General features: G+C 59.4%; 55 protein-coding genes (2 of these 55 cut by a window edge). 30 read left to right on the top strand and 25 right to left on the bottom strand.

Going from position 1 to position 56,328, the window contains the following annotated elements:
• The 10 genes from tssC to AC1RKH_RS01875 form a co-directional block, all read left to right on the top strand.
• Positions 1–1,331 carry the 3' portion of a type VI secretion system contractile sheath large subunit gene (tssC, locus tag AC1RKH_RS01920; protein ID WP_123425350.1) on the top strand. 157 nt of this gene lie to the left of the window's left edge, so the window shows 1,331 of its 1,488 coding nt (coding positions 158–1,488); its start codon lies off the left edge, out of view; the stop codon is at positions 1,329–1,331.
• A 74-nt stretch (positions 1,332–1,405) separates the two neighbouring features.
• Positions 1,406–1,906, top strand: coding sequence for an Hcp family type VI secretion system effector (locus AC1RKH_RS01915; RefSeq protein ID WP_123425351.1), 501 nt, complete (start codon positions 1,406–1,408; stop codon positions 1,904–1,906).
• 15 nt (positions 1,907–1,921) lie between these two features.
• The gene (tssE, locus tag AC1RKH_RS01910; RefSeq protein ID WP_123425352.1) at positions 1,922–2,365 is read left to right on the top strand and encodes a type VI secretion system baseplate subunit TssE; all 444 of its coding nucleotides are present in this window, start codon (positions 1,922–1,924) and stop codon (positions 2,363–2,365) included.
• Positions 2,349–4,139 carry a type VI secretion system baseplate subunit TssF gene (gene tssF / locus AC1RKH_RS01905; protein WP_493060873.1) on the top strand — a complete coding sequence of 597 codons (1,791 nt, stop codon included), beginning with the start codon at positions 2,349–2,351 and terminating at the stop codon, positions 4,137–4,139. Before tssE ends, tssF begins: the two co-directional genes overlap by 17 nt.
• On the top strand, positions 4,103–5,128 hold the full coding sequence (gene tssG, locus AC1RKH_RS01900; protein ID WP_493060872.1) for a type VI secretion system baseplate subunit TssG: 1,026 nt from the start codon (positions 4,103–4,105) through the stop codon (positions 5,126–5,128). The genes tssF and tssG overlap by 37 nt, the downstream gene beginning before the upstream one ends.
• 2 nt (positions 5,129–5,130) lie before the next feature.
• A complete protein-coding gene (tssH, locus tag AC1RKH_RS01895) occupies positions 5,131–7,680 on the top strand; it encodes a type VI secretion system ATPase TssH (RefSeq protein WP_493060871.1) in 2,550 nt (849 codons plus the stop codon).
• A gap of 67 nt (positions 7,681–7,747) precedes the next feature.
• Complete coding sequence (locus AC1RKH_RS01890) at positions 7,748–8,110, top strand: hypothetical protein (RefSeq protein ID WP_493060870.1); 363 nt, start codon at positions 7,748–7,750, stop codon at positions 8,108–8,110.
• Between the two features lie 109 nt (positions 8,111–8,219).
• Positions 8,220–9,197, top strand: a complete 978-nt coding sequence (locus AC1RKH_RS01885) for a hypothetical protein (RefSeq protein ID WP_493060869.1) — start codon at positions 8,220–8,222, stop codon at positions 9,195–9,197.
• 80 nt (positions 9,198–9,277) lie between these two features.
• Complete coding sequence (locus AC1RKH_RS01880) at positions 9,278–11,287, top strand: type VI secretion system Vgr family protein (RefSeq protein ID WP_493060868.1); 2,010 nt, start codon at positions 9,278–9,280, stop codon at positions 11,285–11,287.
• Between the two features lie 13 nt (positions 11,288–11,300).
• Positions 11,301–11,843 carry a toxin-antitoxin system YwqK family antitoxin gene (locus AC1RKH_RS01875; RefSeq protein WP_493060867.1) on the top strand — a complete coding sequence of 181 codons (543 nt, stop codon included), beginning with the start codon at positions 11,301–11,303 and terminating at the stop codon, positions 11,841–11,843.
• 542 nt (positions 11,844–12,385) lie between these two features.
• On the opposite strand, the gene AC1RKH_RS01870 is transcribed toward AC1RKH_RS01875, so the two are convergent.
• Positions 12,386–12,778 (bottom strand): DUF4280 domain-containing protein, encoded by a 393-nt coding sequence (locus tag AC1RKH_RS01870; RefSeq protein WP_054596762.1) that lies wholly within the window; start codon positions 12,776–12,778, stop codon positions 12,386–12,388.
• A 189-nt stretch (positions 12,779–12,967) separates the two neighbouring features.
• Here AC1RKH_RS01870 and AC1RKH_RS01865 point away from each other — a divergent pair, with 189 nt between their 5' ends.
• The 4 genes from AC1RKH_RS01865 to AC1RKH_RS01850 all read left to right on the top strand — a co-directional run bounded on the left by AC1RKH_RS01865 (position 12,968) and on the right by AC1RKH_RS01850 (position 17,431).
• On the top strand, positions 12,968–14,035 hold the full coding sequence (locus tag AC1RKH_RS01865; RefSeq protein WP_493060866.1) for a phosphotransferase family protein: 1,068 nt from the start codon (positions 12,968–12,970) through the stop codon (positions 14,033–14,035).
• 38 nt (positions 14,036–14,073) lie between these two features.
• Entirely contained in the window at positions 14,074–14,841 is a 768-nt protein-coding gene (locus tag AC1RKH_RS01860) for an SDR family oxidoreductase (protein ID WP_493060865.1), read from the top strand.
• A 368-nt stretch (positions 14,842–15,209) separates the two neighbouring features.
• Positions 15,210–16,127 carry a hypothetical protein gene (locus AC1RKH_RS01855; RefSeq protein ID WP_493060864.1) on the top strand — a complete coding sequence of 306 codons (918 nt, stop codon included), beginning with the start codon at positions 15,210–15,212 and terminating at the stop codon, positions 16,125–16,127.
• A 188-nt stretch (positions 16,128–16,315) separates the two neighbouring features.
• Positions 16,316–17,431 carry a Gfo/Idh/MocA family protein gene (locus AC1RKH_RS01850; RefSeq protein WP_493060863.1) on the top strand — a complete coding sequence of 372 codons (1,116 nt, stop codon included), beginning with the start codon at positions 16,316–16,318 and terminating at the stop codon, positions 17,429–17,431.
• A gap of 18 nt (positions 17,432–17,449) precedes the next feature.
• On the opposite strand, the gene AC1RKH_RS01845 is transcribed toward AC1RKH_RS01850, so the two are convergent.
• From AC1RKH_RS01845 to AC1RKH_RS01835, 3 genes are all read right to left on the bottom strand, one after another.
• Positions 17,450–18,877 (bottom strand): FAD/NAD(P)-binding protein, encoded by a 1,428-nt coding sequence (locus AC1RKH_RS01845; RefSeq protein ID WP_493060862.1) that lies wholly within the window; start codon positions 18,875–18,877, stop codon positions 17,450–17,452.
• A gap of 397 nt (positions 18,878–19,274) precedes the next feature.
• On the bottom strand, positions 19,275–19,607 hold the full coding sequence (locus AC1RKH_RS01840) for a hypothetical protein (RefSeq protein WP_493060861.1): 333 nt from the start codon (positions 19,605–19,607) through the stop codon (positions 19,275–19,277).
• 176 nt (positions 19,608–19,783) lie between these two features.
• Entirely contained in the window at positions 19,784–20,347 is a 564-nt protein-coding gene (locus tag AC1RKH_RS01835; RefSeq protein WP_493060860.1) for a helix-turn-helix domain-containing protein, read from the bottom strand.
• Here AC1RKH_RS01835 and AC1RKH_RS01830 point away from each other — a divergent pair.
• From AC1RKH_RS01830 to AC1RKH_RS01800, 7 genes are all read left to right on the top strand, one after another.
• Positions 20,342–21,367 (top strand): DMT family transporter, encoded by a 1,026-nt coding sequence (locus AC1RKH_RS01830; RefSeq protein WP_493060859.1) that lies wholly within the window; start codon positions 20,342–20,344, stop codon positions 21,365–21,367. The genes AC1RKH_RS01835 and AC1RKH_RS01830 overlap by 6 nt on opposite strands.
• A 271-nt stretch (positions 21,368–21,638) precedes the next feature.
• Positions 21,639–24,557 carry a monovalent cation/H+ antiporter subunit A gene (locus AC1RKH_RS01825; RefSeq protein ID WP_493060858.1) on the top strand — a complete coding sequence of 973 codons (2,919 nt, stop codon included), beginning with the start codon at positions 21,639–21,641 and terminating at the stop codon, positions 24,555–24,557.
• Positions 24,557–24,901: a Na+/H+ antiporter subunit C gene (locus AC1RKH_RS01820; protein ID WP_003202835.1), complete on the top strand. Its 345-nt coding sequence runs from the start codon at positions 24,557–24,559 to the stop codon at positions 24,899–24,901. The genes AC1RKH_RS01825 and AC1RKH_RS01820 overlap by 1 nt, the downstream gene beginning before the upstream one ends.
• Positions 24,898–26,583 carry a monovalent cation/H+ antiporter subunit D gene (locus tag AC1RKH_RS01815; RefSeq protein ID WP_493060857.1) on the top strand — a complete coding sequence of 562 codons (1,686 nt, stop codon included), beginning with the start codon at positions 24,898–24,900 and terminating at the stop codon, positions 26,581–26,583. The genes AC1RKH_RS01820 and AC1RKH_RS01815 overlap by 4 nt, the downstream gene beginning before the upstream one ends.
• Complete coding sequence (locus AC1RKH_RS01810) at positions 26,580–27,068, top strand: Na+/H+ antiporter subunit E (RefSeq protein ID WP_123425381.1); 489 nt, start codon at positions 26,580–26,582, stop codon at positions 27,066–27,068. Before AC1RKH_RS01815 ends, AC1RKH_RS01810 begins: the two co-directional genes overlap by 4 nt.
• Positions 27,065–27,343, top strand: a complete 279-nt coding sequence (locus AC1RKH_RS01805) for a K+/H+ antiporter subunit F (RefSeq protein ID WP_123425382.1) — start codon at positions 27,065–27,067, stop codon at positions 27,341–27,343. The genes AC1RKH_RS01810 and AC1RKH_RS01805 overlap by 4 nt, the downstream gene beginning before the upstream one ends.
• Positions 27,340–27,708 (top strand): Na+/H+ antiporter subunit G, encoded by a 369-nt coding sequence (locus tag AC1RKH_RS01800; protein ID WP_493060856.1) that lies wholly within the window; start codon positions 27,340–27,342, stop codon positions 27,706–27,708. The genes AC1RKH_RS01805 and AC1RKH_RS01800 overlap by 4 nt, the downstream gene beginning before the upstream one ends.
• Positions 27,709–27,755: 47 nt before the next feature.
• On the opposite strand, the gene AC1RKH_RS01795 is transcribed toward AC1RKH_RS01800, so the two are convergent.
• From AC1RKH_RS01795 to AC1RKH_RS01780, 4 genes are all read right to left on the bottom strand, one after another.
• Positions 27,756–28,193, bottom strand: a complete 438-nt coding sequence (locus AC1RKH_RS01795; RefSeq protein ID WP_493060855.1) for a DUF3995 domain-containing protein — start codon at positions 28,191–28,193, stop codon at positions 27,756–27,758.
• 136 nt (positions 28,194–28,329) lie between these two features.
• Positions 28,330–29,343: an ABC transporter substrate-binding protein gene (locus AC1RKH_RS01790; protein WP_493060854.1), complete on the bottom strand. Its 1,014-nt coding sequence runs from the start codon at positions 29,341–29,343 to the stop codon at positions 28,330–28,332.
• 119 nt (positions 29,344–29,462) lie between these two features.
• Entirely contained in the window at positions 29,463–29,666 is a 204-nt protein-coding gene (locus AC1RKH_RS01785; RefSeq protein WP_493060853.1) for a hypothetical protein, read from the bottom strand.
• Positions 29,667–30,137 (bottom strand): hypothetical protein, encoded by a 471-nt coding sequence (locus AC1RKH_RS01780; protein ID WP_404942531.1) that lies wholly within the window; start codon positions 30,135–30,137, stop codon positions 29,667–29,669. It lies immediately after the preceding gene.
• Here AC1RKH_RS01780 and AC1RKH_RS01775 point away from each other — a divergent pair.
• The 3 genes from AC1RKH_RS01775 (at position 30,111) to AC1RKH_RS01765 (ending at position 31,187) form a co-directional block, all read left to right on the top strand.
• On the top strand, positions 30,111–30,248 hold the full coding sequence (locus AC1RKH_RS01775; protein ID WP_185015352.1) for a hypothetical protein: 138 nt from the start codon (positions 30,111–30,113) through the stop codon (positions 30,246–30,248). The two genes, AC1RKH_RS01780 and AC1RKH_RS01775, sit on opposite strands and share 27 nt — an antisense overlap.
• 300 nt (positions 30,249–30,548) lie before the next feature.
• Entirely contained in the window at positions 30,549–30,797 is a 249-nt protein-coding gene (locus AC1RKH_RS01770) for a hypothetical protein (protein ID WP_493060852.1), read from the top strand.
• A gap of 159 nt (positions 30,798–30,956) precedes the next feature.
• Positions 30,957–31,187 carry a hypothetical protein gene (locus AC1RKH_RS01765; protein ID WP_493060851.1) on the top strand — a complete coding sequence of 77 codons (231 nt, stop codon included), beginning with the start codon at positions 30,957–30,959 and terminating at the stop codon, positions 31,185–31,187.
• A 42-nt stretch (positions 31,188–31,229) separates the two neighbouring features.
• Here the strand turns inward: AC1RKH_RS01765 and AC1RKH_RS01760 are convergent, their stop codons facing one another.
• From AC1RKH_RS01760 to AC1RKH_RS01690, 15 genes are all read right to left on the bottom strand, one after another.
• The gene (locus tag AC1RKH_RS01760; protein ID WP_493060850.1) at positions 31,230–31,433 is read right to left on the bottom strand and encodes a hypothetical protein; all 204 of its coding nucleotides are present in this window, start codon (positions 31,431–31,433) and stop codon (positions 31,230–31,232) included.
• A 135-nt stretch (positions 31,434–31,568) separates the two neighbouring features.
• Positions 31,569–32,792 (bottom strand): methyl-accepting chemotaxis protein, encoded by a 1,224-nt coding sequence (locus AC1RKH_RS01755; protein ID WP_493061366.1) that lies wholly within the window; start codon positions 32,790–32,792, stop codon positions 31,569–31,571.
• A 624-nt stretch (positions 32,793–33,416) separates the two neighbouring features.
• The gene (locus tag AC1RKH_RS01750; RefSeq protein WP_019691009.1) at positions 33,417–33,821 is read right to left on the bottom strand and encodes a TraR/DksA family transcriptional regulator; all 405 of its coding nucleotides are present in this window, start codon (positions 33,819–33,821) and stop codon (positions 33,417–33,419) included.
• Positions 33,822–34,147: 326 nt separating this feature from the next.
• On the bottom strand, positions 34,148–35,170 hold the full coding sequence (locus AC1RKH_RS01745) for an ABC transporter permease (protein WP_493060849.1): 1,023 nt from the start codon (positions 35,168–35,170) through the stop codon (positions 34,148–34,150).
• 69 nt (positions 35,171–35,239) lie between these two features.
• The gene (locus AC1RKH_RS01740; protein WP_493060848.1) at positions 35,240–36,805 is read right to left on the bottom strand and encodes a sugar ABC transporter ATP-binding protein; all 1,566 of its coding nucleotides are present in this window, start codon (positions 36,803–36,805) and stop codon (positions 35,240–35,242) included.
• A gap of 70 nt (positions 36,806–36,875) precedes the next feature.
• Entirely contained in the window at positions 36,876–37,802 is a 927-nt protein-coding gene (locus tag AC1RKH_RS01735; RefSeq protein WP_493060847.1) for a sugar ABC transporter substrate-binding protein, read from the bottom strand.
• 354 nt (positions 37,803–38,156) lie between these two features.
• Positions 38,157–39,209: a Gfo/Idh/MocA family protein gene (locus AC1RKH_RS01730; RefSeq protein ID WP_493060846.1), complete on the bottom strand. Its 1,053-nt coding sequence runs from the start codon at positions 39,207–39,209 to the stop codon at positions 38,157–38,159.
• 144 nt (positions 39,210–39,353) lie between these two features.
• Positions 39,354–40,214: a sugar phosphate isomerase/epimerase family protein gene (locus AC1RKH_RS01725; RefSeq protein WP_493060845.1), complete on the bottom strand. Its 861-nt coding sequence runs from the start codon at positions 40,212–40,214 to the stop codon at positions 39,354–39,356.
• A 124-nt stretch (positions 40,215–40,338) separates the two neighbouring features.
• Positions 40,339–41,349: a bifunctional inositol 2-dehydrogenase/D-chiro-inositol 1-dehydrogenase gene (gene iolG, locus AC1RKH_RS01720; protein ID WP_493060844.1), complete on the bottom strand. Its 1,011-nt coding sequence runs from the start codon at positions 41,347–41,349 to the stop codon at positions 40,339–40,341.
• Between the two features lie 34 nt (positions 41,350–41,383).
• On the bottom strand, positions 41,384–43,315 hold the full coding sequence (gene iolD, locus AC1RKH_RS01715; protein WP_493060843.1) for a 3D-(3,5/4)-trihydroxycyclohexane-1,2-dione acylhydrolase (decyclizing): 1,932 nt from the start codon (positions 43,313–43,315) through the stop codon (positions 41,384–41,386).
• 137 nt (positions 43,316–43,452) lie between these two features.
• A complete protein-coding gene (locus AC1RKH_RS01710; protein ID WP_493060842.1) occupies positions 43,453–44,274 on the bottom strand; it encodes a TIM barrel protein in 822 nt (273 codons plus the stop codon).
• Positions 44,275–44,301: 27 nt separating this feature from the next.
• Entirely contained in the window at positions 44,302–45,804 is a 1,503-nt protein-coding gene (locus AC1RKH_RS01705; protein WP_493060841.1) for a CoA-acylating methylmalonate-semialdehyde dehydrogenase, read from the bottom strand.
• 30 nt (positions 45,805–45,834) lie between these two features.
• Entirely contained in the window at positions 45,835–46,644 is an 810-nt protein-coding gene (gene iolB, locus AC1RKH_RS01700; protein ID WP_493060840.1) for a 5-deoxy-glucuronate isomerase, read from the bottom strand.
• A complete protein-coding gene (gene iolE / locus AC1RKH_RS01695) occupies positions 46,641–47,534 on the bottom strand; it encodes a myo-inosose-2 dehydratase (protein WP_493060839.1) in 894 nt (297 codons plus the stop codon). Before iolE ends, iolB begins: the two co-directional genes overlap by 4 nt.
• Positions 47,535–47,684: 150 nt before the next feature.
• Positions 47,685–49,622, bottom strand: a complete 1,938-nt coding sequence (locus AC1RKH_RS01690; RefSeq protein ID WP_493060838.1) for a bifunctional 5-dehydro-2-deoxygluconokinase/5-dehydro-2-deoxyphosphogluconate aldolase — start codon at positions 49,620–49,622, stop codon at positions 47,685–47,687.
• A gap of 312 nt (positions 49,623–49,934) precedes the next feature.
• Here AC1RKH_RS01690 and AC1RKH_RS01685 point away from each other — a divergent pair, with 312 nt between their 5' ends.
• Entirely contained in the window at positions 49,935–50,855 is a 921-nt protein-coding gene (locus AC1RKH_RS01685) for a MurR/RpiR family transcriptional regulator (RefSeq protein ID WP_493060837.1), read from the top strand.
• Here AC1RKH_RS01685 and AC1RKH_RS01680 read toward each other — a convergent pair.
• The gene (locus AC1RKH_RS01680) at positions 50,828–51,730 is read right to left on the bottom strand and encodes a patatin-like phospholipase family protein (RefSeq protein ID WP_493060836.1); all 903 of its coding nucleotides are present in this window, start codon (positions 51,728–51,730) and stop codon (positions 50,828–50,830) included. The genes AC1RKH_RS01685 and AC1RKH_RS01680 overlap by 28 nt on opposite strands.
• A 168-nt stretch (positions 51,731–51,898) precedes the next feature.
• Here AC1RKH_RS01680 and AC1RKH_RS01675 point away from each other — a divergent pair, with 168 nt between their 5' ends.
• The 4 genes from AC1RKH_RS01675 to AC1RKH_RS01660 all read left to right on the top strand — a co-directional run bounded on the left by AC1RKH_RS01675 (position 51,899) and on the right by AC1RKH_RS01660 (position 54,668).
• Positions 51,899–52,510, top strand: coding sequence for a glutathione S-transferase (locus AC1RKH_RS01675; protein ID WP_493060835.1), 612 nt, complete (start codon positions 51,899–51,901; stop codon positions 52,508–52,510).
• Positions 52,511–52,909: 399 nt separating this feature from the next.
• On the top strand, positions 52,910–53,689 hold the full coding sequence (locus tag AC1RKH_RS01670) for a hypothetical protein (protein WP_493060834.1): 780 nt from the start codon (positions 52,910–52,912) through the stop codon (positions 53,687–53,689).
• Positions 53,686–54,327, top strand: coding sequence for a transposase (locus tag AC1RKH_RS01665; RefSeq protein ID WP_493060833.1), 642 nt, complete (start codon positions 53,686–53,688; stop codon positions 54,325–54,327). Before AC1RKH_RS01670 ends, AC1RKH_RS01665 begins: the two co-directional genes overlap by 4 nt.
• A 128-nt stretch (positions 54,328–54,455) precedes the next feature.
• Entirely contained in the window at positions 54,456–54,668 is a 213-nt protein-coding gene (locus tag AC1RKH_RS01660; RefSeq protein WP_493060832.1) for a hypothetical protein, read from the top strand.
• Positions 54,669–54,712: 44 nt separating this feature from the next.
• Here AC1RKH_RS01660 and AC1RKH_RS01655 read toward each other — a convergent pair whose 3' ends face one another.
• Complete coding sequence (locus tag AC1RKH_RS01655; protein ID WP_493060831.1) at positions 54,713–55,786, bottom strand: diguanylate cyclase; 1,074 nt, start codon at positions 55,784–55,786, stop codon at positions 54,713–54,715.
• Between the two features lie 262 nt (positions 55,787–56,048).
• Here AC1RKH_RS01655 and glcD point away from each other — a divergent pair, with 262 nt between their 5' ends.
• Positions 56,049–56,328, top strand: partial view of a glycolate oxidase subunit GlcD gene (glcD, locus tag AC1RKH_RS01650; protein WP_493060830.1) — the 5' portion only. The gene runs 1,220 nt beyond the window's last position; only the first 280 of its 1,500 coding nucleotides appear in the window; its start codon is at positions 56,049–56,051; the stop codon falls past the right edge of the window.

Here is a 56,328-nt window from a genome sequence, read left to right as displayed (position 1 = left end):
TTGACAAAGGCATGGCCGTCGACAAGGACACCGTGGCGATGATCAATGACCGCATCAGCAAGATCGACGAGCTGATCAGCGCCCAGCTCAACGAAGTCCTGCACCATCCGGACCTGCAAAAACTCGAAGCCTCCTGGCGTGGCCTGCACCTGCTGGTGCAGAACACCGAAACCAGTTCCCGGCTGAAACTGCGCTTGCTCAATGTGACCCAGAAAGAACTGCAGAACGATCTGGAAAAAGCCGTCGAGTTCGACCAGAGCGCGCTGTTCAAAAAGATCTACGAAGAAGAATACGGGACCTTTGGCGGTCATCCGTTCAGCCTGCTGGTCGGTGACTACACCTTCGGCCGGCATCCGCAGGACATCGGCCTGCTGGAGAAACTCTCGAACGTCGCCGCCGCTGCCCATGCCCCGTTCATTGCCGCTGCCAGTCCGCGGCTGTTCGACATGCACAGTTTCACCGAGCTCGCGGTGCCGCGTGATCTGTCGAAAGTCTTCGAGAGCCAGGAGCTGATCAAGTGGCGCTCCTTCCGTGAAAGCGAGGACTCACGCTACGTGTCGCTGGTGCTGCCGCACTTCCTGCTGCGCCTGCCTTACGGCCCGGAAACCTTGCCGGTGGAAGGCATGACCTACATCGAAGACGTCAACGGCAGTGACCACAGCAAATACCTCTGGGGCAATGCGGCCTGGGCCTTGTCGCAACGTATCACCGAAGCCTTCGCCAAGTACGGTTGGTGCGCGGCGATTCGTGGTGCCGAAGGCGGTGGCGCAGTCGAAGGACTGCCGGCCCACACGTTCCGCACCACCTCCGGCGATCTGTCGCTCAAATGCCCGACCGAAGTGGCAATCACCGACCGTCGCGAGAAAGAGCTCAACGACCTCGGCTTCATCGCCTTGTGCCACAAGAAAAACAGCGACGTGGCGGTGTTCTTCGGTGGCCAGACCACCAACAAGTCCAAGGCCTACAACACCAACGAGGCGAACGCCAACGCGCGGATCTCGGCCATGCTGCCTTACGTGCTCGCGGCGTCCCGCTTCGCGCACTACCTGAAGGTCATCATGCGCGACAAGGTCGGCAGCTTCATGACCCGCGACAACGTGCAGACCTACCTCAACAACTGGATCGCCGACTACGTACTGATCAACGACAACGCCCCACAGGAAATCAAGGCGCAGTACCCGCTGCGTGAAGCCCGGGTGGATGTCTCGGAAGTCGCCGGCAAACCGGGCGTCTATCGAGCCACGGTGTTTCTGCGGCCGCACTTCCAGCTCGAAGAGCTGACGGCCTCGATCCGCCTGGTCGCCACCCTGCCGCCACCGGTAGCAGCCTGACCTGCCTCCCGCCGGCCTGGCCGGCGGGATTCCCTTTGTTTATCTAGCGCGTTTTTCTTCAGGAGTTTCATGCGATGGATGCAATTATTCTCGACCTCGGCGGCGACATCAAAGGCGACAGCCTGCTCGAAGGTTACAAGGACAAGATCGAAGTCATGTCCTACAGCCACAACGTGGCGATGCAGGTGACCAACGACGTCAGCAACTCGGAGCGCACCTCCGGCAAGCCGCACATCGGCGAGTTCACGCTGACCAAGTTCGTCGACAGCTCGACCCCGTCTCTCAACGAGTACTGCTGCGCCGGCAAACCGATCCCGGAAGCCAAGATCACCATCGGGCGCAACGCCGCCGAGGGCAGCGGCCAACTGATGCCTTTCATCATCTACACCCTGACCAACGTGGTGCTGTCCAACGTCAGCGTCAGCGGTGGTACGGGCGGTAAACCGGTGGAAACCCTCTCGCTGAACTTCACCAAGATCAAGTGGGAACTGACCGCCCAGAAAGACGATGGCACCAAGGAAGGCACGGCCGCTTCGACCTGGGACATGGCCGCGAACAAGCTGATCAAGGCCTGACGGAGTACCCCGAAAATGACCGGCACCGGCATTCTGCCGCCGCTGTTCGAACGCCTTGCCGCCAGCGAGGCGGATACCGTGCAGGCGTTCGATCGCCAGGCACTGTTGGAGTCGGTCCGTATCGAGTTGCTGCGTTTGTTCAACACCCGCCGTGGCCAGCGCCCGCTGACCACGCCACCCAGTGTGCTTGACTACGGCATCGCTGACTGGACTGCACTGCAGCAACAGCGCAGCGATGACCGCCGTCAACTGTCGCGGCAGATTCGCGAAGCCATCGACCACTTCGAACCGCGCCTGCAACTGGGCGAGGTCGACGTCACACCCGTGCCCGAACACCCGCAACAACTGAGCATCAGGTTGCAAGGAGAGCTACGCAGCGGCAGGCAGCATTGGCCTGTCGCATTCGTCATCGAGAAAGCCGGCGATGGCCTTGAGGTGCGCCATGAGCGACTCGATTGACACAGAACTGCTCGATTACTACCAACGGGAACTGACCTGGCTGCGGCATGCCGGGGGCATTTTCGCCGAACGCTATCCCAAGGTTGCCAGACGCCTGGAGCTGTCTCCCGGCGAATGTCCGGACCCGCATGTCGAACGCTTGCTGGAGGGTTTCGCCTTATTGGCTGCGCGCCTGCAACGGCGACTCGACGACGATTACGCCGAGTTCAGCGACGCGCTGCTGGAACAACTGTATCCGTTGACGATGCGGCCGCTGCCCTCCTGCGCCATCGTGCAATTCGAGCCGGATCCGAGCAAGGGCAACCTGGCCGGTGGTTATCCGTTGCCGCGCGACACGCCGTTGTTCGTCACCACCCGCCAGGGTGAAAGCATCCATTTTCGCACCAGTGCTGCCGTTCACCTCTGGCCGCTGGAAATCAACGAAGCATTGCTGCTGGGAAGCGACGAGGCCCAGGCCCTGACCGGCGTCGCCCAGGCGCGCTCGGCCCTGCGCTTGAGCCTGAGCTGCCTCGGTAAACACCAGTGGGCAGAGCTCGGCATCGAGCAGGTGCGCCTGCACCTGGCCGCGTCGCCGGTGATCAACGCCAACCTGTACGACTTGCTTGGCGCCCATGCGATTCAACTCCTCGCCGGACCACCAGGCAGTACGCCCAGGCGGTTGGCAGGGCTGCCGAAGATCGTCGGTTTCGGCAACGATGAAGTGCTGCTGCCCGATGAAGACGGCGTGCATCCGGGGATGCGTTTACTCGCCGAATACTTTGCCTTTCCGGACAAATTCAATTTTTTCGACGTGCCGCTGGCGGGTGTAGTCAGCGACAGCCAGACGCTGTATCTGTACATCGTTTTCGACCAGGCACCCGGCAGCCGCCTGCACTTGCAGGCCAGCGATATCGCACTGGGTTGCGCGCCGGTGATCAACCTGTTTCCACGGACCTCCGAACCGCTACGCCCGGACGGCACTCGCAGCGAATACCGCCTGGTTGCCGACAGCCATCGGGAAAACAGCGTCGAAATCCACAGCATTAGAGCCATGCGCGCCAGTACCTCTCAGGGTGTGCAGCGCGTGCCGGCGTATTACGGCAGCCAGCACGGTGGCAACCATCGCTGTTACTGGCACGCCCGGCGAATCAGCGGCATGACCCCGAACCGCTTGGGCACCGACCTGATGCTGAGTCTGGTGGACACCCAGCTTGATCCGTTTGCAGAGGTTGCCGGACTCAGCCTGACCGCCGAGTTGCTTTGCACCAATCGGCACCTGGCCCAGAGCCTGTCGGCCGGAACGCCGCTGGGCTTCGAGCGGCCGGGGCCGATCGCCGCGGCCCGTCTGCGCAACCCGCCGAGCCGGCAAAGCCTGCCGCGCCTGGACGGTGAGTCACGCTGGCGGCTGGTTTCGCAACTGACCCTCAATCATTTGTCGCTGGTCGAAGGTCCTCAGGCGCTGGACGCTCTCAAGGAAATCCTCGCGCTGCATAACCTGCGTGACGGGGCCAGCGCCCGGAGGCAAATCGAAGGCCTGCTGAGCCTGAGCTGCGAGCGCGTCATTGCGCATGTCGGTGAAGATGCCTGGCGCGGGTGGCGCAACGGTCTGGAAGTTCGCTTGCAGCTCGATCCTCAGCATTTTGTCGGCAATAGCGCGGTGCTGTTTTCAGCGGTGCTGGCGCAGTTTTTCTCACTCTATGCCACGGCCAATCGCTTCGTGCGCACAGTACTGGTTGAATCAGACAAGGAGATCAAGGCATGGCAACCCCAAGCCGGCATGCCGCTCTCCCTCTGAGCCTGAGCCAACGACTGCGCCACGATCCCCAGGCGTTCGAGTTGCTGCAGGCCTTGTTGCTGCTCGAGCGCGAGCATCCGCAAGCCGAATCGCTGGGCAGCGGCACTGCACCGCAGGCTGAAGCACTGCGCTTGCGCGGCCCGCTGACGCCGTTGTTCGCCGCCAGCCAGGTTGAAAGCCTGACCGACGAAACGGGTCACAAGCCGACTCTCACCACTCCGGTTTTCGGCCTCGGCGGCCCAGACGGACCACTGCCCTACGCCTATCAGGAATGGCTGCAACAACGGGCCCGCGCCAAGGATTATGCGCCGGCCGAGTTCCTCGACCTATTCCAGCACCGCCTGCTCAGCCTGCTCTACAAAGTGCTGCGCAAACACCGGATTGCCGTGGGCTTTTCAGTGCCGAGCGCGACACCAGTGCACGCTCAGTTACGTGCGTTGACCGGCCTGTTGCCCAAATCCCTGCACGAGCGTCAGGCGATTCCCGATGCCGCCGTGCTGGCGTGCAGCGCGCTGTTCGCCGACGGGCGCCGTTCGCTCGCAGGCTTTGCCGCGATCGTGCGCGAACAGTTCGAATTGCCGGTCGAGCTCAGCGCCTACGACGGTGCCTGGCGCGAGATTCCACCCGCCAGTCGCAGCCGCTTGCAGCCCGGCGGTCGCAACCTGCAACTGGGGCGTAGCGCCGTGGCCGGCACGCGGGTCTGGGACGAACATGCCGGAATCCGCATGACCCTTGGCCCGCTGACGCCTGCCCAAGCCGCCGCCTTCTTGCCGGACGGTGAAACGCACGCGGACTTGGCCAGCCTCAGCGCGCTGTATTTCGGTCCGGACCTGGATTGCACGCTGGTGCTGCTGGTCCGTGGCGCCAGCCCGATAAAACTCGGTCGCCAGACGCCACCGCTGTTGAGCTGGAACGGCGGCCTGCAACGCCAGTCCAGCCTCGCCCTGCAACGTATCGAGACTCGTCTTCGTCAGCTGGAGATCACCTGAACATGGAACTGGCCAGCCTGATCGGACGCCTCAACCCGGACAACCGCCGCGCTCTGGAACGGGCTGCCCAGCGTTGTCTGCAACGCGGTCATCATTACGTTGAAATCGAGCACCTGTTGCTCGAATTGCTGGAGATCGAAGGCGGTGACTTCGCTTACCTGCTGCCGCGCTTCGGCCTGGAACGTGATGCCCTGACGGCGGAAATCAACAAGGCCCTGGAGCTGTTCAAGACCGGCAGCACCCGCACCCCGGCACTCTCGGCGCAGACTATTGGCCTGCTGGAGGACGCCGTGGTGCAGGCCAGTGTGCTCGGCCTTGAGAGCATCCGGTCCGGCCTGCTGCTATTGGCGCTGCTCGACCGTGATGAACGTCGCAGTCTGTTGCTCAACAGCGCTTCGTCGCTGCTGCGCATTCCTCGGGACGCCCTGCGCAGCAACCTGCTGGAGTGGACCGAAAGCTCCCGCGAACACGTTGGCGGCGCCCGCCCGGTAACTGCAGCCGCAGGTAAACCTCAGCAAAAACAGGACTCGGTGCTCGACCAGTTCACCCAGGACCTGACCGCCGACGCACATGCCGGGCGCATCGACCCGATCGTCGGGCGTGACGGTGAAATTCGTCAGTGCATCGACATCCTGCTGCGCCGTCGCCAGAACAACCCGATTCTGGTCGGCGCGCCGGGCGTTGGCAAAACTGCGGTGGTCGAAGGCCTGGCCTTACGCATCGCCGCCGGGGACGTGCCACCGTCGCTGCAAGAAGTCAGCCTGCGGGTTCTCGACCTCGGTCTGTTGCAGGCCGGCGCCGGGGTCAAAGGTGAATTCGAGCAACGGCTCAAAGGGGTGATCGACGCCGTCCGCAGCGCTGAAAAACCGATCATTCTGTTCATCGACGAAGCCCATACCCTGATCGGCGCCGGGGGTGTCGAGGGCGGAAGCGACGCCGCCAACCTGCTCAAACCGGCACTGGCCCGTGGTGAACTGCGGACCTTGGCCGCGACCACCTGGCTTGAGTACAAAAAATACTTCGAGAAAGACCCGGCCCTCGCCCGACGCTTTCAACTGGTCCAGGTCGAAGAACCGGATGAAACCACTGCCGTGGAAATGCTTCGCGGGGTCGCCGCCAAACTCGAACAGCACCACGGCGTGCAGGTGCTGGATGCGGCGATTCATGAGGCGGTGAAACTGTCCCATCGCTACATCTCCGGCCGGCAACTGCCAGACAAAGCCATCAGCGTCCTCGACACCGCCTGTGCGCGGGTCGCCCTCGGGCAACACGACGTACCGCCGCCGCTGGAAAGCCTGCGTCATCGCCAGCAAAGCCTCAAGGATGAGATCGAACGCCTGCGTCGCGAACAAGCCACCGGCCTCGATCACCGTGAACGCATTACCGTGCTGGAGACCGAGTCCATCAGCAACGTGCAGGCCATTCGCGAACTGGAGATCCGCTGGAGCGAAGAACGCGTCGCCGTGCGCGAGCTGCTGGAAACCCGGCGCGAACTGTTGGCCTTGAGCGAACGCGCCGACAGCGACAAGCCGGACGACGTCACCGACGGACGCATCGACCATCTGGCCGCCGAACTGCTGCGCCTGGAAGCCGGTCTCGACGCCATTCGCCAGGACGACCCGCTGGTGCCGGAGCAGGTCGACGCGAAAACCGTCGCGGCGGTGATTGCCGGCTGGACCGGCATCCCGGTCGGCAAGATGCTCGCCGATGAAGCCCACGCCGTGCGCACCCTCGGTCAACGCATGAGCCAGCGGGTGATGGGCCAACGCACCGCGCTGAACACTATCGCCCAACGCTTGCAGGCGTATCGCGCCGGTCTCACCGACCCGCAAAAACCGGTCGGGGTATTCCTGCTGGTTGGCCCCACCGGCGTCGGCAAAACCGAAACCGCCTACGCCCTGGCCGATGCGCTGTATGGCGGCGAACGCAACCTGATCAGCATCAACCTCTCGGAATACCAGGAAGCCCACACCGTCAGCCAACTCAAAGGCGCCCCACCCGGCTATGTCGGCTACGGCAGCGGCGGCGTACTCACCGAAGCCGTGCGCCGCAAACCCTATTCCGTGGTGCTGCTGGACGAAATCGAAAAAGCCCACCCCGATGTATTGGAGGCTTTTTATAACGTCTTCGACAAAGGCCTGATGGAAGACGGCACGGGGCTAGTAGTGGATTTCAAAAATACCGTGATGCTCGCCACCAGCAACGTCGGTGCCGAGCTGCTGCTCGACACACCGACCGCGCACTTGGACAGCGATGCGTTCAACGAAGCCCTGCACAAAGTCCTGCTGAAAGCCTTCCGCCCGGCGTTTCTCGCGCGCATGACCGTGGTTGCGTACCGGCCGCTGGATGAGGTGACGCTGGAAGGGATTGTGCTGGCGAAACTGGAGAAATTGCGTGGGCGGTACAAGGCGGCGACCGGGAAGCAGTTTGAGTTCGATGCCGGGATTGTGCAGGCGGTGTTGGCCAAGTGCAGTGCGGCCGGTGCGAGGGATGTTGAAAATGTGTTGATGACCCAGGTGACAGGGAAACTGGCGGAGTGGGTGCTTGAGTAAGCAGAAAGCGCTGCCCGCCCCGTGCTTGGCGCAATGCAAACCACTGCAGTGAACAAGGAGCGTTTATATGGCATTTACAACCGTACAACTGGCCGCACAGATCAATAACAGCCGCGCTGACCTGCAGATATGGGCGAACTCGACCCTGCAAAACCAGGGCCCCATGGTGCCGGCCTTTACTGCCTACTTCAACAACCTCCAGACCTGGATCACCCAGAACGGTGGAGCAAACCCCTTTGGCTGGGACAACGTCACCGGTCTGACGTACCCCAATGGCATTCAGGTGGTGCTGCAGGGACCTGCACAGACGGCACCGTTCAATGATGCATTCAACGATGTAAGAGCACATTTGGGCACACCGGGCTTTCGGTTATTCCAGGCGGCTCAAGCGAGTCTGAATCTGATTGGTGTTCTGGGTCGTATGGGTTGATTCAAAGAGGAAGGTGGATGGATTTGTTTCCTGGAAGTCGACGGATGTTTGAGCGACGCTGAAAATAAATCCGTCCTCTTTTTACCCTCATCAGCTAACGGAGAACATCATGCCTGGGCAATGCGAGGAATGCGGCAGCGACAATGTTTATTGGAAAATTCTCGATGAGGGCGTTTCCGACGAACTTTATCGGTGCCCCGACTGCAACTTTACGCGAGACTTTCCAGTTACCGCCGACACCGCGACGATGCGTACGGCAAAAGCCATCAGCACGAGCAGCGGCGCCACGATGATCATGGCGATCGATCAATCTAATCACCCCGTCCTTGCCGAAGTCAGCACCGGCGTGCTTGCCCTTGCCAGTAGTGGCGTGTGCGCGATGATGACCGCGCATTGGATCGGTGCTCGTTTCAAGTATTCAAAGTCACAGGCGCACACCTACTTCCAGGAGCTGCTGCGGGACAAACTCCGACAGCTCGCGGCAGAGCAGACTGCATACATGAAAGAAATGCAAAGTCGGTCGAAGTTGTCGGAGAACTTTGACACGGCAAAAAAAGCTTATTTTGATTACACCGGCACTACGACTCACCCGGACAAGCTCCCCCCACCCATGGGCACGGGCGAAAAGGCGAGCTACATCGATCTGACCGTGCAGGAAAAGCGTCGTACGTTATGGGATAGCGCCATGCTCCATCAGACGGTGATGAAAGATGCCTACCAAATGGAAATCAACCGCATGTCGCTCAACTGCGCCATCGGCAAAGAGGTCTTCTCTAATGAGCCTCTCAACACCTTGACTGCCAAATTGAAAACGCAGGTACAAATTCCCTCGATGTATGCAATCAACCTTGCTCCCGTGTCTGGCGGGCTGATGCGACTGCTTCTGACAGGCAGCCTGTCGGAGACCGGACATGTTATCGGCGTGCAGATCGATCCCCCGCGCTATCGCCTCATGGACCCCAATACCGGGTTGTGGGTATGCGACTCCGCTGAAATTTTGATTGAACTGCTCCAAGCCCATCTGACCGACTTCTATGACGTGTTCGGCCTATTTAAATCAGGCCGTTTTACCGCATGGAGATTTTGATAACGAAAAAGACGACGCGATAAAACATAAATCAGTCTCCTTTCACGCACTTTCCCGTCATTACTGACTGAGACAGTTCAATGCCCCGCACCACCGACAGCAACACCACCCTGTCCCTAACCGCCACCTCGCTGTCGACGCTTTACCCTGAGTCGCTGTCCAACGAAGAAGCGCTCAACGCACTGGGTTCGCAAACCCTCAACGGCCTCAACGACGGCGCTTCCCTCCCCCTGACCAGCGCCGTCGCGACACACGTCACCACCACCCTGCACAACGATGCCATGGTTCGTCAATTCGACGCACTGATCGCCGAAATCCGCCAGCTCCCCGCGGACGCGACTGCCGAACGCTATCAACTCGTACTACGCCCCTGGCTATGGTGGCTGACCCTGGCCAGCAACAACCGCGTCTTCCAGAACCTCGCCACCTCGGACATCGTCACCACCATTTTCAAGGCCCACGGTTTCACCGATTACCAGCTAAAACTTACCGGCAGTTACACCCCGCGCGAGTACTGCGTGCAGTACGGCGAAACCGATTTTGCCTTCGTTTCGCGGTTACTGGAGGACGAAGGGATTTTCTGGTTCTTCACCCACGAGGATGGCAAGCACACGCTGGTGCTCGGGGACAGCAACGATGCTTTTGTGCCCATCCCCAACGGCCCGAAGGTGACGTATCTCGGGCAAAAAATCGGCGAGCGCGAGTTGCATGGCATTCGCGCAGGCCAAGTCTGCGTGCAGGCGGTAGCCGGGGTGTATCGGGCGACGGATTATGAGTTCACTACACCCACCGCATCCCTCTACGACCAGGCCGAAGCCGTGGCCGGGCCGCGTTCCATCTATGAGCATCCGGGCGGTTACAACGCCAAGGCCCGGGGCGATGCGCTATCCAAGCAGCGGGTGGACGGCTTGCGCAGTCAGGAAAAGCGCTTTGTCGGCGAGAGCGATTGCCGTTGGTTGGTGCCGGGGCACTGGTTCACGCTGGCCGGCCACGATGACGCGTCACTGAATATCGATTGGGTGGTGACGGCGGTGACTCATGAGGCCAGTCACGACAGTTACCGCAACCGCTTCGAAGCCATCCCCAAAGCCATACCTTATCGCCCGGCGCGGATCACGCCCAAGCCACGGATGCACACGCAAACGGCGCTGGTGGTCGGCAAATCCGGCGAGGAGATCTGGACCGACCAATATGGCCGGATCAAGTTGCAATTCCCCTGGGATCGCGACGGCAAGAATGACGAAACCAGCTCCTGCTGGGTGCGCGTGGTGCTGCCCTGGAGCGGCAAAGGTTTCGGCATGCAGTTCGTGCCGCGCATCGGTCAGGAGGTGATCGTGACCTTTATAGACGGAGACCCGGATCGGCCACTGGTGACCGGTTGCGTCTATAACGGCGACAACGCCCTGCCCTATGCGCTGCCGGCAAACCAGACACAGTCCGGGATCAAGACCAACTCGTCCAAGGGCGGCGGCGGTTTCAACGAGTTGCGCTTCGAGGACAAGAAGGACGCCGAGGAGGTTTTTCTGCAGGCGCAGAAGGACTTCAAGATCAACGTGCTCAACGACACCACCGCCACCGTCGGCCACGACGAAACCCTGACGGTGAAAAATGCCCGCACCCGTACGGTGAAGGAAGGCGATGAGACCGTGACCCTGGAAAAAGGCAAACGCAGCGTGATGATCCAGACCGGCAGCGACAGCCTGGATGTAAAGGACAGCCGCACGGTCAAGGTCGGTGCCGATCAGAAGCACAGCACTGGCGGCAACTATGAACACAAGGTCACCGGCGATTACAGCCTGACGGTGGACGGCAACCTGACCATTAAGGTAACCGGCACCCTCACGCTGCAAAGCGGCGGCAGTTTCACGATCAAGAGCGGCGCCGATCTGGCGGCCCAGGCCAGCACCTCGATCAGTCAGAAGGCTGGCACTTCCCTGAGCAATCAGGCCGGTACGGAACTGACCAACAAGGCCGGCACTACCCTGACCAACGACGCCGGGGTCAGCCTGATGAACAAGGGCGGTGCCGAGCAGACCGTGGACGGCGGCGGCATGCTGACCATCAAGGGCGGACTGGTGAAGGTCAATTGAGGAGTGACTGAGGATGTCATCGGACAAACTGGAACTGGAACGCGGTGACAGCCGGCTCGACGGACGAATGCTCGACGGCCAACTGGAAGGTCCGCTGCACATCAAGGAAGCCGGTAAGCCCCAGGCAGCCTTGAATTACAGCCAGGGCGAACTGCAAGGGATGAGCCTTCTGTATCACCCCAACGGCAAGCTGTCGGCACAGATGCCTTTTGTGCACGACAAGTTACAGGGCGTCGCGACGTTTTATGCGCCGCAAGGCTGGCTGCAACGCAAGGCCACATATCGCCGGGGTCTGCTGCATGGTGAAGCCAGCAACTATTTTCCCGATGGAAAAGTCGCTGAAGTGGAGTTTTACCGCGACGGTGTGCGTGAAGGGGTTTACCAGCGTTTTCATCCCAACGGCAAGCCAGCCGTAAACGCCCGTTATCTCAATGGTCAGTTGCTTGAGCCAGAGCAAGCCTTTGCCAGCGATGGACGACCACTGGACACCGAGGGCAAACCAATTTCGCGGATGCGCTGGTGGTATCGGCGCTGGGCCGATCCGACACAAGCCTGAAGCCTTGTATTGAATCTGATGGCCGCATCGCGAGCAGGCTCGCTCCCACAGGGGATCTTCATTGAACACAGTAATTGCGTACAACAGCGATCAAAATGTGGGAGCGAGCCTGCTCGCGATGCGGCCGGCACATCCAGTATCAATGGTGACTGAAACACCGCCTTCGCGAGCAAGCCCGCTCCCACAGGGGATTTTCATTGAACACAGCAATTGCGTACAACGGCGATCCAGTGTGGGAGCGAGCCTGCTCGCGATGAGGCCGGCACATCCAGCATCAATGGTGACTGAAACACCGCCTTCGCGAGCAAGCTCGCTCCCACAGGGGATCTTCATTGAACACAGCAATTGCGTACAACAGCGATCAAAATGTGGGAGCGAGCCCGCTCCCACAAGGGATTTTCATTGAACACAGTAATTGCGTACGCCGGCGATCCAGTGTGGGAGCGAGCTTGCTCGCGATGAGGCCGGCACATCCAGCATCAATGGTGACTGAAACACCGCCTTCGCGAGCAAGCCCGCTCCCACATTCAATCGTGTGTGTATCAGGGAATAAGCATCTGCATCTGCCCCGGCATCGCGATCTTGATCACCCCGCCCCAGTTGCACATCAAGCTGCAGTTGGCATCGAGGGCAGGCATTCCCCCCAGCAACAGGGTCGGCGCTCCGGGCATCCACGGGGCGGCGGTAGCCGGAATGCACGGCATTGGTGTCAGCACTCCGAGAGCAGCGGCGGTGGCGGCCGCGACCATCGGGTTGGCCGGGCTCATGCACATGCCGAACGGCATGATGTTCAGCAGCGGAATGTGATCCATGATGTTCGCCGCCGGCATGCCCCCGGTCAGCGTGCGGTTCACCGGCAGCACGTTGAGCACCCCCGGTGCTGCACCGAAACTGCATTGCAGGGTCGCGGTGGCGCAAACTTGCGGACAGCCCATTTCGAATCTCCTTCCTGGAAGCGATGCTCCTCTGAACCATAGTCCGCCGAGCCTGTTCTCGCACATCAGGAACGCTGATTATCCAGCAACACGCTAACCTATAAGACCTTGCCGCGCTTGTGGCGCCCCCGGTGCGCCATTAGATTAGCCAATGATGTCTGGCCTCCAAAATAAGCAGAAGGGATAAGCATGGCGCTTACTGACCAGTCCACCCGTATCCGCTCTGGCGAAGAACTCGATGCCAGCCTGATCGATCCGTACCTCAAGGCGCACATTCCGGGCCTGAGCGGGTTGCCACAGATCAGCCAGTTCCCCGGTGGCGCTTCAAACCTGACGTACCTGCTGGAATACCCCGAGCAGGAGTTCGTGCTACGTCGGCCGCCGTTTGGCCACAAGGCCAAGTCCGCCCACGACATGGGCCGTGAGTTTCGCATTCTCAATCAGCTCAAGGACGGTTTTCCGTACTGCCCGAAAGCCTACGTGCACTGCACCGACGAATCGGTGATCGGTGCCGAGTTCTATGTGATGGAGCGGGTCAAGGGAATCATCCTGCGCTCTGATCTGCCGCCGGAACTGGGCCTCGATGCGGCTAAAACCGAAGCCCTGTGCAAGAGCTTCATCGACAAACTCGTCGAACTGCACCGCGTCGATTACCAGGCCTGTGGCCTGGCCGACCTGGGTAAGCCGGAGGGTTATGTCGTGCGGCAGATACGTGGCTGGAGCGACCGCTACGAAAAAGCCCTGACCCCCGATGCGCCGAGCTGGCAAGCGGTCAAAGACTGGCTCAACGACAAGATGCCGGCCGACCACCCGACGTCGAGCATCGTTCACAACGACTATCGCTTCGACAACGTGATCCTCGACCCGAACAACCCGATGCAGATCATCGGTGTACTGGATTGGGAACTGACCACCCTCGGCGATCCGCTGATGGACCTGGGAAACACCCTCGCCTACTGGATCGAAGCCGACGACCCGGCACCGGTGCAACTGATGCGCCGCCAACCGAGCCACGCCCCTGGCATGCTGACCCGGCGCGAGTTCGTCGACTACTACGCCGAACGCTCGGGGATCAAGATCGACAACTTCGATTTCTACTACACCTACGGGCTGTTCCGCCTGGCCGGTATCGTGCAGCAGATCTACTACCGTTTCTTCCATGGCCAGACCCAGGACAAACGCTTCGCGCAGTTCATTCACATGAACAAGCTGCTGGAGCAGATGAGCCTGCAAGTCATCCAGAAATCCAGCCTCTGATCGCGCACCTGGCGCCACGCCCATCACAAGGAAAAACCATGTCCAAGACTCAGTTGTTCGACCTCGACGGTAAAATCGCTTTCGTCTCCGGCGCCAGCCGTGGCATCGGTGAAGCCATCGCCAAGTTGCTGGCCCAACAAGGTGCCCACGTGATCGTTTCGAGCCGCAAACTCGACGGCTGCCAGCACGTTGCCGACGCGATCATCGCTGACGGCGGCAAAGCCACCGCCGTCGCCTGCCACATCGGCGAGATGGAACAGATTACTCAGGTGTTCGCCGGCATCCGCGAACAGTTCGGACGCCTGGACATCCTGGTCAACAACGCCGCGACCAACCCGCAGTTCTGCAACGTGCTGGACACCGACCTCAGCGCCTTCCAGAAAACCGTCGACGTGAACATTCGCGGCTACTTCTTCATGTCGGTGGAAGCCGGCAAGCTGATGCGCGAGAACGGTGGCGGCAGCATCATCAACGTCGCGTCGATCAACGGCATTTCGCCAGGCATCTTCCAGGGCATCTACTCGGTGACCAAGGCGGCGGTGATCAACATGACCAAGGTCTTCGCCAAGGAGTGCGCACAGTTCGGCATCCGCTGCAACGCTCTGCTGCCGGGCCTGACCGACACCAAGTTTGCCTCGGCGCTGGTGAAAAACGACGCGATTCTGAAGACTGCGTTGCAGCAGATTCCACTCAAGCGTGTGGCTGACCCGAGTGAAATGGCCGGTGCGGTGCTGTATTTGGCGAGTGATGCGTCGAGTTATACGACCGGGATTTCGTTGAATGTGGACGGTGGGTTCTTGTCCTGATTCAGCGGACATGCGCTACGACAGGCAGCCTTCGGGCTGCCTTTTTTATGGACACAACCCTCCCCCTTGTAGGAGCGAAAATGAATTCCACACCTCGCGACAATCGAATATATATACATAAATAGACATCCTGAAAACAATAAAACACACGACTGTTACCCAAAGCGATCCGCAGCCCAACTTAAACATTTAGAAGTGCATTTTTCACAACCCGCACATTCAAACACGTTAGCCTCCAGTCCGCAGCCAAACACACCAAAACTCTTAACTTTGAACAAGTTCGCTGCACTACGCTCACGCGCCAACAACCCCTATCACGATCAACAAGTGCAAAAACGCGCCTGCACTTTATATAGTGGAACCTATTCATGAAATCACGGATGAAACTTTCTTTAACCATGGCTTGCCTGATAACGGCCGGCTTTACCACTCATCTTTACGCCGACAACGACAAATTCGGCACCCAGATCAGCGCACAGGTCACCGCGAACTATGCGGATACCCGTGACTCCTGCGGTAGCTACGCACAACCGGCTTTCGCCTGTTCAGGCGTCATCATCAGGTCCACGCGTTATTCGGATGCCTATCGTTCGTGGGAGCCCAGCCCAAAATCCAAAGCGTCCGGAGGGGTATCGTTTTCTTACCTCAGGGCCGACTCGAAGTTCAACGAAATGGCGGGGGTAGGTCGGAACGGCTTCATCCGCTACCCGGATCATCAAATACCTGCCGGAATGAATGGCACACAAGTTATTTGTGCCTTCCCAATTGATGGCGGCAGTGATGAACGGCAAGTATTAGGGTGCGACGACTCCAACTTGACCCCTGAGTTTGAAAGCAGTTGCCAACAGCAAGGAATCAACACCGCCGAACAGTGGTATGCATTTTATATCAAAAACGACAAGTCACATCATCGCCAGTGTTCTTTCGATCTACTCACCGGCCCAACCGGCCCTGCGGCAAAAGAGTTCATTGAAACACTGCGAGCGATGCAATACATACAAGATGAAAGTTTTGGCTCCCTGGGAAAGAGCAATAACGAGTTACGCATTGCCACATGGGCAGATGGCCTTGGAAAAGCTTTTCCGGTCATGTCGTTCTTTTACATTGAAGGTGGCCTTGAGGCCGCACAAAAAGATCAAAAAGCATTCCATGCAGAAACAGGAAGATTCGTTCCAATCCTGAACGTCACGTTGCCTCGGTCCCCCTCGGAGGACGCGACATTTACCTACCTTCCTTCTGACCAGCTCGCGCTGAACGATAGGTCAGGTCAGTCAAGTCACCGCTAAAGCGATACGGTTCGTATGATCGTTACCACGCAGAGCGTGGGAACGATCAACATAAATCGCTGGTAGATCAACAGATCGCAGCCTTCGACAGCTCCTACGCCAACGAAAATTAATTCCACTCCTTGCAATGATCGAATTTATATTCCATAACTAGGCATCCTGAAAACAATAATCCAAAGGACCCTGTTATGCGCGAACTCGGAATCGGACTCATCGGCACAGGCTTCATGGGGCGCGCCCATGCCTTGGCCTTTCGTAACGTCAGTGCGGCATTTGAACTGCCCTTCACGCTTCGCCTCGCCGCCCTTGCCGACGCCGATCCTGTTCGCGCACAAGCGTGTGCCACTGCCTGGGGTTTCGAGCAGGTCCACAGTGACTGGCAGCAGTTGATCGACAATCCCAAGGTCAACCTGATCGCCATCACCACCCCCAATCATCTTCACTACCCCATGGCCATGGCAGCTCTGGCGGCAGGCAAACCGGTGTACTGCGAAAAACCGCTGGCGGTCAGTCTTGAACAGGCCCACGCCATGCACCTGGCGGCCAAAGCGGCCGGTGTGGTCACCCGTGTGGGCTACAACTACCAGCACAACCCGATCATTGGATTGGCCCGCGACCTGATTCGAAACGGCGAGCTTGGCGAGATCATCAGTTTTCAGGGCGAGTTCAGTGAAGACTTCATGGCCGACCCGGCGTCCCCCTGGTCATGGCGTTGTGAAGCCGGGCATGCCGGCGGCGCGTTGGCGGATCTGGGCAGTCATTTGCTGGCCATGGCGCGCTATCTACTGGGCGATGTCGAGGCCGTATGCGCCGATACCCAGACAGTGCATCGCCAGCGCCCAGCCACGGCAGGCAGCCCGGAACAACGCAGCATTGCCGTCGACGATCAGGCCCACGCCTTGCTGCGTTTCACCAGCGGCGCTCGCGGGACCTTCAGCAGCAGCTGGCTCAAGCACGGCTACAAGAATCATCTGAGCTTCGAGATCAGTGGTACCCAAGGCACCCTGGCGTTCGATCAGGAACGCTTGAATGAGTTACGCCTGTACCGCGTCGGCCAGGACGGTTTCCAGCGTTTGCTGGCCGGGCCGAACCTGCCTGGCTACGCGGCGTTCAGTCCTGCACCAGGGCATCAATTGGGCTACAACGAGTTGAAGACGCTGGAGGTGCATGAGCTGATCATGGCCTTGGCCGGGCAAGGCCAGAACGGCACTGACTTCGAGCAAGCCTTTGAAGTGGAACGCTTGGCAGCGGCGATTCGATTGGCGGCGCGGGAACAGCGCTGGGTCAATATCAGGGAAGTCTGATCGCTGCACCGCGCCTGCTCAGCGCACCAATCGCTGCGCCAACGCCTTGGCCTGACTCGCCACGTCAGTCACCGCCGTGCTCTCCCACCACATCCCGCGCAGTGGTGGGCCCATGGCGAACAAGCGGGTCGATACCTGCCCCTCGGCATCCAGCACTGCGCCATCCACATCCGCCGCGATCCCCAACGCCAATGGCCCCGGACGAATCAATCCGCGGGCCAACAGCTGCTGCGGTAACGCTCGGTCGACCCGGCGCCAGTCGTATTCGATGCCACTGGAGTTGATCAGCGCGTCGCCACTGACCACCGTCACTTCAGACTCCCCGCGACGACGAATGCGAATACTCACCCGACCCTCCGTCGCGGGTGCCAACCCCTTGAACGAAGCAGCCTGAATCCGCAACCGCCCTTCCTGGTGCAAACGCGCCACCAATTCGGCACTCAAGGGTGGCGAACGGTGATGGTGGCTTTCCCACCATGGCCGCACATGCCGCACGAACTGCCGGCGCTGCACGTCCGTTGCCTGGCTCCACAGTCGCCCGATATGGGCGCGCACGGTATCCAGTGGCGCCTGCCAGTCGATACCGTCCGCCATCGCGGCACGGCAATGACGTCGCAGTTCGTGCATCAACTGACGAGGGCTGCGTATGTCAGGATCTTCTGCGAGAAAATCCACCCACGCCGGTGGCTGACGCCGCACATGGGGCAACAAGCCGTGACGGGAAAACACTTCGATTGGCCCACGATGCCCGGCCTGCTCCAGCGACACTACGGCATCGACCATGGTCAGGCCCGAACCGATGATCAACACCGTCGATTGCGGATCGAGCTGTGTCATCGCTGCCACATCCCAAGGGTCCACGGCGGCGGCGTTCAAACCACTGGATTCGGTTTGTGGGGTTCGCGCCGCCGGGAACAAACCGGTGGCCAGTACCGCAAACCCGCCGCGCAACCGTGTGCCATCGCTCAACGTCAACAACGTGGCATGTTCTTCGGTTTGCAGATCGACCACCTCCCCGCGCACATGCTCGACACTTGAGCCATGCAGTGCGCCGACTGCCTTGGCTTCAGCCAAACGTTGCTGCACATACAGGCCGAAAATGCCCCGAGGCGGGAACAATTCGGCGACCGGCACTGACTGCTGGTCCGACTCGGGCCAACCGCCGCTCGCGATAAACGCAGTCAGCCATTGGGTCAGGTCATCGGCGTTGTCCGGATCGACACTCATCCGTGCGGCATTGCCGTTCAGCGTATGGCCCAGCTCAACCGCGCTGTAGGCTTCGCCCCGGCCCAACTCGGCGCGGGGCTCGATCACCAGCACCTGACGCTTGCCAGGCAAGCGCAGCAACTGCGCGGCCAGCAACGCGCCGCTCAGACCGCCTCCAATGATCAGGATGTCGGCGTTGCGGAGGGTGTTTGTTGCCTGTTCGCCTGGAGTTTCACTCATGCAGTTCTCACCGGTCCGTGTTTGTCTGAAATGTATCAGTGACTGCCAGCGATGGCACTTATGCAGACGCTACTTTCCTCTGCTGTTGCCGCAACGCCGCAGATCCCGATAGCCGCTGCCCGGATGAACCTCGGGCAATCGTGCAGATTACAGAGACGATAAAACCGGGTATGGCAGAAATGATCATGGCGACTTTTAGGCTCCGGATGGAGCCCGAAACTCTAGCGCATAAGCCATGCCAAAACACTTAACCGCTTATTTTCAACAAATCATAAACAACACTGGGTCGCCGATGAGTTAAATGTAAAAGCTCTCGATCACTTCTTGCGGAGCAAGCCTGAGGGCTAAAAGTGCTCATTCCCCGAAGGGGGATAAACACTTACTTTTAAAAGCCACTTTATGCGAGGGAGATCAGAAATGGCGTTGATTCAGAGGCGCCAATGTTTCCATTTTGAGCAGACTCGACTTCGTAGCGAATTTCGACTTTTTTACCTGCATGTTTTAACAACTCAGACTTATTCAACAGGATGAAGACGTCTCGATTCACGTTGTCTACGACAGTACGGCCAATACTCTCATGACTCCCTTCAACGTAAGCGTCAATTACATCCCCTGCATGAATACCGTTGTACTTGATTACTACTACTGAAAAACCCTCACTGGGAACATTCTTGAGTTTGATCTCAGTCACAAGCGGTTCCAGCAAAGCAATTGCGTTGTTCGTTGACATTTCTAGATCCTCTTAGTCAGTTACGGATAACTTGTCCGCAGCACAAGGTTGTCGGCGGCTATCCATTTCTCAGCACACTCATTGCGCCGATAGACTATTCAAGACCGCTTTAAGGAGGTCGTCTACTGTCAGAAATAACAGGTACGCAGAATTACCAGACGAACGGTAAGCCCGTTTCAGAGCACCACATTGCGCACGAACCTGGTCGCCACGACGCCATCATTGCGATACGCGTGGGTCCGGTTACTGGCGAAGCTGATGAACTCACCTGTCGCGAGGCTGCGCTCCTCATCCCCCAGCACCAGCGTCAGGCTGCCTTCGAACACATACAGCTGTTCACTCCAGCCATCGGCATCCGGCTCCGAAAGGTATTGCTCGCCCGGCTCCAGCCGCCACTCCCAGAGTTCGACTTCACGGCTGGCATTAGCCTTGGCCAACAGCACGGCTTTGCTGCCGGGAATCAAACCGGCCCACGCCAGTTCGTTGATACGGCTTGGGTCGCGCACCTCGGGAGCCTGGATCAGATCGCTGAACGCCACGTCCAACGCTTCGGCCACCCGGTCGAGGGTGGTCAGGCTGACGTTTTTCTCGCCGGCTTCGATGGCCACGAGCATTCGCCGGCTGACCCCGGATTTTTCCGCCAGTGCGGTCTGGCTCAGCTCTGCGGCATGCCGCAGGCGCCGGACGTTCTGGCTGACGTGTTGCAGGACGGAGGCCCGTTGGCCGGAATCTTTGTGCACTATATTGCTCACTTAGTAGGTTTGCGCAGTATACTGCCCAACTTCGGGCGCATTGTGCGTCCCCCTCAGGTAGCGCGCAAGGCCATGACGTCGGTGAATACTTCCAAACCCTCTGCCCTTTTCTCACGGTTCAGCAAGGCTGAATGCGTGCTGGTGCTGATCACCATGGTCTGGGGCGGGACGTTCCTGCTGGTGCAGCATGCGATGACGGTCAGCGGGCCGATGTTTTTCGTCGGCCTGCGCTTTGCCGCAGCCGCGAGCATTGTCGCGCTGTTCTCCTGGCGCAGCCTGCGTGAGTTGACCCTGTTTGAACTCAAGGCCGGCGCGTTCATTGGCGTGGCGATCATGCTCGGTTACGGCCTGCAAACCGTTGGCTTGCAGACCATCCTCAGCAGCCAGTCGGCATTCATCACCGCACTTTACGTGCCGTTCGTGCCTTTGCTGCAATGGTTGGTACTGGGACGTCGGCCGGGGTTGATGCCGAGCATTGGGATCATGCTGGCGTTCACCGGGTTGATGCTGCTCTCCGGCCCCGCCGGGGCGTCGTTGAATTTCAGCTCGGGGGAAATCGCCACACTGATCAGCGCCGTCGCCATCGCCGCCGAAATCATCCTGATCAGCACCTATGCTGGCCGAGTCGACGTGCGTCGGGTCACCGTGGTGCAACTGGCGACCACCTCGGTGCTGGCATTTTTGATGATTGTGCCGACTCAGGAAGCGCTTCCCGGTTTCTCCTGGTTGCTGCTGGCCAGCGCCGTGGGCCTGGGCGCCGCCAGCGCGGCGATTCAGGTAGCAATGAACTGGGCGCAGAAAAGCGTTTCACCGACCCGCGCGACGCTGATCTACGCCGGCGAACCGGTCTGGGCTGGTATCGCCGGGCGTCTGGCAGGTGAACGGCTGCCGGGGCTGGCGTTATTCGGCGCGGGGTTGATTGTCGCGGCGGTGATCGTCAGTGAGCTCAAGACCAAGGGTAAGGCTGCTGCGACTGAAGAAGAGTTGGAACAGGAAATTCAAGGTTAAGGCGTGAAATCTGCGGTGCTTGAAAAATAGCTATCGCGAGCAAGCTCGCTCCCACATTGGACATGCGTTGTGTCGCGATTGTGTGTACACATCCGGACCCTGTGGGAGCGAGCTTGCTCGCGATGGCGTCCGACCGGTCGATCAAGCACTTCGAAACAATGTGAATCAGGCTTTTTCAGCCTACCTTGTAGGATCCTGCCACAGCTTGGCAGTTGGTGATCCGGGGCTCGGCACGTATGATCCTTCACAAACTTCCGCAGATTAGAAGCCTATGTCCCTGATAGTTCTACTGCTTCTGCCTTTTATTGGCAGCTGTCTGGCAGCCTTGCTGCCGCACAACGCGCGTAACGCCGAATCAATACTCGCAGGCCTGGTCGCCCTCATCGGCACCGTCCAGGTAGCGTTGCTGTACCCGCAGATCGCCCAGGGTGGAGTGATTCGCGAAGAATTCTTCTGGCTACCGAGCCTGGGCTTGAATTTCGTCCTGCGCATGGACGGTTTCGCCTGGCTGTTCTCGATGCTGGTGCTGGGCATCGGCACGCTGGTGTCGCTGTACGCGCGGTATTACATGTCGCCGGACGACCCGGTGCCGCGCTTCTTTGCGTTTTTCCTGGCATTCATGGGCGCCATGCTCGGGCTGGTGATCTCCGGCAACCTGATTCAGATGGTGTTTTTCTGGGAACTGACCAGCCTCTTCTCGTTCCTGTTGATCGGCTATTGGCACCACCGCGCCGATGCTCGCCGTGGCGCCTACATGGCGCTGATGGTGACCGGCGCCGGAGGTTTATGCCTGCTGGCGGGGGTGATGCTGCTCGGCCATGTCGTGGGCAGCTATGACCTGGACAAGGTCCTGGCCGCTGGCGATCTGATTCGCGCCCATGCGCTGTACCCTATTCTCCTGCCGCTGATCCTGATCGGCGCCTTGAGTAAAAGCGCCCAATTCCCCTTCCACTTCTGGCTTCCCCACGCCATGGCTGCCCCGACACCGGTCTCGGCGTACCTGCACTCGGCGACCATGGTCAAGGCCGGGGTTTTCCTTTTGGCACGGCTGTGGCCGTCGCTGTCCGGCAGCGAAGAATGGTTCTACATCGTCAGCGGGGCCGGCGCCTGTACGTTGTTGCTCGGCGCTTATTGCGCGATGTTCCAGAACGACCTCAAGGGCCTGCTGGCCTACTCGACTATCAGCCACCTGGGCCTGATCACCCTGCTGTTGGGCCTGAACAGCCCGCTGGCCGCAGTCGCGGCGGTGTTCCATATTCTCAACCACGCCACTTTCAAAGCCTCGCTGTTCATGGCCGCCGGGATCATCGACCACGAAAGCGGCACCCGTGACATTCGCAAGCTCAGCGGTCTGATCAAGCTGATTCCGTTCACCGCAACGCTGGCGATGGTCGCCAGCGCCTCGATGGCCGGAGTGCCGCTACTCAACGGCTTCCTCTCGAAAGAGATGTTCTTCGCCGAAACCGTATTCATTAATGCCACAGCCTGGGTCGAGATGACCCTGCCAATCGTCGCGACGATCGCCGGTACGTTCAGCGTCGCCTATTCGCTGCGCTTTACCGTTGATGTGTTCTTCGGCCCAACCGCCACCGACCTGCCGCACACCCCGCATGAACCGCCACGCTGGATGCGTGCGCCGGTGGAGTTGCTGGTGTTCACCTGCCTGCTGGTGGGGATGTTTCCGGCTCAGGTGGTCGGCCCATTGCTCGCTGCGGCTGCCCTGCCAGTGGTTGGCGGAACCTTGCCCGAATACAGCCTGGCGATCTGGCACGGCTGGAACGCGCCGATGATCATGAGCCTGATCGCCATGTCCGCCGGTATTGTTGTGTACCTGCTGCTGCGCAACCAGCTCAAACGCGGGCGCTTCAAATACCCGCCGATCATCGGCCGCCTCAACGGCAAGCGCCTGTTCGAACGCAGCCTGGTGGTGATGATGCGCCTGGCCCGACGCCTTCAGCGGCGGATCAGCACCCAGCGTCTGCAAACCCAGCTGTTCCTGCTGGTGCTGGTCGCGGTGTTGGCCGGTTTGATTCCGATGCTCCACAGCGGCCTGAGCTGGGGCGACCGGCCGAAGATCTCGGGCTCGATCGTCTTTGTCATTCTCTGGCTACTGGCGATTGCCTGTGCGCTGGGCGCCGCCTGGCAAGCCAAGTATCACCGACTCGCGGCCCTGACCATGGTCAGTGTCTGCGGAATGATGACCTGCATCACCTTTGTCTGGTTCTCGGCACCGGACCTGGCCTTGACCCAGTTGGTAGTCGAAGTGGTGACCACCGTGCTGATTCTGCTGGGTCTGCGCTGGCTGCCACGGCGGATCGAAGACGTCTCGCCACTGCCCGGCAGCGTGCCGAAAGCACGGGTTCGCCGTCTGCGCGACTTGCTGCTGTCGAGCGCGGTCGGCATCGGTATGGCGCTGCTCGCCTACGCCATGCTGACCCGCCAGACGCCGAACGACATCTCTTCGTTCTACCTCAGTCGTGCGCTGCCCGAAGGTGGCGGCAGCAACGTGGTGAACGTGATGCTGGTGGACTTCCGAAATTTCGACACCCTCGGTGAAATCACCGTGCTGGTGGCCGTGGCGCTGGCCGTGTTCGCTCTGCTGCGACGCTTCCGTCCACCGAAGGAAAGCATGCAACTGCCAGCGCAACAGCGCCTGTTGGCACCGGACGTGGTCACCGATCTGGTCAACCCGCGTCACGCCAGCGATACCGCGCTGGGCTTCATGATGGTGCCGGCGGTGCTGGTGCGGCTGTTGCTGCCGATTGCAGTGGTGGTGTCGTTCTACCTGTTCATGCGTGGCCACAATCAACCGGGCGGTGGCTTTGTCGCAGGGCTGGTGATGTCGGTGGCGTTCATCCTGCAATACATGGTCGCAGGCACTCAGTGGGTCGAGGCGCAGATGAGTCTGCGGCCAGTGCGCTGGATGGGCACCGGGCTGCTGTTCGCCACGCTCACCGGCCTCGGTGCGATGGTCGCCGGTTATCCGTTCCTCACCACCCACACCTGGCACGTCGAGCTGCCGCTGCTGGGCGACATTCATATCGCCAGTGCGCTGTTCTTCGACATTGGCGTGTACGCCGTGGTGGTGGGCTCGACGCTGCTGATCCTGACGGCCCTGGCGCACCAATCGGTGCGTGGCCACAAGCCGAGCAGCCAGCCTAAACCCATTGCCAAGCCAGGAGCCGCCTGATGGAAGAAGTCATCGCAATCGCCATTGGTGTACTGGCGGCCTCCGGGGTCTGGCTGGTGTTGCGCCCACGGACCTTTCAGGTAGTGATGGGCCTGTGCCTGCTGTCTTACGGGGTCAACCTGTTCATCTTCAGCATGGGCAGCCTGTTCATCGGCAAGGAGCCGATCATCAAGGACGGCGTGCCGCAAGACCTGCTGCATTACACCGACCCGCTGCCCCAGGCGCTGGTACTCACCGCCATCGTCATCAGCTTCGCCATGACCGCATTGTTCCTGGTGGTGCTGCTGGCGTCCCGGGGCCTGACCGGCACCGACCATGTCGATGGCCGGGAGCCTAAAGAATGAGCTGGATGCCCCATCTGATCGCTGCACCGATTCTGCTGCCGTTACTGACGGCGGCGCTGATGTTGATGCTCGGCGAAAAACACCGTCCGCTCAAAGCCCGGATCAACCTGTTCTCGAGCCTGCTGGGACTGGGGATTTCCGTGCTGTTGCTGCAGTGGACCCAGGCGCAAGGCGTGCCCGGCTCGATCGGCGTGTACCTGCCAGGTAACTGGCAAGCACCGTTCGGCATCGTGCTGGTGGTCGATCGCCTGTCGGCGTTGATGCTGGTGCTGACCGGGATCATCGGCGTCAGCGCTCTGGTGTTCGCCATGGCCCGCTGGGACCGCGCCGGCGCAAGCTTCCACGCGCTGTTCCAGATTCAGCTGATGGGCCTCTACGGGGCCTTCTTGACCGCCGACCTGTTCAATCTCTTCGTGTTTTTCGAAGTGCTGCTGGCGGCGTCTTACGGTTTGATGCTGCACGGCTCGGGCCGCGCCCGAGTGTCCTCGGGCCTGCACTACATTTCGATCAACCTGCTGGCCTCGTCGCTGTTCCTGATTGGCGCGGCGCTGATCTACGGCGTCACCGGCACCCTGAACATGGCCGACCTGGCACTGAAGATCCCGCTGGTGCCGGAAGCCGATCGCGGCTTGCTGCATGCCGGCGCGGCGATTCTGGCCGTAGCGTTCCTGGCCAAGGCCGGGATGTGGCCGCTGAACTTCTGGCTGGTGCCTGCCTACTCCTCGGCCAGCGCGCCGGTGGCGGCGTTGTTCGCGATCATGACCAAGGTCGGCGTCTACACTTTGCTGCGCCTGTGGACCCTGCTGTTCTCCGGCCAGGCCGGCGCTTCGGCGTACTTTGGTGGCGACTGGCTGACCTACGGCGGCATGGCGACGATTGTCTGCGCCGCGTTGGCGATTCTGGCCACGCAGCGACTGGAACGCATGGCCAGCCTGAGTATTCTGGTGTCGGCGGGCATCCTGTTGTCGGCCATCGGTTTCGCCCAGCCGAGCCTGATCGGTGCGGCGCTGTTCTATCTCGTCAGCTCGACCCTGGCGCTGAGCGCGCTGTTCCTGCTGGCGGAACTGATCGAGCGTTCGCGTACGGCCATCGAGATGCCGCTGGACGATGAAGTCGAAGCGCTGCCACGACCGCTGGAGTCCTCGCCGCCGACCAAGGGCATCAACCTCGACGACGAGCAGAAAGCCGTGGTCGGGCAGGTGATTCCCTGGACCATGGCGTTCCTTGGCTTGAGCTTCATTGCCTGCGCGCTGCTGATCATTGGCATGCCACCGCTTTCCGGGTTTATCGGCAAACTCGGCTTGCTCAGCGCCCTGCTCAACCCGTTGGGCCTCGGCGCCTCGGGTGAGCAGCCGATATCGAACGCCGCGTGGAGCCTGCTGGCGCTGTTGATTCTGTCCGGGCTGGCCTCGTTGATCGCCTTCTCGCGCCTGGGCATCCAGCGCTTCTGGACGCCGGCAGAGCGCCCGTCGCCGGTGCTGCGACGCCTGGAATGCGTGCCGATCTTTGCCCTGTTGGGCTTGAGCATATTGCTGACCTTCAAGGCCGAACCGCTGATGCGCTACACCCAGGCAGCCGCCGACACCTTGAACAACCCGCAGCAATACGTGATGGCGGTACTCGGCACCCGCGCCGTACCGAGCCCCGAAGCCAAAGCCGCGATGCAGGAGGTGCAACCATGAAACGTCTGTTCCCGGCACCCTGGTTATCGCTGGCGCTTTGGGTCCTGTGGCTGGTGCTGAACCTGTCCATCAGTCCAGGCAACCTGCTGCTGGGCGCGATACTGGGTTTCTGCGCACCGTTGATGATGCGCAAGCTGCGACCGCTGCCGATCCGTATTCGTCGCCCCGGGGTGATCCTGCGCCTGTTCTTCCAGGTCGGGCGCGACGTGCTGGCGTCCAACTTCGCGGTCGCGTGGGGCGTGTTGAACGCCGGTCGACGACCACCGCGCTCGCAGTTCATCAAGGTGCCGCTGGACCTGCATGACGCCAACGGCCTCGCGGTATTGTCGATGATCACCACGGTGATTCCCGGTACGGTCTGGTCGGAACTGGCACTGGATCGCAGCATTCTGCTGTTGCATGTGTTCGATCTGGATGACGAAGCGCACTTCATCCAGCACTTCAAGACGACTTATGAGCGCCCCTTGATGGAGATTTTCGAATGAGCGCCCTGCTCTCGAATGCGGTTCTGTTCAGCCTGTTCATGTTCTCGCTGGCGATGCTGCTGACGCTGATCCGCCTGTTCAAAGGCCCGTCGGCACAGGACCGGGTTCTGGCGCTGGATTACCTGTACATCCTCGCCATGCTGATGATGCTGGTACTGGGGATCCGCTATGCCAGCGATACCTACTTCGAAGCGGCGCTGCTGATCGCGCTGTTCGGCTTCGTCGGCTCGTTTGCCCTGGCGAAATTCCTGCTGCGTGGCGAGGTGATCGAATGAATGAGTTTGGTGAGTTGTCCCTGTGGGTCGAAATTCCGGTGGCGATCCTGCTGGTGGCCAGCAGCCTGTTCGCGTTGATCGGCGCCATCGGCTTGCTGCGTTTGAAGGACTACTTCCGGCGCATGCACCCGCCGGCCCTGGCCTCGACGCTGGGCGCCTGGTGCGTGGCACTGGCGTCGATCGTCTATTTCTCGGCACTCAAATCCAGCCCGGTGTTGCATGCCTGGCTGATCCCGATACTGCTGTCGATCACCATGCCGGTGACTACCCTGTTGCTGGCGCGGGCGGCGTTGTTCCGCAAGCGCATGGCCGGGGGCGACGTGCCGGCCGAGGTCAGCAGTCGGCGGACTGAAAGCGAGCGTTGAGCCGAAAGGATCGCAGCCTGCGGCAGCTCCTACAGGAGCAAAAGAACTCAGCCCCACGCCACAGCCAACAACCCCGCCCCCAATACCACACACAGCGGTGAATAGGCCCAGGTGTCGAGGCGCGCAAACTTCGACTCGGCCTTTTCCTTGAAAAAGCCGACAAGGTTCGAATCGCCAATTGCGCGGGCAAACATCAGCAAGGCAATCGCACTGATCAGCCATTGCAGCGACCAGTGCCCGACTGCCGGCACCAACAGGCCGACCCGCAGGCTCACCATCAAGGCTATCAGCAACAACCCGACAGCCACCGCCAGGGTTGCCAGCGCAGAAGGTTTGAAGGCCGGCCGCAGTCCTTCGTCCGCGCCGTCTTGTACCTGTGGCAGCGCCGCGTCGAAGGCCCATCGGCCGCCGAGCGCCCAATACAGATGAATCAGGCTGATCAGCACAAACACGGCGACAATCCATTGAGCAAGCACAAACGTCATGAGCGGGGTTCCTGGAATCGATGGCAGAAGAAACAGCCTAGACCAGAGTTTTTGTCCGCGCGTTGTTCCATGGCAATGTTGAAGTCACGCCCATGAAATTCGCCCGAACCGACCGCTCATTGATCGCCTGGGTGCGTTACAGGCTGGCAGACACCTTGTCTGCGACATCCTTCGGCAGCCACGCACGCCAGACCTCCGGATGCGCCTTCATGAAGGCTTCGGCGGCTTGACGCGGCGGTGTGTGCTTCTCGCTCATTTTGGCCAGGGCCTTGTTCAAAGGTCCGATAGGCAGGTCGACCTTGCTGAAAAACTCAGTCACCTGCGGATACTGTTTCTGGAAAGGCGCGGACACCCCAATTGACAACTTCGAGGGCAACGAGCGTGTTGGTTTCGGATTGGGATTATCGGCATCGGTCAAGGTTTTCCAGGCCTCGGCATCAAACGGTGGTTCTTCCAGCTGAATCAACTTGAACCGTCCGAGCAACGGGGTTGGCGACCAGTAATAAAACAGCACCGGCTTGCCACGACGAATCGACGAGGTGATTTCCGCGTCCAGCGCTGCACCGGAACCGCTGCGAAAATTCACGTAACTGTCCGTCAGGCCATAGGCCGTGAGCTTCTGCTTGTTGACCACTTCCGAGGTCCAGCCGATCGGGCTATTGAGAAAGCGGCCTTTGCCGGGGCTTTCCGGATCGCTGAAGACATCCTTGTAACGCGGCAGGTCCGACACACTGCGCAAATCCGGCGCCAGGGGCTTGATGCCTTTGGCCGGATCGCCCTTGATCACGTACTCCGGCACCCACCAGCCTTCGGTTGCGCCTTTGACCGTATCGCCGATACTCGTCACCTTGCCTTCAGCCTCGGCCTTGACCCAGACCGGACTGCGACCGGCCCACTCTTCGCCAATGACCTGAATGTCATTGTTGGCCAAAGCGGCTTCCAGGGTGATGGTAGTGCCCGGCAAGGTGTCGGTCGGCAGGCCGTAGCCCTTCTCGACAATGATCCGCAAAATGTCGGTGATCAGGCTGCCGCTTTCCCAGTTCAGGTCGGCAAAGTGAATCGGCGCCGGGGCGGCCGTAACGACCACGGGCGACACCAGCAGACCCACAGTGGCTAGCGCGCCGGCCAGCAACAATCGAAAACCTTTCATGCTTTGCACCTCGTGCTGTTCACAGCAATGGCAGAACGGCTTTGCGCACAAAGGCCGCGCACCTGCGAATACTCAGTCAACTGACTGTAGTAGAGGTTTCTGCGTTCGAGGGCCAACGATCAATTTTCAGAAGCGTCCTGCAAGCGCTGCAACTCCCTTCGCACCATGCTGGCGTACTCCGCCGGACGCAAGGTGTAGATCTCTGATGCCACCCAGCTCAGCCAGGCGCCCTGCAGAACAGCCTTCCGAGCGAACAGACGCTGGGCGTGTTCGCGAGCGCTGCCCTGGTTCTGCTCATGGAAATCGGCCCGGGACAGGCTCATTTACTCACTGGCCTTGAACGTCGTGAGCTCGCCTTTGCGCCACTTGGCAGCTTTACCGGTCACCGCTTTCAAGGTTTTTGTCAGGCCTTCCTGCAGCTGTTCGTGAGCGGCAAATACCGTCACCACGCTATGGCCTTCCTTGAACAAAATCGCCTGACCTTCTGCCGTGGTCACGAATGCGTAGTCACCGAGACCGTAGACCGTCAATTTGATCTCGCGAAACTTGATTTCGAATTTGCCACCTTCACGACTCGGCAATACCGCGGCGCGGAAATGATCGCCGACTTTGAGCTCCAGGCGAGGCTTGTCGTCCACCACCAGTGCCGACTCGGTATCGATCTCGGCAATGTAAATGCCTTCAGCGGTCTGCTCGGTGAGGTAAACGAAACGTGATTGAAATTGCTTGACCAGCTTTGCGCGCAGATCACCCAGCACGAACAAAGCATGCATATCGAGATTACTTACTGCCAAGGAAACATCCCCACATCTGAAAATGACGCTACCCGCAGAAAAAACAGGCAGCAAAAAAACGGTCATACCGAAAATATCGCAACAATGACCCAAGCTGAAGCCGTGAAGTAAGCAGAAAGCTCCTTCATCGAAGGGCAGGAGAAGACTACTGGAACGCTACTCTCGCCGTCTTCTCTGGCGGTCGTCAGATGTTGAAGGAAATCGCCCTTCTAACGGCCAGAGAATGCTGGACTATCAACTTTAGGGAAAAAACTCTTTAAAAAAAGCACTTTTCTGACATATCGCCAGAAAAAAATTGCTTTAGATGAGCATGAACCTCCAACCAATGGAGGAGATTCTAGAGCAGCCAGGCGCTCCTAGACTACCTAAAGCGACGTGCAACCGTCGGTAAACCATAGAAAAGGAATTCATATGAGCACACTGACCAGCCCTGCCCAGCACACAAACACCCGCGCCCATAGCCCGCACGCCTTGCACTGCACGACTTCCAGTCAACATGGCATGGATCTGGAGCAATATCCTCATCTGCGTTATCAGGTGGTTCTGGCGGGCAATCGCTTTTTCCATATCAAGGAAACTGCAACAGGCCTTGTAAGAGGATTCCGTGGAGACCACAACGAAGCCTGCGCCCTCGCCAGGAACCTGGAGGCGAGCCTCTGACACGCCACATTGAGTTTACCGGCGCAGTCGTTTCGTCACACCGATGACTTAACTGCGCCACCGACAAGCAACAACTGCCATACTGCCCGACCATTCAAACACAGCCCCTTCGGCGGGCTGCGTTGAAAACAACAGAATAATTTCCAAGGGAAGGCGCACGTGACCGAATTTGATATCGGCGAGTTTTTTATTTGGGGCGAGGCCAGAGAAGTCGACGGCGAATTCCAGGCTGTCATTGTGATGCGCGCCAAGCCACCGCTGACCACCGTGACTTACCACCAGGTCGAGAAAGACCGTTGGTTCAAGACCTCGGACATTGCCGCACTCGCTGCCATGGAATCTGCCAAAGCGCTGAAGCTTGCCGTTGATGGAGGCGCCCTGAAAGCCTGATCGACAGGTTGCGACTTGAGCAGACTCATTAGCGAAAACGATTTAATGCAGGCTGTCGGGCTTTTCGGTGTTCAGTTGCGCCAACCAGGCAGCCTTACATTCCTCGGCCTCATTACGGCTTGAGAATGCAGTGCCACGTTGCTCGCCATTGAGCAAGACGACCCAGCACACGCTTTGCCCCACTGCCCGCAATCCGGCAGGCACGCCACTGCCAATCATCACCGCCACATCGACTTTACTTTGCATGAGAGCACCTCGGAATTTTTCATTAGCTTCCTAACAATGTAGAAATGTTAATGAGTCCCGCACCCTGGAAATAGCCACCTGCCTGCACAATTTCCTTGCATAACCGGTAACAATCACGTGTCCCCTGGACCAGCCTTAACGTGGGCTTTCAGGTTTGTAACCTAACCGCAATCCACCCCAATGCCGCCCTTTGAGCATGATTGGAACCGACAAGTCATGCATCAATTCGCCCGTATCACGAGTATAGGTCTGAAGTAATACGGGCTGTTGATGGCTGCCACAGCGGATACCGGTACGGTCACTGAATTTGCGTTTGGTGCGGTTCTGCAACGTGTCGACATCTACGTCGCCGGTCAGCGGCTGACTGAAGATCGCATTGTGCGTCGGTACGTAGCCTTGCTGGGTGCAGGCGATCGCAAACACCAGACCTTCATGACGCTTGAGCAAGGGTTCCTGTATCCCCGGCAGCACCTGATCGGCGTAGCGATCAAAACGGGTCTGGAACTTGGTGGGCACCGTGTTGGGAATTGCCTGATAGTTGCGGTCGAACAGGTCCTCCAGACTGACGCGCCCCTGGTCGACGTCCTGCGCGAAACGCTCAGCGATCTGACTCGCACCTTCGCGTGCCAGGTCATAGATCCGTTGGTGGTAGTCGTCCAGTCCGACTTCGGCGAGGCGTTCGCTGATGGTTTCGGCCTGCCCCTCCATTTGCACCGCCGCTTGCGCCAGGTGCCGGGTTTGCTGATCACTGACCGCCAGATCGCCGCGCATCTGTTCGACGGCATGAAACAGGCTGTCCAATTGTTGGTGATTGTTGCTTGAGCCACTGGCAATTTCACCGACCTGGGCTTCAACCCCGGCGGCCAGTCGGGCGATGTTTTGCAACTGCTGTCCGGTCTGTTCGACTTGATCGACACCGTTGTTCAGGTCGCTGGACAGCTGACGGATCTGCTCGACCACCTGCGCCGTGCGCTGCTGGATGTCGGCGACCATCAACCCGACCTCTCCCGTGGCCGCCGCGGTACGCCCGGCCAGCCCGCGAACTTCATCGGCGACTACCGCAAACCCACGGCCATGCTCCCCTGCCCGCGCCGCCTCAATCGCCGCATTCAGCGCCAGCAAATTAGTCTGACTGGCGATCGTCTGAATCACCAGCGTCACTCGCTGGATGTCTTCACTGCGCACACTCAGGGCCTCGATCAGCTCACGACTGTCGTTGGCACACACACTGAGCTGATGCATCCGCGTGATGGATTCGGCCAGCACGGTGCTCCCCAGGACACTGCTTCGGTGGGCTTCGCTGGCGGCGCTCAAGGCTTGCTGACTGAGTTGCGAAGTTGCCTTCTCAGTCTCGATCATCACTTCGGCGCTGCTGACGATCTGTGCGGCGGCATCGAGTTGCGATTGCAGCTTGCCGGCCAATTGCTTGACCGAATAGGCCACGCCTGCGGCAGACAACGCATTATGGCTGGTGGAATAGGACAGATCGCGGGTCAGTTCGGTGATCGCACTGGACGCGTCGGCGACGGGAACGTCGACGGTTGCCCGCGAACGCAGACGGGGCAGCCAGATAATCAGCACCGCCACCGGCAAACAGAGGTAAAGCGACCAGCCGCCGAGTGCCAGGGCGCACAGCAACAGCATCAGGGCGACGCTTTGCAGTGCAGGCGTCAACCAGCGCCCGTCGGCCTTGGGTGAAACCAGCGATTGCGCTGCTGCGCCAGCCAGAGATCCGTCGCTTGCCATATTCGTTACCCCCACTGCATCTTCTATTTGTTGTGTCTGCATTAGACGCCACTAGAAGGCCATTATCTATGGTCCATTAGTCGTGGTACTTGCAGCAGATCAATAGAATCGCGGGCACGCAAAAGCAAAGATCGCAGCCTGCGGCAGCTCCTACGGGTATATGCGATACCGCGTAGGGGCTGCCGCAGGCTGCGATCTTTTAACGACAGCCAATCATTAACTGGCCGTCACACAGAATCAGGCCTGACGCTGGTGCTTGTCGATTTGCTCGTGACGTTCTTGAGCTTCGATGCAGTACTTGGTGGTCGGGCTGATCAGCAGGCGTTTCAGGCCGATCGGCTCGCCGCTGTCGTCGCACCAGCCAAAAGTATCGTCGCCGATACGTTCCAGCGCTCTTTCCAGCTGAGGCAGCATGCGCTGATCACGATCAATAGCGTTGACCAGCCAGGTGCGCTCTTCTTCGACCGAAGCCGCGTCAGCCGGATCAGCCGGGGTATCCAGGCTTTCAATGGCGATGCGGTTCTGTTCGATGCGCTCGTGGGTTTCCACTTTCATGGCTTGCAACAGCTCGGTGAAAAAAGCCTGTTGCTCGGCATTCATGTAGTCATCCGCCGGCATGGCCAGCAACTTTTCCTTTGTCATTGATTTCTCTATAAAAAATACGTGCATTAAGGCGAATCAGGGAGCTTTCCGGTCGACCTGCAAGGCCTCGGAAAGGCGCCATACATTCCAAGCGCCACCCGGCACTCAATTTACGAGGGGCGGCAGTCTAAGGCCGACTTGCAGCCTCAGCAACTGAAAAGACAGGGAATTTGCCCGACAAAGCCCTTAAATTGCTCTATGGCAAGCTTTGAGGCGGTTATCGGAGTGCGTTTATAGCAAGAAATTCAATCGAGCGGCTGTATATAGAAGACAAACGGCTACGCCACGCAGGTCAGGCGTGGCGCATTTCTTGTGTTGCCTGGGGATCAGCGCTTGAGTTTGCGCTTGTTGCGGTATTGGTCGATGACCACCGCGACCACGATGATCAGGCCTTTGATGATGTCCTGGATGTAGGCGTCGACACCAACAAAGGTGAAGCCGCTGGCCATCACCCCGAGGATCAGCGCGCCGATCACCGTGCCGGTAATGCGCCCCACGCCGCCCGCCAGGCTGGTACCGCCGATCACCGCTGCGGCAATCGCGTCCAGTTCATACGACATGCCCATCCCGGCCTGCCCGGTTGCGGCACGGGCCGACGCCACCACGCCTGCCAGTCCCGCCAGCAACCCGGCGATGCTGTAGACGATCACCAGATGGCGTTTGACGTTGATCCCGGAGGTGCGCGCCGCCTGCATGTTGCCGCCGATGGCATAGGTGTATTTACCGTACTTGGTGTAGCGCAGTGCGATGTGGAAAATCACCGCCACCACCAGAAAAATGATCACCGGCATCGCGCCGTGGCCGATGGCCGTGTAGGAATCCGAGAGCATGCTCACTGGCTGGCCTTCGGTGTAATAACGCGCCAGGCCACGGGCCGAGACCATCATGCCCAAGGTGGCAATGAACGGTGGAATTCCGGTGATGGCAATGATGCTGCCGTTGATTGCCCCCGCCAGCAGCCCGACTCCGAGCCCGGCAATCACCGGTATCCACACCGGCAAGTCGGTCAGCGACGGAAACACTGCCCGAGCGAAATCCGAGGTCTGCGCCAGGCTGGCGGCGATCATCGCCGATAAGGCCAGCACCGAGCCCGACGACAGATCGATGCCGGTGGTGATGATCACCTGGGTCACGCCAATCGCCAGCAGGCCGATGATCGACACTTGCAGGATCATCAAGACCAGCCGCTGGGAGTTCATCAAAAAGCTCTGGTCACGCACAATCCAGCCGAACACTTCAAAGACCAGACCGATGCCGATCAGCACCAGAAAGATGCTCAGCTCGGTCGGTAAGCGCCGGCGACTCTTGACCGGCGCTATTGCAGGCTTGTTTTCCAGTATCGCGTTCATAACCACTCACCCTTCTATCGCGTTGCCGGGCACGGAGGAAACCGCCGCCAGCCTCAATTCGTTGAACATCTAGTGAACCGCGGTCATCCCGGAGGCCAGTTGCATGACCCGCTCCTGAGTCGCCTCGCTGCGGTCGAGCGTGCCCATCAGGTCGCCCTCGTGCATGACCATCACCCGGTCGCTCATGCCGAGTACTTCCGGCAGCTCCGAAGAAATCATGATCACCGCCATGCCTTCGCTGGCGAGGTAGGAGATCAGTCGGTAAATCTCGGCTTTGGCGCCGACATCGATGCCGCGAGTCGGCTCGTCGAGAATCAGGATTCGCGGATTGGTCATCAGCCAACGGGCGAGCAAGGCTTTTTGCTGGTTGCCGCCGGACAAGGTGTCGATGCACTGCTCCAGCGACGGGGTTTTCACCCGCAGCTTCTTGCACATGTCTTCGCATAGGGCGCGCAGGGCTTTCTGCTGGATAAAGCCGTTGCCGACGTAATGCGGCAGCACCGCCATTTCCATGTTTTCCAGCACCGACAGGCACGGGAACAGGCCACTGAGCTTGCGATCCTCGGTGAGCAACGCAAAGCCCTTCTCGATGGCCATGTGCGGATCGCTGATGCGCACCGGTTGGCCGTCGAGACGGATTTCACCGCCGTCGCTCGGGGTGATGCCGAAAATCGCTTCGGCGACGTTGGTCCGGCCCGAGCCCATCAGCCCGGCGATGCCAAGGATCTCGCCGGCATGCAGGTCGAAGGAAACACCCTGGAAGACCCCGTCCAGACGCAGGTCGCGCACCGACATCAGCAGATCGCCAATCGGCTTTTCGCGCACCGGGAACAACTGGCTGAGTTCACGTCCGACCATCATCGAGATCAGGCTGTCGCCATCCATGCTGTCGGCCCGTTGCAGGCCGATGTAGGCACCGTCACGGAACACCGCGACTTCGTCGGCGATGCTGAACACTTCATTCATTTTGTGGGTGATGTAGATGATGCCCTTACCCTGGGCCTTGAGGTCGGCAATGATCGAGAACAGGTGGGCGACTTCCTTGTCGGTGATCGCCGACGTCGGTTCGTCCATGATCAGGATGTCCGAGTCGTAGGACACCGCTTTGGCGATCTCGACCATCTGCCGCTCGGCGATGCTCAGGTTGCCGACCTGTTCTTCCGGGTCGAGGTTTATCCGCAGCCGTTCCAGCAATTGCGCGGTGCAGCGGTGCATTTCCCGGTGGTCGATCATGTGGAAGCCGTTGAGCTGCTCGCGACCGATCCAGATGTTCTCGGCGATGCTCATGTGCGGCATCAGGTTGAGTTCCTGGTGGATCATCGCGATCCCGGCCTGCAAGGCTGCCAGCGGCGTATCGAAGGTCACTGGTTTACCGCGCAGACGCAGCTCACCGGCGTCCGGCTGGTAGATGCCGGCAATTATTTTCATCAGGGTGGATTTGCCGGCACCGTTCTCGCCCATCAAGGCCAGCACCGAACCCGGACGCACCCGCAGCTGGACATCGGACAAGGCCACCACACCGGGGAAACCCTTGCTGACGTTGATGATCTCCAGCAGATACGGCTCATCGACAGGTACGACGTTTGGCTGGATACCCACCAACGGGGTGCTCGAAGCAGTCGCTGAAGCGAACATGATCAGGTACTCCATCAGCAAGGTTGGCAGTGCCACCTTGCATGCTTATTGTTGTTATTGAACGGACTGACTATTTGAACTGGTCAACGTTTTCCGGGGTGATCAGGCGATACGGTACCCACACCGCCTGCTCGACCGGTTCGTTCCTGGCCATCTTCACGGCCGCGTCGATGGAGCCGACAGCCTGGCCTTTGGCGTCCTGGAATACCGAGACCGCCAGATCACCTTTCTTCACAGCGCGCAGGCCGTCGGGAGTACCGTCGACACCGGCGATCAACACACTCCCCTTTTCCACACCTGCCTGTTTCAGAGCCATGGCAGCACCGATGGCCATCTCATCGTTATTGGCCACGATGGCGTCGAATTTGCGGCCCTGGGTCAGCCAGTCGTTGACCAGAGTCATGCCTTTATCGCGTGACCAGGTACCGGTCTGCTCTTGATCGATCTTGATGCCCGGGTACTTGGCCAGCACCTCTTTGACGCCTTTGGTGCGGTTGGTGGTGGAATTGTTGGCGAGGTCGCCCAGCAGGATCACGATGTCACCCTTGCCTTGCATTTTTTCGGCGAGGTACTGCATCTGCATCTGGCCGGCTTCCAGATCATTGGAGGCCACGGTAATCACGCCTTTGGGCAGGTTCAGATCATCCGGACGACGGTTGACGTAGACCAGCGGAATCCCGGCCTTGACTGCCGCTTCGGTGATTTTTTTGGTCGCGGCGGTGTCCACCGGGTTGACCACGATGGCATCGACTTTCTGGCTGATGAAACTTTCGACCTGGCTCAGCTGCTTGACCACATCGCTGCGAGCGTCTTCGAATTGCAGTTTGACGCCATCGGGCATGGACTTGGCTTGCTTGTCCATGGATTCACGCAGGTAAGTCAGCCAGGTGTCATCGAATTGCGACATGCTTACGCCAATCTTCAGGTCAGCGAACGCAGCACCGCTGGCAAGCATCAGGGACAGGGCAAGTGAGGCGAAACGGATCTTGGTCTTCATGAAAAGTCTTTCTCCACATTCTTGTTGGTTTTATGGATAAGGCGCGGGACATATTCAGTGAGTGGGCAAGCGAACGATCGGTGCACCGGGAATGCAGCACACCAGGGCGCCTTTGCGTTCAATGCAAAGGAAACCGGAAAGGGAAAGGGTTTGAACACGAGGCAGGAACGCGTTACGTAAAACGTGCAGAGCAGAGCTGAAGGTTTTCATCGGCGGTACCTATCGGTGTTTCTTGTTTTTTGTTCGCCCTCCCCGCACTCAAGGCTGGCTTGAGGTCGATCGGGACGTTGATAGTCGGTAACCTGGAAAAGACTTTATTGGAATTTAATTTCCATATCAACTCATTTTAGAATTTTATTCTGATTTTATTCCATGGCCGCACACAGGGTTCATTTCAATCACCTGATGGCGTTCGAAACTCAGCCGTGCGGCGTCTAGAACGCGGGTAGTCGCCAGTGCATCACGGGCCTCGACCGGCAGTGGGCCAGCGCCTTGCAACGCGGTTTGCAGCTGTAAATAGAACTGATTCCAGCAACCACGCTCAGACGGAATCCGCTCGCGCTCTGCACCGTGCTCGAACCAGCCCCAGCGGCGATGCTCTTCAACACCCCAGCGATCACCTTCGGATTTTGGCGTCAGCCCGGCCAGCGCCAAGGCCTCTTGCCCGTCCAGACCGTCGACGCTGTAAGTCCCTTCTGTGCCGTTGACCCGAAATCGCGGCTTAAGATTGTTCTGCAGGCAACTGCCGCTCAAGTGCGAAATCACGCCGTTGACATGGGTCAGCGAGAGGAAAAACCCGTTGTCGAAAAGCTGGCCTTCATTGAGGTAATCCAGCTCGGCGTAAACCCGCGTCACCGGCCCGAACAGTTGCAGCGCCTGATCCACCAGATGACTGCCCAGATCACGCAGGAATCCGCCACCGCTGCCCTTGCCCACCGACAGCGGCGAATAGCGTTCTACGCTGGATTCAAAGCGCGTGACCTGGCCCAGCGCACCGGAGTCGATGAGTTTGCGTACCGTAAGAAAATCCGAATCCCAGCGCCGGTTCTGATAAACGCTGAGCGGGACCTTGCGCTGCTCAGCGTTTATCACCAGCGCTTCGGCCTGCTGCGCATCGGCGGCGAAGGGTTTGTCGCAGACCACCGCCACTCCGTGTTCAATGGCTTCAAGCACCAGCGCCGCTCGCCCCTCCAGCGTGGTGGAAATCACCAGCACATCGACCCCGGCTTCCACCAATTGACCAATGCTGTCGAAGGCCGGGACACCTGGGTGTTCAGTCGCCAACAGTTGCCGACGCTCCGGGGAACGCGTGACCACGCCGACGAACGTCGCCGCTGGCAAACTGCTGATCAGCGGCGCATGGAAAAACCGACCGCCATGGCCGTAACCGACAAGTCCGATTCGCATGAAGCTCTCCTTATAGATAACTACCGGATGTGCACGAACCTTGTGGGAGCGAGCCTGCTCGCGATGCAGGCGATGCGGTTTATCAGAGGCACCGCGTTGATCCCATCGCGAGCAGGCTCGCTCCCACAGGATTTGGGCAAGGCTCTAGCGGTACAGTTCGCTTTTGACGCGCTCCAGCATCATCCGGTTGGACTCGTCCGGGCGATCTTCCCAGGCGAATACCGAGACCGTGGCGATACCGTCGAACTTGATCTCGCGCAGGGTGCTGAAGAACGCTTCCCAGTCGACCTCGCCCTGACCGATGTCCAGATGCTGGTGCACGGTGGCCGTAACACCCGGCGGATTGACGATGTAGCGCAACCCCGATGAGGCCTTGTGGTTGTAGGTGTCGGCGATGATCAGGTGGCTCAGCTTGGAGCCTGCGTACTTGAGCATCGAGGCGATGTCGCCTTTGCCATCGTCGTAGAAAAAGGTGTGCGGCGCCGCATAGAGGTAGTTGATCCAGTCGCGATCGAGGCCACGAATGATGTCGACCGACTCGTTATTGCGCTCGCAGAAGTCATAGGGATGCGCCTGGATATCGAGCTTGATACCTTCGCGTTCGAACTCGGGAATCAACTCATCCATGGAACGCATGAACTGATTTTCACAAACCAGCGGGTTGTCCGACTGACCGGTGAATTCAGTGTTGACCAGTTCGCAGTCCATTTCGACGGCGATCTGGATAGCGCGTTTCCAGTTGCGCACTGCGGCCACGCGCAAGCCTTCATCGGCAGCGGCCCAGTGGTACATCGGGAGCAAGGACGAGAGTTTCACCCCGGTGTCGCTCAAGGCTTTGCGAAACTCCTTGATCCGCGTCTTGTCGACGCGCGGGGCCTTGTAGAACGGCAGAAAATCTTCCCGGGGCGAAAGCTCGATGTGCTCATAACCAAGCTCGGCGACCTTGTCGACCATCTTGCCCAGGGACAGAGTGCGGTACATGTAGGGGTCTAGTGCGATGCGCATTTTTCAGTTCTCCGCGATCACCTGTGGGAGCGAGCTTGCTCGCGATGACGGCGGCACATTCAACATCAATGTTGGCTGACCTTCCGCTATCGCGAGCAAGCTCGCTCCCACATTGGGATGTGGGTTAGCCGTAGAAGTGTGGGCGGTCTGGTAGGCCGACTTTTACGATCGCCCCGCTCTGCTGTGCTTCGATGCAGGCATCCGCCGCCACCGCTGCGGCAAAACCATCCCACGCCGACGGCCCGCCAACCTGTCCGGCGCGCACGCCATCGATGAAGGCCTGCAACTCGACGTCATAAGCGGCGATGAAGCGGTCTTTCCAATCCATCAAGATCGCGTTGGACAGCTTGGCCCCGCTGCGCATCTGCACCTGTGACGGCTCCGGCAGCTTGGCAATGCCGGTTTCGCCAACCACTTCGCACTGGATGTCATAGCCGTACTGGCAGTTAACAAAAACTTCGACGTCGATCCGCGTGCCCTTGGCGGTTTCCAGCAGGACGATTTGCGGGTCTTTCAGATGGGCGTGGGCCTTGCTGGTCTTGCGCGGAAACACCACTTGTACCGACACATAATCGTCGTCGAGCAACCAACGCAGCACGTCCAGTTCATGGATCAACGTGTCGGTGATCGCCATATCGGTCTTGTAGTTCTCGCCCACAGTCGGGTTGCGATGCGCGCAATGCAGCATCAGCGGCTCGCCGATCTGGCCACTGTCGATCACTGCTTTCAATGCTTGATAACCTTGGTCGTAAGGACGCATGAAACCGACCTGCACCAGACGTTTGCCGTGGGCCACTTCGGCCTCGACGATCTTGCGGCAACCTTCGGCAGTCACCGCCAGCGGCTTCTCGCAGAACACCGGTTTACCCGCCGCAATCGCCGCCAGCACAAACTCTTCGTGGCTCGGCCCCCAGGAGGTGACCAGAATCGCTTCGACTTCCGGCGCCTTGATCAGCGCATGACCGTCCGGGTACACCTCGGCAGTCAGTTTCAGGTCGGCAACCACTTTGGCGGCCTGCTGCAAATTAATGTCGGTGACCGCCACCACCTGGCTGTTGAGCAGGGTCTGGCTGCAACGACGGATGTGATCCTGACCGATAGCGCCGGTACCGATGACGCCTAGCTTTAAAGACATGCGAAGACTCCTTCCTGTTGAGATGGCAGAGCAATCAGTACTGACGGGCCTTGGCCAGTCGTTCATTAAGGGTTTTGGCTACCGCATCGGTACGCGCGCTGGTGGAGACTTGCGCCACGCCCACCCGCCACCAGGACAGGTATTTGTGGATCATGGTCTTGGGCAGAACCTTGATGTCGATCAACGTCGATACCGTCTGCAACCGCGCATCGGCCAGTGCCGCTTGCAGTTGCTCGACGGTGTTGACCTTGTAGGTCTTGCAGCCGTAAGCCGCCGCGCTCATGGCGAAGTCCACCGGGACGAAACCGCCATCGAGCTTGCCCGTTTCAGGGTTGCGGAAGCGGAACTCGGTGCCGAAGCTGTCCATGCCGTGTTCCATCTGCAAGTTGTTGATGCAGCCGAAGGTCATGTTGTCGAGCAGGATCACGTTGATCTTGCGCCGCTCCTGGATCGAGGTCGCCAGCTCCGAGTGCAGCATCATGTACGAGCCGTCGCCCACCAACGCATAGACCTCGCGCGCCGGTTCGGCGAGTTTCACCCCGAGTGCGGCATTGACCTCGTAACCCATGCAGGAATAACCGTACTCGACGTGATAGGTGTTCACGCCCTTGCTGCGCCAGCTGCGTTGCAAGTCGCCAGGCAAACTGCCGGCAGCCGCGACGATCACCGCATCATCAGCCAGGGTTTCGTTCAACACGCCGAGCACACGGCTTTGGGTCAGGCAGGAACCGGTCAGCTCGATGAATTCGCGCAGTACCGCCGGGTCCATGTGGTCGTTGATTTCCGGGATGAAGTCCTCGGTCTGGTATTCGATCTGATAGACCCGATCGACCTCTTCATCCAGTTGAGCCTTGGCCTGACGCGGTTGATCGCCCCAGCTGGAGCGGTAATCGGCCAGCGCTTCAGACAATGCCTGCAAACCGGACCTGGCATCGGCCAGCAACTGCATCCCATCGAGTTTCAGTGCATCGCAAGGGCTGATGTTCAGGTTGAGAAACTTCACCTCGGGATGCTGGAACAGCCATTTCGACGACGTGGTGAAGTCCGAGTAGCGGGTGCCGATCCCGATGATCAGATCGGCTTCCTTGGCCAGCAGGTTCGCCGCCAGGCAACCGGTTTCGCCGATCCCGCCGACGTTCAGCGGATGACTGGAAACCACCGCACTCTTGCCGGCCTGGGTCTCGGCGAACGGAATGTCGAAACGCTCGGCAAACGCCTGCAACGCCGCATTCGCTCCCGAATACTTGACCCCGCCACCGCAGATGATCAGCGGTTTGCGCTTGCCTTTGAGCAATGCCACGGCGTCGCCGAGCATGGCTTCGGTGGCCGGACGACGGTCGATGCGGTGCACGCGCTTTTGCAGGAAATAATCAGGGTAATCGTAGGCTTCGGCCTGCACGTCTTGCGGCAAGGCCAGCGTCACCGCGCCGGTTTCCGCTGGATCGGTAAGCACGCGCATGGCGTGGATCGCAGCGCTCATCAGTTGTTCGGGACGGTTGATGCGGTCCCAGTATTTGCTCACCGCTTTGAAGGCATCGTTGGTGCTGATGCTCAGGTCGTGGAACTGCTCGATCTGTTGCAGCACCGGGTCCGGTTGCCGACTGGCGTAGACATCGCCGGGCAACAGCAGCAAGGGAATGCGGTTGGCGGTGGCCGTCGCCGCAGCGGTCAGCATGTTCGCTGCGCCGGGACCGACTGATGAAGTGCAGGCGTAGATCTTGCGCCGCAGGTTCTGTTTGGCGAAACCGATGGCCGCGTGGGCCATGCCCTGCTCGTTGCGGCCTTGATGGACGATCAGGTCGCCGCTGTCCTGCTCCAGCGCCTGGCCGAGGCCGAGCACATTGCCGTGGCCGAAAATGGTGAAGATCCCGGCGACGAATTTGCTTTGAACCCCATCGACCTCGACGTATTGGTTATCGAGGAATTTCACCAGGGCCTGGGCCATGGTCAGTCGTGTTGTGGTCATGTGCGATCCTTCAATATACGAAGAAACCTTGTGGGAGCGAGCCTGCTCGCGATGGGCGCGACACGGTGGCGCCTGGTACATCGCCATCGCGAGCAGGCTCGCTCCCACAGTTGATCTCCATTAGGCCGATAGCGGTGTCAGCTCAGGGATTTCTGCAAATGATCCATGCTCGCGCCGATCGCCTGCCGGATATCCATCAGCCCATGCACGCTGTCGGCAAACGGCTCGAACGACAGGTAACCGGTATAGCCGGTGCTGAGCAACGTATCGATCTGCGCCGCGTTGCCGAGGATGTCGCCCTCGCCCACCAGCACCCGATGGCCGTCGCGGATGGACGCCAGTGGCGCTTGCGCGTCCTCGACACCGGAGATGTGCACCAGCCCGGTCAGCTCAGGGAAAAACTCATGCTCACTGGCCAGATGATGGTGGAAGGTGTCGTGCACCAGACGGAACACATCCAGCCCGCCAATCGCCTTGATCGCGTCCACTGCCGTGCGTTTGCGCCGCAGTGAACACTCCTCGAAGCCCAGCGGTTCGATGAAACCGAGAATCCCGTATTCGCGCAGGATCGGCGCCAGTTCGCTCAACGCGGTGCGCAGGCCGACGCTGCGTTCAGCTTCGTTGCGCGGGTCGGCGCGATCATTCAGCGGGCACATCACCAACCCTTGCGCACCGCAATCACGGGCATAGGCGGCGAGTTTCAGGGTTTGCGCACGGCGCTCGTCGTTCCACACATCGAACGGGTACAGCGCGTTGATCGACAGCACACTGATCCCGTTGGCCCGGCACAACTGACGCACGCGCTCGGGCGGCGTGCCGTCTTCGATCTCGATGCCCTTGAGGTCGTTGCGGATCTCGATGGCATCGGCTTTCAGGGCCACCGCCAGTTCAATGAATTCAGGCAGTGACAAACGTGGGGCAACCATACGGTTCAGGGCGAAACGCAGGGGCTGGCTCATTATTCTTGTTCTCCGCACTCAAGTTGATTATTTGGCTGTGGGCATGCTGAATTCGGGGCCTTTGGCGATACTGTCCGGCCAGCGCTGCATGACGCTTTTGTAGCGGCTGTAGAAGCGAATGCCTTCTTCGCCATAGGCATGGTGATCGCCGAACAACGAGCGTTTCCAGCCACCAAAGGAGTGCCAGGCCATAGGCACCGGAATCGGTACGTTGATGCCGACCATGCCGACCTTGATGGTGCGGGCAAACGCTCGAGCGATACCACCATCGCTGGTGAAGCAGGACACACCGTTGCCGAATTCGTGGGCGTTGATCAGCGCTACGGCGCTGGCGAAATCCGCGACCCGGACAATGCCCAGCACCGGACCGAAGATTTCCTGCTGGTAGATGCTCATCTCGGTCGTGACCTTGTCGAACAGCGTCGCGCCGACAAAGAAACCGTTTTCCGCGCCCGGCACTTTGAAGTTCCGGCCATCGACGATCAGTTGCGCGCCCTGGGCCACGCCTTGATCGATGAACCCTTCGACCTTGGCCTTGTGCTCGGCGGTCACCAACGGCCCCATGTCGCTGTCGCCCTGCATACCGTTGCCGACCTTCAGCTGATCGATGCGCGGCAGCAGTTTGGCAATCAGCTTGTCAGCGACATCGCCCACAGCCACGGCAATCGAGATCGCCATGCAGCGCTCACCGGCCGAGCCGTACGCGGCGCCAATCAATGCGTCGGCGGCCTGATCCAGATCGGCGTCGGGCATCACGATCATGTGGTTTTTCGCCCCGCCCAGCGCCTGCACGCGTTTGCCACGGGCCATGGCTTGCTGGTGGATGTACTCGGCAATCGGCGTCGAACCGACAAACGAAATCGCTTCGATGTCCGGGTGCTGCAACAAGGCATCGACCGCGCTCTTGTCGCCCTGCACCACGTTGAACACACCGTCCGGCAACCCGGCTTCAGTGAGCAGACGCGCCATCAGCAAACTGGCCGACGGATCACGTTCCGATGGCTTGAGGATGAAGCAGTTACCGGTGACCAGCGCCAGCGGAATCATCCACAGCGGCACCATTACCGGGAAGTTGAATGGTGTGACCCCGGCGCAAACGCCCAGCGGCTGACGCAGGTTCCAGTTGTCGATGCCGCCACCAATGTTGTCGCTGAATTCGGTTTTCAGCAGGTTCGGCGCACCGCAGGCGTATTCGACGATCTCGATACCACGAGTGACTTCGCCCTTGGCGTCGGAAAAGACTTTGCCGTGTTCACGGCTGATGATTTCCGCCAGCTCATCGTGATGACGGTCGAGCAGTTCCTTGAACTTGAACATCACCCGCGAGCGGCGCAGCGACGATTGCTCGGACCAGGCCGGGAACGCCCGTAGAGCCGAAGCAACAGCCTCATCGACGGTCTGCTGGCTGGCCAAGCCGACCCGCGCCTGAATGGCGCCAGTGGCCGGGTTGAAGACATTGCTGAAGCGCTCACCGCCAGTGTCCTGCACCTGGCCGTTGAGGTAGTGGCCGATAACCGGGACGTCGCTCATTGTTTTTGTTCTCCAGTCAGTCTTCAGAATTCAGAGGTACAGCAGCCAGCTGTGCTGCGGATCGTTGTGGAACTGCCAGACCCGTTTCGGGCCGGCCATGACATTCAGGTAATACGACTCGTAGCCATAAGGCACGCTAACCGGGTGATACCCCTTGGGCACCACCACCAGATCGCTGTTTTCCACGGCCATGGCCTGATCGATGGAACGGTCATCGGTGTAGACCCGCTGAAAAACGAAGCCTTGCGGCGGGTTGATCTGGTGGTAATAGGTCTCTTCGAGAAAGCTTTGGTGCGGCAAATCGTCGGTGTCATGTTTGTGTGGCGGGTAGCTCGACGAATGCCCGGACGGCGTGCGCACTTCCACCACCAGCAGCGAATGCGCAGGCTCGGTGTCCGGCAGGATGTCGCAGACGTAACGGGTGTTGGCACCCTTGCCACGGATGCTGCGCTTCATGCTTTCAGGTGTGATCAGCCGTGGGCCTAAACCTGCCGATGTCGAACCGGGAGCGGCGCACACGGCAATCTGTACATCGCTGAGGGCAACCACCTGCGCCTGACTGCCGGGCGGCAGGTAAGCGGCGAACGGTGACTTGTCTTCGAACACCGAATGGCGGTCGCCGATGTTGTCCCAGTTGAACCCGCCCTGCCCTGGTGCCTCACCGCTGATATCAACCCGGCCGCTGAGCAGCACCAGACACAACTCTTTGTCACCTGCACTGACCGGCAAGGTCTCGCCGAGGCTCAGGCGGTAGGCGGTGAAACCGACGTATTCCAGCGCGCCGGCAGCCAACTCGACCATGGTCCGGCCCTTTGCGTTGCTCTTGACCAACAGGCTCATTGTCCGGTCCTCTGATCGAGCAAGGCGCGCAAGGTCGCGTAACCCTTCTTGGCATAAACGTAGCTAGGCGCGACGGCCGGATCCTGCTCGGCTTCGACCACCAGCCAGCCGTGATAATTGGCGGCCAGCAACACATCGAGCAGCGCGGCAAAGTCGATATCACCGTCGCCCGGTACGGTAAACGTGCCGTTGATGATGCAGTCCGGGAAGCTCCAGAGATTGTTGCGCGCCAGTTGCACCACCGGTTTACGCACGTCCTTGAAATGCACGTGGCAGATGCGCCCGATGTGTTTGCGCAGCACCTCGAGCGGTTCGCCGCCGCCCATGTAGCAATGGCCCGAATCGAACAGCAGACCGACTTCGCTGCCGGTCAGCGCCATCAATTTATCGATGTCCGCCGGCGATTCGACGTAGGCGCCCATGTGGTGGTGATACGCCAGACGCACGCCCTGGGACAGGGTGAAACGCGCCAGCTCAGTGAGTTTGTCGGCGTATACCTGCCAGGCCTGCTCGGTGTGGAAACGCGGCCGCTCGACCAAAGGAATAGGTTGGCCCTGGATCGAATCGGCGACTTCGCCGTACACCAGCACCTTGGCGCCGTTTTTCGCCAGCAACTCGACATGACTGCCGATGGCGTCGATTTCTTCAGCCACCGAACGCCGCGCCAGGCGGCTGGAATACCAGCCAGAGACCAGCGCCAGGTCGTAAGGCCGCAGCACGTCGGCCACACCTTTGGCGTCCTTGGGGAACTTGCCATTGAGTTCAAAACCTTCGTAGCCGATTTCCTTGCCTTCGCTCAGCGCTGTGCTCAGCGGCGTTTCCCCACCGAGGGCCGGCAGGTCGTCGTTGCTCCAGGAAATCGGGTTGATGCCAATTCGGATAGCGGGCATGGCTGCACCTTTTATTGTTTTTACATAACCATTGAATGCGGCGCGAAACCCTGTGGGAGCGAGCTTGCTCGCGATGGGGCCTTCAAGGGCGCCAAAAGCATCGCGAGCAAGCTCGCTCCCACAGGTTCAGTGTTCACACATTGAAAATGTTCAACTCCGAGCCTTGCGCCAGGCATTGATGAGTTCGACAAACGTGCCCTGCACTCTCTGGATCAGCGCTTCGTCATCGATCTCACCGGCCAGCCACGCTCGGCTCGGTTCCTGGAAAATCGTCCGGCCTACTGCAAACCCTCGGCAGGTCTTGCTCTGGCTGGCTTGCGCAAAACCTTCGGCCAACGCTGCAGCCGGTGCGTTCAGGCCCAGCAGCACCACGCCTCGGCAATACGGGTCGCGCTCCTGGATCAGTTCGTCGAGCTGTTTCCACTCATCGCTGCTTTGCGCCTCGATCTTCCACCAGGCCGGGAAAATGCCCAGGTTGTACAGGCGCTTGATCGCGCGATAGAGCACGTCCGGATGCGCTGACGGATGATCCTTGGGCGGGATGATTTCCAGCAGCAACTCATGGCCGCTGACTTGCGCCGCCTGATACAAACCCTTGATCTGCGCCTCCTGTTCCAGACGCAACAGCGGTTCGTCGTCCGGGTGAAATTGCACCAGGCACTTGATGATTTGTTCCTGCGGCCAGGCGATCAGGTTGCTGCCAATCGAGCGACCATGCTCGAAGGCCAATGGCCGTGAACCTTGCACTTCCACCGGCCGCGCCACCCACCAGCCGCGACCGGTGGCGGCATTCAGCGAGTCCTGGCCGAAACGCTGGTCAGCCAGCAGACCGACATCGGCCTCTATACCCTGCCGACGCAAATCCGCTTCGACCCGCTCCACGGCCTGGATAAACAACTGCTTGAGCTCGCCAATACTGCTCAGGTCGCGACCGCCCTTTTGCGCCAGTTCCACCAATTGTCCGCGATGATCGAAGGCAAAAATGAACAGTTGCTTCCAGGCTTTGCGCGGCACGCTGACCTGATGCAAGCGTTGCAACACCACGTCCTGATCCGGCCGGGTGATCGGCACCGGGCTGTTGAACAGGTAATCCAGTTCGGCGCGGGTCGGCATCGCCGGGGCGCACGCATGACGTGAAACCACCAGGCCGCCGCAAGCGTTGGCCAACTGGCAGCAGCGTTCATCGCTGGCATCCTCCAGCCAGCCACTGAGGAAGCCCGACATGAACGCATCGCCGGCGCCCAGCACGTTGAGCACTTCGACCCGCACGCCGGGATAGATCGCGCCGTCTTCGAGACGAACCGGAATCCCCCCGTGAATCACCGTGCAGCCTTGCGGCCCGAGCTTGACCACCAACGTCGCTGCTGTCAGGCGACGGACGTTACGCAGTGCGCTCAACAAGTCCTCGCTGCCACCGGCAATCAAAAACTCCTCTTCGGTGCCAACAATCAGGTCGAATCGCGGGAGGATTTTCTGTACGTGCTGGCTGACCTGCTGGTCGGCGACAAAACGGGTTTCGCCATCCGCCTTGCCCGCCAGGCCCCAGAGAACCGGGCGGTAATCGATGTCGAGAACGCGTTTGACGTTGTGCTTTTCGGCGTACTCCAGGGCCTGGAGGCTCGCCTTGTAGACGCCGTCGGTAGAGAAATGGGTGCCGGTGATCAGCAAGGCTTTGCTGGAGGCGATAAAGGCTTCGCTGATGTCTTCGGCGCGCAGGGCCATGTCGGCGCAGTTTTCGCGGTAGAACACCAACGGAAAGGTTTCGCGGTCCTTGAGGCCCAGCAAAACCATGGCGGTGAGGCGCTCCGGATCGACCTTGATACCACTGACGTCGCAGCCTTCGCGGGCCAGCGACTCGAGCAGGAAGCGGCCCATGTGGTCGTCGCCGACCCGACTCAACATCGCCGACTTCAGTCCCAGCCGGGCCGTGCCAAACGCAATGTTGGCGGATGAACCTCCCAGGTACTTGGCGAAGCTTGAGACATCCTCCAGCCGCGCACCGACTTGCTGCGCATAGAGGTCGACGCCAAGGCGCCCGAGGCAAATCAGATCCAATTGACGCCCACTGGCAAAACGAGTCTGGCCCATGCTGGCTCCTGTTATTTTTATCAGCCTGCGTTCGGGGCGGAGGTAGCGCCGAACGCTCTTGGTGGACGCAGACTAAAACGGGTGGCGCCCATAAATCAATATTTATTCCATTAAATTTTTACGTGGAATATTTTTTCCAATAAACTTCTACAGAAGCGCTCCAGACACAGTGCATCGTTTCAGCACATGTCTGGCTGACCCACGGCTCAAGATTTTATTCACGCCTACCCTGTAGACTGCGCACAGCCAACCTATTGTCATGGGCAACGCTTCACCGAGCGGCCCTATAAGAACAAGCCAGAAGGATCATTTATGTCCCGCACCGATCAGCCGGCTACCGCCGAGACCACGCCGCAAAGCGACCTCGCCAGCCCCCCGATCAATGCCGAGCGCTTGCTGCAGCTGATCACCGACGAATACGAAAGCCTGCCGCGCCAGCTCAAACGCATCGCCAGCTACATGAGCCAGCAGAGCGACCGGATCATGGTCGACCGCATCAGCGACATCGCCCGCGAATGCGAAGTGCACCCCTCGGCCATCGTGCGTTTCTCGCAGCGCTTTGGCTTCAGCGGTTTCAGCGAAATGCAGGCATTGTTCCGCGAGGCGTACACCCACAAGACCACGCCGGTGCAGAACTACCAGCAGCGTATTCGCAGCATGATCGCCAACAAGTCGCAGAAGGCCAGCGGCGGTGATCTGGCGCGCGAGTGCATCAACGCCACGCTGTCGGGCATCGAACGTCTGAGCCTGGAGCTGGATGACCAGTCCTTCGAGAAAGCCGTGGACCTGGTGGTGAATGCCGACAACATCTACGTGGTCGGGGTACGCCGCTCATTCGCCGTGGCCGATTACCTGGTGTACAACCTGCAACACACCAACAAGCGCATTCACCTGGTCTCGGGACTGGGCGGCAGCTACCGCGAGCAAATGCGCAGCGTGCGGGCCAATGACCTGGTGATCGCCATCAGCTTCACGCCCTACGGCAAGGAAACCCAGCACTGCCTGCGCATTGCCCAGCACCATCAGGCGAAAACCCTGATCATCACCGATAGCAACCTGTCACCGCTGGCCAAACGGGCGAACACGGTGTTGCTGGTCAATGAAGGTTCCTCGTTTGCGTTCCGCTCCTTGAGCGCGACCTTGTGCCTGTGCCAGGCACTGTTCATCGCCGTGGCCTATCGCCTGGAGCTGAAGATGGATGAAATTCACGAGCAGGTCGGGTTCGAGGACTGACCCTCACCGTCATGATGGGTATGGGTGTGGGCCTGCAACGAGCTCGGCACCCCGGCGCGAACCAACCCGCCCTCTTCGATCCAGGTCAGGGTCGATTGATAAGCGCGTTGCAGCAGTTGATCGGTCTGAGTGAAATCGAACACCGAAATCCCCAGCGGACACAGCGGCGCGACCACATGGATCGCTGCGCGCGGTGAGTACAGCTCAATGTCGCGCACCAGTTGACGCATGCTCATCAGGTTCAAGGTGTGCAACGCCAACGCCACCAGCCCTGATGGCGGACTGGGGCAGTCACAACCGAATCCGGTCGGCACCACCACAACCCGCGTCGCTCCCAGGTACACCGCACTGGCAATCGGCGTATTGCTGGCAACGCCGCCGTCGATCAACAGCTTGCCGCCGATTTGCACACACGGAAACACCAATGGAATCGCCGCACTGGCCAGCAACGCCTGTTCGGCACTGCCGCTGGACAGCAGTTCTTCGGCGCCGGTGAGCAAATTGGTGGTGACGATGTACAGCGGCAGTTCGGTGTCTTCGATCTGCTTGAAGGGTAACGCCTTCCGCACCAGATGCTCCAGCGCCGCAGACTGCAACAGAAAGCCTCTGCGCCGAAAAATCGCCGACAGGCTATCGAACAGCGAAAACGGAAACACATCGGACTTGCGCAAGCCACGCCAGAAGTCCGCCAGCTCGGCCACCCCTTGCGCAGTCGGTCGCGCAGCAAAGTACGCACCGTTGATGGCGCCGACCGAGGCACCGATCACCAGGTCGAACGACACGCCCGCTTCGACCAGCGCTTGCAACATGCCGACCTGAACCGCACCGAGGCTGCCACCACCGGCGAGGACGAGTGCAGTTTTTTCCGCGGGCATGGCAGACCTCCAGAACCACTCGGGTACTTAGACTCTCCAGCATAGCGGCTGGGCCCGATTGCACCGGGTTCGCCGACAGCGCATCAAGCGTGTGTGGCACTGGCGAAGGTCACGGGTTTACCGCTAAATTGTCGGCGCACTGTCTACGCATGATCAAAGGAGCTGTACATGAAGCTGATCGGAATGCTCGATTCACCTTATGTAAGACGCGTCGCCATTAGCCTGAAGTCGCTGGACATCCCGTTCGAGCACGCCTCGGTGTCGGTGTTTCGGCATTTTGCGCAGTTCCAGCAGATCAACCCGGTGGTCAAGGCCCCGACGCTGGTGCTGGACAACGGCGAAGTGCTGATGGACTCGACCTTGATCATCGACTACCTGGAAGCCTTGAGCGGACCGGACAGAAGCCTGATGCCGGCGCCACTGGACCAGCGCCTGCGTTCATTGCGGCTGATCGGCCTGGCCCTGGCGGCCTGCGAGAAATCGGTGCAGATCTATTACGAGCGCACTTTGCGGCCGGCCGAGAAACAGCATGAACCGTGGCTGGAACGCGTTGGCGGGCAGTTGCTGGCAGCGTATTCGGCGCTGGAACAGGAACTGGAAAAACAGCCACTGAAGACCGATGGCTCCATCGGGCAGGACGGCATCACCCTCGCGGTGGCCTGGAGCTTCAGCAATCTGGTGGTGCCGGATCAGGTCAGTGATGCGCAGTTTCCGAAGATCCGCGCATTCACCGCCTACGCCGAACAGCTGCCGGCGTTCATCAGCACGCCGATTACCTGAGACTGACCTGTGTGGCGCAGGCTGCGATCTTTGGGGGCAGCCAACGCTTAACTGACAGGAAAATACACGCCACGGGGCTTGCGGAGTCGTAGGCGGCGACGAGGAAGGTTGTGCTCTGTTTGATGGTCGCTCCTGCTCCCCCCCGCATACTCCTGCGACGGATGAATACTGCTGTCGTCAAGCCCACTCAGGTCTAGCATCTCCGTACCTGTCCATGGGTGTAGCAAATCACTCAAGTACACCAGACGACTATTAACATAAAAAATTCAAACACAGCCAAAAACAAAACACCCTCCAACCCAAATAACGAAACACCCTCTAACATCCTGCTGATTGCCACATCAATCAACTTAGAACTAGCATCAGTCCGACGCCAAGACTCACCAGCAGGTAAAAACAATGATCGCCCAGTTACTTGATAGCCGTCTGCCCTCAGAACACATCATGACCTCTCTAAAAACACTGGACATGTACGCGGAGACAAAAAAACTGGTCGAGAAATTGCGCAAGCAAAGCCAATCCAACAATAAACAGGCCAGACAAGCCGACATCTTGAAAAACACCAACTACCACACCAAAAATATTATTCTGCTACGGGCCGACGCTGGCAATATAAGCATCAAGACTCCAGACAACACTTCATCCACGTCCCCGCTTTACTCGGTCCCGGGCCGCAGCTTATTATTTTCGGCCAACAATCAGCCTTTTTCGATTCAGCGCTACAGCATAAAAAATGACCGTCTGGCCCTCGAGGATCAGGTGACCGTAGACCCGCAGAATCCGCTGTATATCAATGGTCAGAATGAGCTATTTGACTATTGCCCTTCAACACATGAAGAGAAGGTATGTATTGGCAGCATCAACTTCCCTGACAAAAGCGCCGACCTCCATGTTTTCGATCGCTCCACCTTGCGAAAATCCGCGTGGTTCCCTCACGACGATAGCGCCGCCCGCTTTCTGGTGAGCCTGGAACTCATGGAAAACGTCGGGGACACATTAGTGCACACAGTGGCCGAGGAGCTGATTTACCACCCCCATCCTGCCGTAGCCTGGAAAGCATTTCAGATCATTCATCGGGAAAATCAACGGACCGCAGCCCGGCATGTGCCTATGCTACGGCAACGGCAAAATGCCAGGTTGAATGAGTTGCTGGACTTTAATCTGAATTACACCGAATGAAATTGGAACAATTTATTGAGCGCATCAAGCACTATGATCTGGCGCGAAACAAAAATGAAATAATCAATGACCTTAAAGCACTGTCAAAAAACAGAGCCCTGCTAGGTACACACCTGTTCAACACTATTCAACGCAACGGCTTCAGCACCCGGGACAGTTTATACAATCCCTATGTTTTCGTGCTGTACACCAGCGATACATTCTCTATACGTCTGGGATTCTGGCCTACCGTTTCGTCGCACGATGAAAGCGAAACATTCATATACGACCTGATCCACACACACGACTTTGAAATATATACAGTCGGCTACAGCGGCGACGGTTACAGATCAATAAAAAGAAAAATCCTTGGTCGCAGCCTATTAAGAGCCGGTGTCCGGCCACGATTAGGTACGCCTCAAGAAATAAAGCTGGCACCGGGAGAGGTTCTTCATATGCAGCCGTTTTATGACATTCACCACCAACTGCCGCCGGAAGCGCTTTCTTCGTCACTGAGTCTGATCGTTCATTCACAAATGGCCGCAAAAACGGAAGAGGCGTGGTGCTTCGATAAAAACTATGTACCCACACATGCCGGCATTGGCGCACAGGAAATTGCATTTTATGAAGAAACGTTATTCCTGTTTGATCACAGGTAGTTTGGGTTACCTGCTTTAACGATAAACCAGTAATCCCATGGACAAACGGATGACCCACTGCAACGCCCCCGCGGTTATGTGTGGGCAGTAGTGCTCGCTGTCCGACACCCCGAAGCAAGGAGAGTGACATGAGTAAGTTAACGAATGAGTGGAGTGATGTACCGTTATATCGGGCGGAGATCAATGTGATCAACACCCCCATCCATGACAGCCAGGAAGAGAATTGCTGGGGGCCGACGCCACGACTCAACATCGGCAATATTCACGAGATCAAAAAGTACTGGAAGCTGCCGGATGAGCCGTTGGTAGGGAACAAAAGGAGCCCAAAATACCCTGATTGACAATATGGCCGTCTCCGCCCTGGCACCCGTAACAGCGAAACGCCTCAAACCGCCCCCATCGCCACCCGCTGCACCAGGCCATCGGCATGGCAGATAACCCGGTTGCGCCCGGTAGTCTTGGCCGCATACAGCGCCTCATCGGCATCGTTGAGCCACTGCAGGGCTTCGCTGTGCATCGGGTCGAAGGCGGCCAAACCAATACTCAGGCTGACTTTCAACGCCGGATTTTGCTCGTAACCCAACCCCGAAAATCGATCACGCAAAGCGTCCATCGCCTGGGCAGCGTGGGCCAGAGGTACGTCAGGCAGGATCACGCAGAACTCGTCCCCGCCATACCTCCCGGCCACGTCACTCGCACGCAGGTTTTGTTTGAGGATTTTGCTCAGCTGACGCAACACGATATCGCCGGCCACATGGCCGTAACTGTCGTTGATGATCTTGAAGTGGTCGATGTCGATCAAGGCAATCGCACCGCCCCGTTGCTGGCGCTGACAACGCTGAAACTCGACGTCCAGCGCATCTTTCCAGGTGCCGTGATTCAACAGCCCCGTCAGGCTGTCGGTGCGGCTCAGGGCCAGCAATTCGCGTTTGTGTTTACCCAGTGTGTGGGCCTGGCGAAAGCAGATCCAGCCCAGCATCAAGGGGTACAGCGTCAGCAACGGTAAGCAGGCATACAGCTGAACCGGACTGGTCTGAGGGATGAACACGGGGAAGAACAGCAGTAACCCAACAGCCATACCCAGCAGTTGGGCCACTGTACCCGCGAGCAGAAAACGCAAGCCACCGAGGGCGACGTTGTTCATCGCCATCATCGACAACGTGGCGGTGCTGGGTAAGGGATTGAACTGCATGGCAGCGACCCAGAACCCACCCATGAACGCGTCGATCAAAATATTGCGGTGTTCGCCACGATAGGGCGATGGCGAGCGGCGCGCACATTGATAGGCCAGGTGCGGCCAGACAAGGCCGTTGAACAGCATCAGCGCCAACAGCCAATGCGGTGGATTGAGTGGGATGATCGCCGCGCCCACGCAGAGCAGGCCCAGGACCATCCCCAGGGTTCGCGACGTGTAGAGCCTCCTTGCCAGTGAAAGTCCCTTTCCTCCGTTTTGGTGCATAGGGGGACAAAGCTCCTCTTCACAACTGACCTGAAACTTCGAGTAACTCAGACAGCGATGTCTGGAAGTCTATCAGGGCGAGATCAAATAGCCATCACCGCCCGGCGGCCCGAAATAGCCCTGTCGGCAGGCCTACTGTCGAAAATTTGACTATAAATGACAAGGGACCCGCATCGACATTGATCGCCGCTCCCGTGAAAACCGGCAGCTGCCGAAGGCTGCGTTCAGCAGCGGCTACGGACTGTGTGAGAGTTGTCACCCCATGAACATCCTCTACGACGAACGCATCGACGGTGCCCTGCCCCCGGTCGACAGGGATGCCTTGCTCAATGCCTTGCGCGAGCAGGTGCCGGAACTGGACATTCTCTACCGCGAAGAAGAGCTCAAACCCTACGAGTGCGACGGGCTCTCGGCCTATCGAACCACGCCGATGCTGGTACTGCTGCCGCGCACTCTTGAGCAGGTTCAGGCCGTGCTCAAACTCTGCCACGCCCGTCAGGTGCCCGTGGTGGCGCGTGGCGCGGGCACCGGGCTGTCCGGCG

Source organism: Pseudomonas sp. GW822-FHT06B12, from assembly GCF_058799675.1.
The sequence above is the reverse complement of the archived record's forward strand: the minus strand, read 5'-3'. Positions and strand labels throughout refer to the sequence as shown.

Excerpts from the sequence above, each read along its gene's own strand:
- AC1RKH_RS01855 (WP_493060864.1), top strand. The coding sequence starts at position 15,210 with ATGAAATCACGGATGAAACTTTCTTTAACCATGGCTTGCCTGATAACG.
- AC1RKH_RS01760 (WP_493060850.1), bottom strand. The coding sequence starts at position 31,433 with ATGCAAAGTAAAGTCGATGTGGCGGTGATGATTGGCAGTGGCGTGCCT.
- AC1RKH_RS01665 (WP_493060833.1), top strand. The coding sequence starts at position 53,686 with ATGAAATTGGAACAATTTATTGAGCGCATCAAGCACTATGATCTGGCG.
- AC1RKH_RS01870 (WP_054596762.1), bottom strand. The coding sequence starts at position 12,778 with ATGGGCTGTCCGCAAGTTTGCGCCACCGCGACCCTGCAATGCAGTTTC.
- iolE (WP_493060839.1), bottom strand. The coding sequence starts at position 47,534 with ATGCCCGCTATCCGAATTGGCATCAACCCGATTTCCTGGAGCAACGAC.
- AC1RKH_RS01730 (WP_493060846.1), bottom strand. The coding sequence starts at position 39,209 with ATGCGAATCGGACTTGTCGGTTACGGCCATGGCGGTCGGTTTTTCCAT.
- AC1RKH_RS01890 (WP_493060870.1), top strand. The coding sequence starts at position 7,748 with ATGGCATTTACAACCGTACAACTGGCCGCACAGATCAATAACAGCCGC.
- AC1RKH_RS01690 (WP_493060838.1), bottom strand. The coding sequence starts at position 49,622 with ATGGGCCAGACTCGTTTTGCCAGTGGGCGTCAATTGGATCTGATTTGC.
- AC1RKH_RS01680 (WP_493060836.1), bottom strand. The coding sequence starts at position 51,730 with ATGCCCGCGGAAAAAACTGCACTCGTCCTCGCCGGTGGTGGCAGCCTC.
- AC1RKH_RS01685 (WP_493060837.1), top strand. The coding sequence starts at position 49,935 with ATGTCCCGCACCGATCAGCCGGCTACCGCCGAGACCACGCCGCAAAGC.
- AC1RKH_RS01725 (WP_493060845.1), bottom strand. The coding sequence starts at position 40,214 with ATGCGCATCGCACTAGACCCCTACATGTACCGCACTCTGTCCCTGGGC.
- AC1RKH_RS01670 (WP_493060834.1), top strand. The coding sequence starts at position 52,910 with ATGATCGCCCAGTTACTTGATAGCCGTCTGCCCTCAGAACACATCATG.
- AC1RKH_RS01865 (WP_493060866.1), top strand. The coding sequence starts at position 12,968 with ATGGCGCTTACTGACCAGTCCACCCGTATCCGCTCTGGCGAAGAACTC.
- iolG (WP_493060844.1), bottom strand. The coding sequence starts at position 41,349 with ATGTCTTTAAAGCTAGGCGTCATCGGTACCGGCGCTATCGGTCAGGAT.
- tssE (WP_123425352.1), top strand. The coding sequence starts at position 1,922 with ATGACCGGCACCGGCATTCTGCCGCCGCTGTTCGAACGCCTTGCCGCC.
- AC1RKH_RS01850 (WP_493060863.1), top strand. The coding sequence starts at position 16,316 with ATGCGCGAACTCGGAATCGGACTCATCGGCACAGGCTTCATGGGGCGC.
- AC1RKH_RS01740 (WP_493060848.1), bottom strand. The coding sequence starts at position 36,805 with ATGTTCGCTTCAGCGACTGCTTCGAGCACCCCGTTGGTGGGTATCCAG.
- tssH (WP_493060871.1), top strand. The coding sequence starts at position 5,131 with ATGGAACTGGCCAGCCTGATCGGACGCCTCAACCCGGACAACCGCCGC.
- AC1RKH_RS01875 (WP_493060867.1), top strand. The coding sequence starts at position 11,301 with ATGTCATCGGACAAACTGGAACTGGAACGCGGTGACAGCCGGCTCGAC.
- AC1RKH_RS01745 (WP_493060849.1), bottom strand. The coding sequence starts at position 35,170 with ATGAACGCGATACTGGAAAACAAGCCTGCAATAGCGCCGGTCAAGAGT.
- AC1RKH_RS01885 (WP_493060869.1), top strand. The coding sequence starts at position 8,220 with ATGCCTGGGCAATGCGAGGAATGCGGCAGCGACAATGTTTATTGGAAA.
- AC1RKH_RS01825 (WP_493060858.1), top strand. The coding sequence starts at position 21,639 with ATGTCCCTGATAGTTCTACTGCTTCTGCCTTTTATTGGCAGCTGTCTG.
- AC1RKH_RS01795 (WP_493060855.1), bottom strand. The coding sequence starts at position 28,193 with ATGACGTTTGTGCTTGCTCAATGGATTGTCGCCGTGTTTGTGCTGATC.
- AC1RKH_RS01805 (WP_123425382.1), top strand. The coding sequence starts at position 27,065 with ATGAGCGCCCTGCTCTCGAATGCGGTTCTGTTCAGCCTGTTCATGTTC.
- AC1RKH_RS01710 (WP_493060842.1), bottom strand. The coding sequence starts at position 44,274 with ATGAGCCAGCCCCTGCGTTTCGCCCTGAACCGTATGGTTGCCCCACGT.
- iolB (WP_493060840.1), bottom strand. The coding sequence starts at position 46,644 with ATGAGCCTGTTGGTCAAGAGCAACGCAAAGGGCCGGACCATGGTCGAG.
- AC1RKH_RS01820 (WP_003202835.1), top strand. The coding sequence starts at position 24,557 with ATGGAAGAAGTCATCGCAATCGCCATTGGTGTACTGGCGGCCTCCGGG.
- AC1RKH_RS01815 (WP_493060857.1), top strand. The coding sequence starts at position 24,898 with ATGAGCTGGATGCCCCATCTGATCGCTGCACCGATTCTGCTGCCGTTA.
- AC1RKH_RS01915 (WP_123425351.1), top strand. The coding sequence starts at position 1,406 with ATGGATGCAATTATTCTCGACCTCGGCGGCGACATCAAAGGCGACAGC.
- AC1RKH_RS01860 (WP_493060865.1), top strand. The coding sequence starts at position 14,074 with ATGTCCAAGACTCAGTTGTTCGACCTCGACGGTAAAATCGCTTTCGTC.
- AC1RKH_RS01810 (WP_123425381.1), top strand. The coding sequence starts at position 26,580 with ATGAAACGTCTGTTCCCGGCACCCTGGTTATCGCTGGCGCTTTGGGTC.
- AC1RKH_RS01785 (WP_493060853.1), bottom strand. The coding sequence starts at position 29,666 with ATGAGCCTGTCCCGGGCCGATTTCCATGAGCAGAACCAGGGCAGCGCT.
- AC1RKH_RS01705 (WP_493060841.1), bottom strand. The coding sequence starts at position 45,804 with ATGAGCGACGTCCCGGTTATCGGCCACTACCTCAACGGCCAGGTGCAG.
- tssG (WP_493060872.1), top strand. The coding sequence starts at position 4,103 with ATGGCAACCCCAAGCCGGCATGCCGCTCTCCCTCTGAGCCTGAGCCAA.
- AC1RKH_RS01845 (WP_493060862.1), bottom strand. The coding sequence starts at position 18,877 with ATGAGTGAAACTCCAGGCGAACAGGCAACAAACACCCTCCGCAACGCC.
- AC1RKH_RS01755 (WP_493061366.1), bottom strand. The coding sequence starts at position 32,792 with ATGATCGAGACTGAGAAGGCAACTTCGCAACTCAGTCAGCAAGCCTTG.
- AC1RKH_RS01735 (WP_493060847.1), bottom strand. The coding sequence starts at position 37,802 with ATGAAGACCAAGATCCGTTTCGCCTCACTTGCCCTGTCCCTGATGCTT.
- AC1RKH_RS01770 (WP_493060852.1), top strand. The coding sequence starts at position 30,549 with ATGAGCACACTGACCAGCCCTGCCCAGCACACAAACACCCGCGCCCAT.
- AC1RKH_RS01655 (WP_493060831.1), bottom strand. The coding sequence starts at position 55,786 with ATGCACCAAAACGGAGGAAAGGGACTTTCACTGGCAAGGAGGCTCTAC.
- AC1RKH_RS01675 (WP_493060835.1), top strand. The coding sequence starts at position 51,899 with ATGAAGCTGATCGGAATGCTCGATTCACCTTATGTAAGACGCGTCGCC.
- AC1RKH_RS01775 (WP_185015352.1), top strand. The coding sequence starts at position 30,111 with ATGCATATCGAGATTACTTACTGCCAAGGAAACATCCCCACATCTGAA.
- AC1RKH_RS01750 (WP_019691009.1), bottom strand. The coding sequence starts at position 33,821 with ATGACAAAGGAAAAGTTGCTGGCCATGCCGGCGGATGACTACATGAAT.
- iolD (WP_493060843.1), bottom strand. The coding sequence starts at position 43,315 with ATGACCACAACACGACTGACCATGGCCCAGGCCCTGGTGAAATTCCTC.
- AC1RKH_RS01790 (WP_493060854.1), bottom strand. The coding sequence starts at position 29,343 with ATGAAAGGTTTTCGATTGTTGCTGGCCGGCGCGCTAGCCACTGTGGGT.
- AC1RKH_RS01800 (WP_493060856.1), top strand. The coding sequence starts at position 27,340 with ATGAATGAGTTTGGTGAGTTGTCCCTGTGGGTCGAAATTCCGGTGGCG.
- AC1RKH_RS01660 (WP_493060832.1), top strand. The coding sequence starts at position 54,456 with ATGAGTAAGTTAACGAATGAGTGGAGTGATGTACCGTTATATCGGGCG.
- AC1RKH_RS01880 (WP_493060868.1), top strand. The coding sequence starts at position 9,278 with ATGCCCCGCACCACCGACAGCAACACCACCCTGTCCCTAACCGCCACC.
- tssF (WP_493060873.1), top strand. The coding sequence starts at position 2,349 with ATGAGCGACTCGATTGACACAGAACTGCTCGATTACTACCAACGGGAA.
- AC1RKH_RS01840 (WP_493060861.1), bottom strand. The coding sequence starts at position 19,607 with ATGTCAACGAACAACGCAATTGCTTTGCTGGAACCGCTTGTGACTGAG.